The following is a 53,069-nucleotide window of genomic DNA, read 5'->3' as shown; positions in this document are numbered from 1 at the left end:
GTGCACTTGGAGATGTTGTACTGTCTGCCGTCTCGCCGCGGTCGTCGACCTGGACGGGCATGCCGGTCGTTGGCTTGCCGAGGTCGTTCGTAGAAGGTGTCGGTCTCGGTCTTACGCCAGCCGTAGGAGACTGTCTTGCGAGTGAGGCTCTTGGCCGGGCGGACCATCTGTGCCGTTAGTGCGCCAGTCCGGAACGTGAACGGCTTGCGGTCGGACCGATGACCGTGGGGACGTCGACGACTGCGTTGTCAAGCCCACCGTCCGAGGCGGTGTAGGTATCAGTCTCGAACGTCTGGCCGGCCAGGGCGTTGTCGTCTGCAACTGTAGTGGCGCCGTCTTGGCTCTTGAGTGCCGGCACCGAGCGGGTTTTTCCGCCTGGCAGTGTGTCGCCGTTCATGCCCAGGAAGTAGTACGTCTTCGTCAGCGTCTTCTTGTCATGGACCGCGGCGCCATTCGTTTCATGGAAGACAGTCGGGTCGCCGGTGGTGACGTCCACCTCGGGGTAACCACGGAACTGGCCCCAGGTCCGGTTTTCGCCTTGACGACCTCGTCGTCGTCGTAGTGCCAGCCCGGGTTGCCCTTGTAGTCGTAGTCCGTCTCCAGCTTGGGCTCGGTACCGTCCTGGTAGGAGTTGTGCGTGTCTTCGGTGACGACCGACGAGACCTTGTACTTGTAGAACCAGTCCATCCATGGTGACGGCTGCCCGTAGGGCGTCCAGTACACCGGGAAGCAGGAGAGGGTGTTGGTTGAGGCGAACGACTGGGCGGCTGCGTCGGTCGGGTCGTTGGGGTCGCTGGCGGGGGCTTTGGAGCAGTCTGGGCGGTCGTAGGTGACGGTGGTCTGGGCGTCGGTCTCGCTGGTGACGGTCTGGATGCGGTCGTGGTACATCAGCGGCATCTGCGGGATCGTTCCCACCCGGTTGGGCAGTTGCAGCGGCGGGTCGAAGTTCACCGCCGGCGTGGAGATGCTGCCCGTGGCTCCGCCCAGAGTGTCGAGGCCGGTGCGTTGAATGGAGTCCAGCCACAAGGTCGGAGCGTGGTCACCGCCGTCGGGGAAGGACTGGGTGAAGGTGTACCTGTCTACTTGCTGGGTCGCACCGTTCGTCTGGATTTGCGTAATGATGGAAGTCAGCCGCTTGCGTGACCAGAAGTTCGGGCCATGGTTGGTGCAGCTTGCTCCTGAAGAAGTGCAGTTGAGGTCGACGGGCACATCTGGCCAGTAGGAGGCGTTCGACGGCGTGAACTGGCTGTCGGCGCAGGTGTTTCCCGACGGAGTTCCCGAAATGCAGCGCTCGGCGGTGTTGAAGACGACCTGTTCCGGTGCGGTGCCGGAGTAGATGGTCGAGGAGGTCATGCCGTAGTCGATGCGTGCGAGGGTGCCGCCGCGGGTGTAGGCGACTGCGGTGTCCTTCATATCTGCGCCGTAGTAGCCAGTCTCCGGCGTGTAGTACCAGGCGGTGGCGTTGTTGTGTGTGTCGACCGCGTAGTCCAGGTTGAATCGGTAACCCAGTGTGCAAGTAGTGGAGGCAAAGTCCGTGCTGTCCGGACACGCGGAGACACCGCTGTGAGCGTGGTAAACCGGAACGGTCCAGGCGGATTTGGTCTCGTCCTTGCTACTGGACCAGCCCGGCAGGTGGTTGAGACCGAAGAAGTACTGCACACCGCCCTCGGTGACCTTGAAGTACTCCCCGTTCGCCGTGCCGTTCGAGGCACCAGTCAGGTCTTCGATTTTGGTGGTGGAGTCGTCGGAGGTTGGCCGGAAAGTTTTGGTGGCATCGTCGTACACGATGTCGGTGGATGCCCCGTTCAGCGACAGAGTCAGGATCTGGCCTGCCCAGCATTCGTCACCGTCGCCCTTCGGCGCGCCGGACGAGGAGTCGTCGCTGCATGGCTTGTAGGTGCGCTCGATATAGCTGTCTGCCATGCTCCAGCCGTCACCCAACCACGAGGACTGGTTGTTCGTGCCCTCGGTACGCGCGTCCTGGCTGGAGGAGTCATACGACAGAGTCACGCTCGGTGATGCTCCACCGACAGCTGGTGGCACTGTGATCGGATAGCTGTAGGTGAACGCTCCAGTGTTCGCCGAGGTCGACCAGGAACCGGCCGGTGACAGACTGGTCGCTGAGTAGTCGCCGGAGGAGCCCGAGGTGCCGGAGGTGGCGGCCATGACAACCGTGGTCCCGGATGCGGGCACTTCGTGGCGACCGGAGGTACCGCCAGCTTTCACATGGGTTGCACCTGGGACAGACACCTGACCAGACAGTGGTGCATCTGGTGTCGTGCGCACCGACGTCTGTACCTGGCAACGTGCCAGTTTCGGTGTCGTCAGCACGCACGCGGGGAGTTCGACGAGATGAAGGCGGGAGGCGAAGTCTCCGCCGAAGGCATAGCGGAATGAGGAGTCGTCCACCTGAAGCGCGATCTTGCCGTTGCCAGGGCTTGTGCGTTGCAAGGTGAACAGTGCGCCGTGGATGCCGGCCGCGAGCGCGGACTTCTGGTCCAGCATCGTCACTCGTACGCGCTGCGTTGCAGTGACAGCTGCCGACCGGTCCTGCACACTCGGTGCGGTGCTGAGCAGCACGGGCATCTTCCCGGCCCGGACTTGAGTCGCTTTGGCACTCAGGCCTGGGGCGACTGTGACGGGCAAGGTGACGGTGGCGCTGCCCGGGGCGGGAAGCTTCGCGTGCCCACTGGGGTTGAAATGCTTGAACGGCTTGGGAGACGGTCCCCGCCTAGGCGTTTGCCGCGTGAACGGAATCCGCTTGTTATGCGGTGCCGCAGAGATTGCGACGCCGTGCTTTGTCGAAGAGGGGGCCGCCACCGCGTCCGCGGGCAGTAGCCCCACAACCAGGGCACCGACGGCGACAACTGCCGTACGTCGAACACTGTGACCGGCCCAGACCGACCGGCTGTCCCGTCTCCACCAGGCTACCCGCCCCATACCGTGCGTTCCCCTCCTCAACGCCTCGCAAGCACAAGCACTCTTCTGCCGGCGCTGTTTGAGGGCACGTCAAAGCAGGGGCAAACATAGATCACTCCCCCCGCAAAGTCTCACGCTAAGCGGTCAGACCAACACTTAAAGTAAAAAAACTTTTGTGAATCAGTAAAGGAATTACCTTGAATGGAACGGAATCTCGTAGTCCACGATCGAGAATAGGTCACCCGCATCAACGGCAACCAGTCGAGCGCTCAATTAGGCCCGGGCTCCCAAGACGTAGCTGCGTCCCGCATACTCCGACCCCGACCTGACCCGATTCCTCACCCCCATATAGGGCACAGTGCTACACAACACCCCGCGCGAGCCTGACATCGCTCGCCCTGCACCTGCCCGGCAAAACATGCGCAAGTAGGCATCTGGATAGCAAGACCGGCTATGGAAGTACGTCAAGAATAAGCCAGACACGTGCGCTCGGCGGTCGATTGTCGATGGTTCACGCCGCTCCTTGCATTCAGAATGCACAGCGGCGCGGACCCAAGGGGGGGCCGCCTGAGTCCCGCGAAGGACGCCAACCTCGATGTCAGCCTTTCGCCCAGCCATATGGGCATTCAGACGTTCCACGTCCAGACCCGTTGCCGTCACCGTCGTCGCCGCTCTCGCCGCCGGGTCACTGACTTCGGCCGTGGTGGCCCATGCGGCACCGGCCGGCCCCACCCGGTCGCCGCATGCAGATTCGTCCGGCAGCACACCGGGGGCCCAACGCAGCCTCAACGCCACCGAGTCCGCCTCTGCACGGGCGAAGGCCACGGGTAAACCGGTGACCATCGATCAACTCACCGATACCGGAACGGTGGTGGTGGCCAACCCGGATGGCACCTTCACCCGCACCGACTCTTCCATGCCGCAGCGCACCTTCCAGCACGGGAAGTGGGTGCCGATCGACACCACGCTGGTGCGGCGGTCTGACGGGACCTGGGCGCCCAAGGCCGTGGTCACGGACGTGTCCTTCTCCGGTGGTGGCTCCGGTGCGCTGGCCACGATGCGTAACGGCCAGGACAAGCTGGGCTTCTCCTGGCCGGGCGCCCTGCCCACACCAGTGGTGTCCGGAGACACTGCTACGTATCCGGACGTGCTGCCCCAGGTCGATCTCCAGCTGACCGCGGACGCCTCTGGCTACTCCTCGGTCCTTGTGGTCAAATCCGCGAAGGCGGCGACCGATCCGCGGCTGCGGCGCCTCGCCCTCGGCACCTCGTCGGCCGGTATCAAGCTGGCCGCGACGCGCGACGGCGGCGTCCAGGCCACGGACAAGCACACCGGCAGGACGGTGTTCCACAGCGACACCGCGCTGATGTGGGACAGCACCGGCCAGAAGACCCCCGCCTCTCTGGTGCGCACCACGTCCGTGTCTTCGGCCCGGGCCGAGCATCGGGCGGCGGCCAAGGTCGGCAAGCACCACGCCCAGGTCAGGATGAGCCTCGAGTCCGGCAAGCAGCTGCTGGGGGTTGACGAGAACCTGCTTTCGGCCAAGAGCACGGCCTATCCTGTCTACATCGACCCCGAGTGGAGCGGCCGACCATCCCAACTGGACTGGGCTCGGATCTCCGACAACGGGTGGAACGTCTACAACTCGACGTCCACCTCGGGTTCCACCAACGCCCGCGAGGGATGGGACAACTCCTACCCCGGCAACGGTGAACGGGCTCGGACGTACTACCAGATGAACACCAGCGGCATTAAAGGTGCCGTGGTCACTCACGCCTCGCTGTATGTGAAGCAGCTCTCCGCCGCCTCCTGCTCCGACACCCCGGCTGCCGTTTACGGCACCGACCGCCCCGCCGGTTGGAGTTCCTCCTCGCTGTACTGGGGCCACGAGCCCGGAGGGCGTACCGGCGCGTTGGGTTCGAACCCGAAGAGCCATGAGGCCGGCACCTGTCCGGTGACCGATGGGGCCAACTCCTGGGTCAGCCCGCCATCGCTCGAGTTCGACGTGACCTCGCGTGCGCAGAGCGCGGCGGCCGGCGGCTGGAAGAGCATGACGCTGATGGTCCAGTCACCCGACATGAACGACGCCACTCAGTGGAAGCAGCTTGCCTACGGTGGCGGCGCCACTATGTCGGTCACCTACAGTTACCGGCCCAAGCTGAACGGCACTCCCGCGCTCAAGCCGTCCACGGTGAGCATGGGCAAGACGATGACCACCACCCACACCCCGACGCTGTCCGCGCGCGCGGTCGATCCCGACCTGGCCGGCGGCAGCGAACTGGTCCGCATGGAGTACAACGTCTACAACTCCTCCGGCACGCTGATACATCAGGGTTTTGGCCCCAGCACGGATTCGAAGAAGCGTGCCCGGTACAACACCAACGGCAGTGACTGGACCTCGCCGAGTCTGCCGGACGGCACCTACACCTGGAAGGCTACCGCTCAGAACGCGGCCGGCTATTGGGCCGGGACGGGCTCTGGCGTCTGGACGAAGACGCAGACCTTCACCGTCGACACCAGCGCGCCGCCGGCCCCGACGGTGACGTCGAGTCAGTTCCCGGCCAAACAGATCGGTGCCGCCTACGGCGACAAGGGAACCTTCACCCTCAGCAACAATCACACCAACAACATCACTGGCTATCTGTTCCGTCTGGACAGCACGCTCGGGAACACCATGTACACCAGCAGTGGTGTCACCAAGTGGAGCACGGGCACGAAGATCGCGCCGGGCACGGCGTACTACGTCAGCTCCGACAACGCTTCGGGCACCGGCACGTCGGTCATCAACGGCAGTGCCTCCCCCGCTTTTGCTCCCGGGGCAACGGGACCGCACACGCTGTATGCGAAGGCCGTGGACCAGGCAGGCTCGACGTCTCTCACTCAGGCGTCCTACGTCTTCTACGCGGGTAGCAGCACTCCGGCGTACGCCTACGGCGACAAGATGATCACCGGTTGGAGCGCGACCAACGCGGACAATACGACGACCTCGGTGCCCGCGGCTACGGTCACCACCAAGGGTGGTCAGCTGATCAGCCAGGCCGCCGGCAGCGGCTACGAGTTCGCTGACGGCTACCAGGCGTTCCTCGGCAACAAGAGCAGTACCTCGAAGGTCGTCTCCGGTGACAGTGTCACCCTCAGCTTCGACATTCCGAAAGACGGGCCCTGGAGTTTCGGTGCCAACCTGACCAAGGCAAAGGACTACGGCATCTACCGGCTGGTCCTGGACGCGGGCAAGCCCACGCAGTCGACGCTGATCAGCGGGTACGACGCCTACAACTCCTACGTCACCACCCAGTTCCTCAACCTGGGCGTACCGAAGGACTCCAGCGGCCAGTTGCTCACCCTCAGGCAGGGTGTCCACACGCTGACGCTCACCCTGACGGGCAAGAATCCCAGTTCCTCTGGGTTCCAGGCGGGTATCGACGTGCTGCGGCTCGGACCGGCGCTGGCGTGCGCGATCAACAGCACCGGAAGCTGCCTGAACAACACCGCCACCAGCACGTTCACGACCACGACCAGCACCGCCGACGCCGACGGATCCGGCAACAGCATCAACTCCGCCGACCTGACAAGTGCCTCGGGCTGGCAGGGTGGGCAGACGGTCACCGTGGACGGCGCCAACGTCACGCTGCCGAAGTTCGGCAGCGGCGCTTACGACAACATGCTCGCCTCCGGCCAGACCATCACCGTCCCGGACAGCGGTGTGGTGAACACCGGTGACTCGGTGGTCTTCCTTGCCTTCGCCACCGGCGGTGCGGCCAAGGGAGCCATCGGCACCATCACCTACGCCAAGGACAACTGCCTGGACCCGGACGGCAACCCGGCTGACCAGTCGTACCAGCTGGACAGCGTGCCCGACTGGATCAGCGGGCCCACCGCGGCGGCCTCGCTGACCCTGGTCCACGAGAACCACAAGGACAACACCCAGACCAGCCCAAGCTCCGGCCCGAAAATCTACGCCGTCAGTGTCCCGCTCCAGTGCCCCGGCTCGATCATCAGCAGTATCTCCCTGCCCCTGTTCACCAACGGAGTCCAGGCCGGACAGCCCTCACTGCACATCCTCGGCCTCGGCCTGCGCCCGATGAGCGTCGCAGGCAGCGGGTCCGACGCCCAGCACTGGGTCGGCACGTGGTCCTCCGTCCAGGACACCGCCAAGGTGCAGCAGTCCGACGGCAGCACCGCGAGCGTGACCGGTAAGACGCTACGTATCCCGGCGCATATCAGCGTCGGCACTGATGGCCACAATGGGGTCCGCGTTCACCTGTCCAACGCTCTGGGCACCGCCCCGGTGACCTTCGACGCGGCTTCCATCGCCCCGCAGGACACCACCGCGGGCGGCGCCGCGGCGGCCGCGGCGCCGACCTTGCTGACCTTCGGCGGCAAGGCTTCCGTCACCATCCCGGCGGGCGGCGACGTCACCAGCGACCCGGTGACGCTGGCCGTCCCACAGCAGGCGACCTTGCTGGTCAGCGTGCAGGTGCACGGCTCGGTGTCCGCCATGCCCGGCCACGCCACGGCCCAGACACCCGTGTGGGCCAGCGACGCAGCCAACCGCACCGGTGACACCGCAGCCGGCAACTACACACAGACGACGTACACCGGGCTGCCGTACCTGGCCGGGATCGACGTCACCACACCCGCCAGCGCTCCCACCGGCTCCCTGGTCCTCTACGGCGACCAGAGCGTCAACGCCGACACCGGCAGCGCCGACGGCCGGCACCACCTGAGCGACGCCATCACCGACGCCATCGCCAACGACGACAACGGGGACCACTCCGTCGACTACGGCATCCTCAACGCCGGGACGAACAGCGGCAGCCTGAACAACAACCTGCTCCCGCAGATCACCAACAGCGACACCCCGACAAGCGCGCTCAACCCCGTAGACCGCAACGTCCTGGCCCAGGGCAACGTACGCACCGTCCTCGTCTCCACCGGCGCCACCGACCTGCTCAACTGCACCAGCGACGCCAACACCTGCGCGACGAAGGTCGAGAACGGACTGGCAGCCCTCAACAGCGAACTCACCTCGTACTACACCGACGACGGGCAGACTTTCCTCAACGGGGCGCGGGTGACCCAAAGCTCCAACCTCACCGTCTACCTCACCACCATCCCGCCGTTCACCGCCGCCCACCCCGGCACCGCCGCCCAGGAAACCGCCCGCGAACAGGTCAACGGCTACCTGCTCGACAACTACCCGATGCAGGTCATCGACTTCGCAGCGGCGGTCTCCACGGACGGCACGTCCACCTCATCAACCGTCAAGGCGGCCGACCTCGCCGGCGGCAACCCCTCCGACACGTACTACGCCGACCTCGCCGGCCTGTACCTGTACGACACCAACACCGATGTCGTCATCGCGCCGAACCTCATCGTCCCTGAAGCCACCGGCAGCGACACCCCCGACAACACGTGGGACCTGGCCGCCGACGGCACCGACGCACGCGGCGACAACCCCCTCACCGCGGTCGGAGGCGCGACCTTCAACACGGCCGGACCCGACGCCGTCAACGCCCCCGCCGCCGCCACCTCCTTCGACGGCAGCACCGGATTCCTGGAAAGCGACCACACCGCCGTCAACACCCTCGCCGACTACACCATCTCCGCCTGGGTCAAACTCGACTCGGCAACCGGCCCCGCCACCGCCCTCTGCGAGGGAACCAGCCAGCACCAGGCCTTCTACCTCGGCTACGACAGGAGCAACCAGGGCTGGATGTTCCAGACCACAACCACCAACGACGACAGCGCCGACTTCCCCACCGCAGAGGGAGACGCCGGCACCGGGGCCCTGGGCACCTGGACACATCTCCTGGTCACCTACACCGCCCCCGTCGACGGAGACGACACCACCGGCGTGATGTCCATCTACCAAAACGGCACCCTGATGGGCACCGCCACCAACCCCACCCCGCAGTACGACTCCTCCATGCCCCTGACCATCGGCGGCTGCGTCAACACACCCGACGCGACCTCCCCCTACAACGCCTTCCCCGGCTCCGTCTCCGACGTCCAGGTCTACCCGTACGCCATGGCGGCAAGCGAAGCGAGCGCGGACAGCGTGGTCGTCCCCTCCGGGTGGGACAACGGCATGCCCGAGGACGAGTGGAGACTCGCCTCGGACGGCACCGACACCGCCTCCCTCAACGCGCTCACCCCGTCCGGCAGCGTCTCCTTCAACTCCGACGCCCCCAGCAAACTGTCCGGCAGCACCGCGTTCGACGGCAGCACCGGATTCCTCAAGAGCAAGCAGAGCGGGGTCAACACACTCGGCGACTACACCGTCTCCGCCTGGGTGAAAATCAACTCAGCACTCGGCACCACCGCCATCTGCCAGGGCACCACACAACACCAGGCCTTCTACCTCTCCTACGACAAACCCAGCGCCGCCTGGATGTTCCAGACCACAACCACCAACGACGAGAACACCGACTTCCCCACCGCCGAAGGTGATCCCAACTCCGCGCCCACCGGCACCTGGACACACCTCGTCGCCGCCTACCGGGCGCCCGTCCCCGGACAAACCAACGCGGGCTCCATGGCCCTCTACCAAAACGGCACCCTCATGGGAACGGCCACCAACCTCAGCCCGCAATACGACTCCTCCATGCCCCTGACCATCGGCGGCTGCGTCAACAGCGCCTCGGCCACCACCCCCTACATGGCCTTCCCCGGCTCCGTCGCTGACGTCCACGTCTACCCGCGGACGCTGTCAGCGACCGAGGTCAGCGCACTCAACTGACCCCGCCACACCACCCGGTCCCCGCCGCTCCCGCAGAACGCGGCGGGGACCACTCTTCAGGCGCCGCCCACCGGCACGGAAGTCACAGCCGCATGCGGCATGACCTCTCCGCGGAACCAGCAACAGCACCCGGCCGTCCACTCCCCCGCCCGCGCCTTCCAAGCGAGGCCCACCGGGAACCCGGCCGGCCGATGTCCCCCAGCGGCGCCAATACAGGACAGCCGCGCTGCCGGCACCCGTGATCTCACGCCTCCGGACGGGGTCAGGCAGGCAAACCCCCGCCCGCTTCCCGCTCCCGCGGCCGGAGCACACCCATTCACTCGAACACGAGGTTTCACCATGCGCAAGGGAAAGCTGATCACTGGCGGCATCATCGCCATGGCCGTCGTCGGCGTCGTCGCAAGCGCCGAACAAAGCCCACACACGACGCAAACCGCATCCACCCAAGGCAGTGACACCTTCGACGAAGCACCACCCAAGACTGGAGCCGCACCAACATCGGAGGCCAGCACTTTCAAACTATGGGTCGCCCAGGAAGGCACCCCACCCGAGAAAACCGCGACCAGACACGTCACCCAACTCAGCGCCCACACCGGCAATCACAAAGTAGAGATACACACCGACTGGGACGGCCGCATCGCGAGCAGATACACCGCACAAGCCCAGCAAATCGCCTCCGCCTACCGAAACTGGCAGACCGGCACAGGCTATGCCCAAGTGACCGTATACGCCACCAACGGACAAATCCTCGCCATCCAGCGTTTCTAAGACAAAGCGACGCGACACGGGAACCCCTCGTCCACCCCCTGACCGGTCGAAGGGCAGGGCGGACAGTGGAGTTTCTGCTCGCGTCGCATCGCCTCGCTTCGCCGCTGCCTTCCGCGGCTCTCCAGGACGCGGCCATCGAGGCCTGCCGAACCGGCCGGTGGGACGGCGGGACGGGTCAGGGGCTCGACGAAGGCGTGCAAGTGGTCCAGGACGGCCGGCAGGTCACCGTCGAGGCCCGGTGCCGGTACGCCACACGAAGCGCAGCAGAGCGGACCATGCCCGGCCGGTGAACTCAACCGCGTCCGGGACATGAGGGGCAAGGGGCGGGCAGGACACGACTCAGGGTGAGCGCGGTGAGGACGGCATCGGCCGGGCCAGCGGGGAAGGTGTCAGGGTGGCGCGCGGCACTCGCAGCGGCGGCGAGGTAGACCGCGGCGAGCTCCGGCCGGCCGAGGACGGCGAGTACCTGAGGACGTCGGCGGTCCAGGCAGCGGGGGCGGCCGCGAGCGGGCCGGCCGCGGCGGCCAACTCCAGCAAGTCCTCCAAGGAGCACCTGAGGAAGTCCGGCCTCAGGGGGCACGATGGTTCGCGCGACCGCCTTCATGGAGAACTTCGCGAGCGTGATGGCACCGAGCCTGGAGCATGGGGAGATCGTGCTGAGGCTGCCGCTGCCGGAGGACGTCGCCCTGAAGATGATCTCGTTCAGGGACATCAGCCGGGTCGCCGCCGCGCTCCTGCTCGACACCGCGGAGGCGCCCGGCAGCCTGCGACAAGGTGCTTGCCCCCTGACCCGCGCGCTGCGCCATCACCCGGTAGGTCGGGCTCCCGGCTTCCGCACAGAGTTTGCGTAACTCGGCCGCGAACCGCGCCACCGGCCCGGTGCTGGGATCGAGTGGGCTCTCAGGACGTCCCGCCATCGACAGCCCACCCCTCTAGTACTCCAGTCGCAATTCGCCATCGCTGCTGGTCAGAGCCCTGTTCTGGAGTGTACTCGACTGACGCATCGTCAGATAGGCGGGGTTCGTGACCTCGAGTGCGACGGTGGTAGTGGCAGCGGCGGGCGGTGGCCTGGTGACGGCGACGCCAACGAGACCAGTTCAGCGCGTGACCGGTGTGCCGCAGGTGCGTCGGCATGGGGCGGCCAGTTGCCAGGAGTCGCCGGATTTCCGCCACGGTGAGCGGTGCGAGGGCGTCGGAACCGTTTCTGCCGCCCCCCTTTCGGTCCTCGCAGCGGCGGCCATTGCGGCGAGGAAGGCGTGGGCGAGCATGGCCAGGGTGATGTGCCGGTACCAGCCGGGATACCGGCGGACCTCGTACTGATCCAGGCCGCATTCGTTCTTCGCAGCCTGGAAGGCCTCCTCGATCGCCCAGCGCGCCCCGGCGATCCGTGCCAGCTCGGCGACGGGAGTGCCGGCTGGCGCGTAGGCGAGGTAATAGGCGATCTCGTCCGGACGGGCCAGGCTGCGGCGGGCCAGCACCCACCGGTCATGGGTGGGCTCATCACCGTCGAAGTCGTCGATAACGGGCAGCCGGGCTGCGGCCCAGTCGTAGACGCGTGGCCCCTTCGCGCCAGCCCCGCAGGAGTGGCGTTCCCAGGCGCCCTCGGGGGCCTGGGCGATGGCGAAGTCGATGCGGCCAACGGCGTGCACGTGCTGTGACTTTGGCACGGCCAGGACATAGCCGACGCCGGCCTCCTCCAGCATGCGGCGCAGCCGCCACTCCTGGCCGTAGGCCGAGTCGGCGGTCACCCAGGAGATCGGCAGCGGGGAGGCCAGTGCCCGCATGATGATGCCCTTCGCAAGGTCGCCCTTGGTGGCGAACGCGCGCCCGTCGGGGATCTTCGCCTGGGCGCAGCGGCCCGGATCGGAGGTCCAGGACTTCGGCAGGTAGAGTTCCCGGTCCACCAGCGCCCGGCCTCTGACGCTGGAGTAGGCGGCGAACACGCCGATCTGGCAGTTCTCCGTGCGGCCGGCGGTGCCGGAGTACTGCCGCTGCACCCCCGCCGAGACCGTGCCCTTCTTGATGAACCCGGTGTCGTCGATGATCAGTACACCCGCCGGGGTCCCGAGCTTCTCGGCAACGTATTCCTGCAGGTCGTCGCGGATCTCGTCGGGGTCCCAGCAGGCGCGGCTCAGCAGGTGCTGCAGCCCGGCGGGAGTGCGGTGACCGGCATGCTCGGCCAGTTGCCAGCTGTTCTTGCGGCCCACCGGCCCGAGCAGGCCATGCACATAGGCTCGCATCCGCCGCCGCAGATCAACCCGCCCGAACCGGTGACCGATCCGCACCAGCAACTCTTCCAGTTCCGCCGATCAGACCTCGGGCCGCACATCATCTTGCACGACAAGCACAACGGCCCGTCGCACTCGAGGTCACGAACCCCGCCTATCTGACGATGCGTCAGTCGAGTACACTCCAGAACAGGGCTCTGACCAGCAGCGATAGCGAACTGCGACTGGAGTACTAACCGCATCCGACGGAAGCACTGCCCGTTCAGGAATCGGTGGGCAGGAGCTGAACCAGACCGACCCAGTTCTCCTTGTCCACCTTGGTGTGGGTGGCCCGGACCCTCCAGCGGCCAGCTGGCAGCGGGACCGATGCCTGGGAGGGCAGCCCGCCGCCGGGATACTCGATGCCGAGTTCGGAGCCCGCTTCGGCGGAGTCCATGAGCACGGCCGGACCGCCCGACGCCCAGGTGCCGCACTCCTCCCACGCTGTGGCCGAATCTGCGAGGACAGCGTCTGCCGCGGCCCTCAGTCCGGACTCAGAGTCGGCGGCAAGCCACCGCAGGAACGCTCGGCGCTCGGGCAGGTAGCAGCTGGTGGCCGGCTCGTCCGCCAGCACCAGTGCTTGCGCACCGTTGTCGCCAACGGTGATCACATCGGCCAGATCGTCCACCGCACAGGCCCGGTCGTAGTCGTCTGGAGCGGTGGCGTCTCCTGCCATGACCCCGCTCTCAGTGCAGCCGCACCATGCACTAAGGGCGGAGACGGGGACGACGATCAAAGGGCCGCCCATCGACTCCACCCAGACAGGGGAGGCATGGGACGCATCGGCTGCGATGGATGAAGATTCGCTCATGCAGGCAGTGAGCGTTTTCAGCGTTGCCTCTCCAGGGTGAGGACGGCGGCGGCGATGACGCTCATATGGTTGGGGCTGCAGCGGGCTCGACGGAAGACGCGCCAGGACTTCAGTCTCGCGACGCTTCGTTCGACTGGCGCCCGCGCCGCCGACAGGGCCCGGTTGATCGTCTGCTGAGTCGCGGTGAGGTCCTGGTGCGGGAGCCGTCTGACCGGCGTGGTCACCCAGGAGCCGGCGCCGATGTGGGCGCGGTCGGCGAGAACGGGAATGCCCTGGCGTTCGCAGATCCGGATGATGCGGTGGGCGCGGGCCGCGGTCAGGTCGTGGGTGCGGCCGGGACGGGCGGGCGAGATCCACAGCAGCCTGCCCGCGGGATCGGCCACGACCTGCACGTTCACCCCGTGACGGCGGTGCTTCTGCGAGAAGTCGGCCCGGCTGTCGCCGACGCGGTCGCACTCGGCGAGCGTCCCGTCGAGCAGGACGTGCTCGGGATCGGTCTCCCGCAAGACCCGCAGCAGGCCGGGCGCCCGGCGGGAGAGGTGGCCGACGACGGTGTTGACGTAGGCGTGGGCGGTGCCGACGGATATGCCGAAGCCGGCGGCGATCTGCGCGAGCGGGTCGTGCCGGCGCAGGTAGACCAGGGCGACGAGAGCACGTTGGTGAGGCGGGAGCTTGCAGCGGCGGTCACCCTCACGGGTGACGATGAGCATGGTTATCCACTCGACCAGGGCGTGAGGCAGGTCAAGTGCGGCAGGATAGGGAACCAACGAGGCTCCTGAGCTGATGAGTTGAGACGTCGAACATCTCTCTCAACGGCACAGGAGCCTCGTGCGTTGCGGGACGCCGGTCCGTCACCCGATCAGTGGCCGCTCTGAAAGCGCTCAGTGTGCCCTCGCCCACTGACAACGCCCGCGGCACCCGGCGGCCAGCACAGGGGGCGGCTCAACGCCTGCGCCAGCCAATGGTTACGGGACAGTCTTTAGCGGCAGGGCGGTGTTAATTTCATCGAGGCCGCTGAGAAGGACGTCGTAACTGCTGCGATCGTCAATCTGCTGCAGGTGGGCGACGATTTCCTCGACGGTCGGCGCTTCCTTGGCGGGCGGTACCTGCCGCGGTTCGCCGATGAAGAGCCGGGAGCATTTTCCGCCGAGTGCGGATTGTTACTCTTGGAAGACTGTCATTCCAGACACGTGACAACCGCTCTGCTCAACGAGCCACTTCACCGCACTGACAGGCGACTGCTCATCTGCACCCTTAAGCCGAATCTTAAGCAAATGGTTCATTGCATCAGCCTCTACGGACCACAGCACCCATTCTTCGTTTTCATCGCCGAACCAATATGCCCATTGCATAAGTTCCCACCCTTGCTCGGCCACCATGCGGGCTTGCACCTCAAGACTGGCTCGCCTCCACTGAGTCAGCCATGCCATTTTCTCTTCCCTGGTCCGCTCAGGAGAGAATTTATCAAGCAGCCATTCAGGCAGGTTGGCATCCCAAAATTCTTCCCCGACTTTCCCCATAATTCTAACGCGACGAAGCACTCCAACGACATCAGCCAGCCTGAGTCGACTAACCTCATCACCGGATGCACAGATCTCCAGCATGAAACCACTTCCGAGGGATCGACGGCGAGGCCCGCCGGAACGGACCTCGCCGAGTTCAGTTCTCTTCCGCACTACCCGGGATTATATGGTTGTACATCTCCTGTATGTGCTGCGGGCGGAGGCCGTACTGGTCCCGGAATTTCATATCGACCTTCAGTGGTGCATCAGGAAAATCCTTCGCCATACTCTCAGGCACTGCAGTGTCTCGTAGCCATTGAACGAAGGAGTCGTCAACCCGGAACGACTTGACAGTACTACCTGAATACCTCGGGTCGGATTTCTTACGCTCAAGATATTCGGTCAATCTCTTCTTGTTGCCGAAGTTCAGAAAAAGCATCTTCTTAGGGTTTCGAATGAGAGGATATCCGCCTCCCGAAACACGTATTCTCGCATTACCGGAGCTCTCCACCCGGAAAACTTTCGTAGTGTTCGCTTCGGCCCAAGCCTTGGCGGCGATCAGACCGGCAGAAGGAGCCATCGCCACCATCGTTTTATAGTAGGAATTCCTTATGCCGCACAGTTTATCGCCATCCACGCAAGGAAGGTCAGGGATCTCAGCAGTCTGAGGAGTCGGAGGAGTATTGCAATTACCTGCGACTGCATAAACGCAGACTCCGTTTACCTCGTACTGGTATCTCTGCGGAGTGGTGTCCTCAATGGTCGGGGCAACGAAGTAGACAACGGTGCCGCCATCATTACTGGTCTTGCTGGTGCTGCGGGGATTACCCGTGTTGTGTGGCGACTTGTTGTAATGGACGGGTCCGCAGTGTCCGTGGTGGCAGCTGCCAGCGCTGGGGTTGCCTGGGTCGATCGGTCCGTCTGTGATGATGCCGCTTGAGCCACCGACCACGTTTCCCTTGGGAGTACCGACGCCACAGACGTCGGCGAAGCACAACCCAGCCGGGTCGGAGTGCGTTACAGGGCTGTTGTTGCTGTAGGCGTACGCGTTGAGGGCCTGCGGATCGCTGCTGTCGAGGAGGGGGTCGACGCTGAGGAATCGGCCTGTGGTGGAGTCATATTCGCGGGCGCCGAGGTGGGTAAGGCCAGTGGTTTTGGTGTCGTCTGTGCCGCCGACGAAGCCCTTGGTGCCGGGCCATGTGGTCGGCACGGTGCCGCGGGTGCCGCCGAACGGCAGGGTGCGGCGCTGGGTGAGTTTCTGGGTGGTGGCGTCGATGGCGAGTTGGGCGGTGCCGTGGTGGTCGGCGAGGGTGAAGGAGACGTTGCCGTCGTCGGTCTGGACGGCGGTGTGGCCGCCGCCGAGGTCGTAGTAGCGGGTGGCCTTGGGGGTGGTGGATCCCTTGGTCAGGGTGATTTCGGTGTTGCCGAGGTAGAGGGTGGTTTCGGTGGGGGTGCGGCCGATGAGGCGGTTGCCGTCGGCGTCGTAGAGGTATTCGGTGGTCTTGCTGGTATTGCCTTCGCCGGGTTCGGTGACCTTGGCGAGGTGGCCTTCGATGTCCCAGTCGAGTGTTTGCTTTGTGCCGTTCAGGGTGCGGCCGGTGGTGTTGCCGGTCTCGTCGTAGTCGTAGCTGTCCTCTGCAGTGCCGGTGGGCCCGGTGGTCGTGATCGAGGAGAGGGCGTGTGGTTGGTTGCTGCCCGGGTCAGGGAAGTGGTAGGTGCGCTCGGTGTCCTTGGTGGTATCGCCTGCGGTGTTGTGGACTGTTTCCGTGGAGCGGTTGCCGACGAGGTCGTAGGTGTAAGACGTCCAGTAGGGGGCCGGGCCGCCCAGCACACTGCCGCTGGGGGTGCTAGCGCAGTTGGTGGTGTTCTGGGTCCAGGCTTCGCGGAGGCGGGCGAGGTAGTCGTAGGTGAAGCACTGGGTGTCGGTCCCGTCGCGGGAGGCGTCGGAGACGGACAGGACGTTGCCGGCGTCGTCGTAGTGGTAGGTGCTGTTCTGGTCGACGCCGGCGATGTCCTGGCGGTCGACCCGTGAGGACTCCAGGCGCTGTGTGCCCCACTCGTAGGTGTTGGTGACCCAGGTCTTTTTGCTGCCGCTCTTGCTCAGCTCGTACTGGGATGGTTTGCCGGTGAGGTAGTAGCTGGTGACGGAGTTCAGGCCCTGGCTGCTGCCCATCGTGATCGGGCGCAGGGTGTCATCCTCGTAGGTGTAGGTCACGGTCGCTGCCGGCAGGGAGCCTGCCTTCGGGTAGCCGATGCCCTGCACTGTGCCCGATGTGTTGTACGTGGTCCCCGTCAGGTAGTCGCCCTTGAGATCGCCTTCGGAAGGCGGGATGGATATGGAGGTGCGCAGTGGGCGGTAGAGGTGGTCGTAGGCGACGACCTTGGTGGTGTAGGCGTTGCCGTCGTTGTAGCGGGTGGACTGTGCCAGTTGGCCCTTGGCGCCGCTGATGGTGTCGTATGTCCAGGAGGCGCGCAGGGTGCCGGTGGCGGAGCTTTCTCGTAGTTCGGTCTGGCGGCCGAGGTTGTCGTAGCCGTGCCACAGGGCCGGGGTTTGGGGGCGGGCGTCCTTGGTCGTGGTCAGCTGACCGTGGTCGTCGTATGTGCTGGTGGTGGTGCCCTTGTCCGGGTCGGTGGTCACCTTCTGCCGGCCGAGCAGGTCGTATTCGTAGGCCCAGGTGTTGCCTGCCGGGTCAGTGATCCGTTTCAGTTCTCCGCGCGGTGTGTAGGTGTACTTAGTGCTGTCGTATGCGCTGTTCGCGCTTGGGGTGTGGTGCTGGCGCAGTTCGGTGGTCTGGCCGCGGGCGTCGACGAGCGTGGTGGTGGTGGTGCCGCCGGTGGGTGGGATGACTGTGGTGCGGTCGCCGCCGTAGATTGTTGTGGTGGTGGCCAGGGTGGGGCCGCCGTCGCCGTTGCCTGCGATCTGTTTCGCTTCGGTTTGGCGTCCCAGGCCGTCGTACTTGTAGCGGCTCTGCGTTTCCACGCTCAGGGCATCGGCGGGCTTGAGCAGGCCGGTGCTGGGTGCCCCGTTTGCGTAGTAGGTCGCGAACTGCTGTGAGACGAGGCCGCGTTCGTCGTAGAAGGTGTCGGTCAGCAGGCGTCCGCCGTCCGGGCCTGGGTCCTGGGTCTGGCGGGGTCGCAGGAAGCCGTCGTAGAGCGTGTAGGAGGTGCGCTGGACGCTTCTGTTGCCGAGCGTCTTGGTGCCCACGGCGACTGGCTGGTTGTCGTTGACCGTGTAGGTGAATTGGTAGTTGGGGGTCTGGCCGGTGAGGGTGTCGGCCAGCCATACCTTGGTCGAGCGTCCGAGGGCGTCGTAGGCGAAGTTGGTGGTGTTGTTGTTGGTGTCGGTCTGTGCCTGGGGCAGGCCGCGCAGGATGTCCTGGGTGGTGGTCGTCGTCTGTGCGGTGGTCGCGTCGCCTGCTTTCGCGGGGGGCGTGGTTACCTTCACCGTGGTGGCGAAACCGGTGGCGGGGGTGCGTTCGGTCGTGGTGGTGCGGCCGTCCTTGCGCTCGGTTCGCGTGATCGTTCCGGCCGCGGTGACCGTCACGTCGGCGGTCAGGTCGGTGCTGGTCAGCTCACGGCCGTAGGAGTCGTAGGTGGCGCCGGACTCCAGGTAGAGGGCGGTGGTGCCGTTGTACTCCTTGAGGGTCGCGCTCGCCGTGGCGTCGCCCTTGGTCGGAGCCGCGTCGTAGGCTCCGCCGTCGTAGGCGGTTCGTACGTCGGACATCACGTCCGCGGGGCGGCTGGTACTTGCGGCGCAGGCCTTCGACACCGTCTCGACGCGGGATGGGAGGGTGAGGATGTTGTCGGTGGTGTTGGTCGCGTAGAAGGTGCGCGTGCAGGTGTCGTCGTCGGATGTGCTGTCGTCGCCGAAGTCGTCGGCTTGCTTTATTCATCCGGCGACGGTGTCGTAGGTGTTGGTGGTGGAGGTGGTGCGCCACTTGGAGCCGGCGCCGTCGTCCAGCGTTGTCCAGCTCTTGGTGTCGGAGGTTCCGGTGAAGTTGGCGGTGACGGTGCCCCAGTCGCGTGTCTTCTTGGCTGTTTCGTGGTGCCAGGGCCGGTTGACCGTCTTGGCCAGGATCTTGCCGTCGGGGCCGGAGTAGCTGACGGTCTTGTATGCGAAGCCTGCCGCCGACTCGTGGTCGGTGATCGGATCGCCTTCGTCGCCGTCCAGGGTGATGGTCACGGACTTGGTGCCGCCGGAGGTGTCCTTGCGGTCCCCGTCCATGCCCCGCAGGAAGTAGGTGTCCGCCTGCGATTTCATGGCCGAGGCGCCGCCCTGGCCGCCGGTCTGCACACGCACGTGGCCGTAGCCGCGCCACTGCGACCAGGTCTTGAACTTCTCCTTGGTCAGACCGTCGTCATCGTCGTAGTGCCAGGCTGCCCCGCCCAGATAGGCGTAGGAGGTGACCTGGTCCGGTGCGCCACCGGTGCGGTCGGTCGCGGTCACGGAGGTGACCACGTACTTGTTGAACCACTGCAGTTCGGGGTCGTCCGTGGTGCTGCCGCCTATGTACTGGGGGAAGCAGCGTGTGGTGTTGGTCTGGGGGGTGGGCAGCGCGTTGGAGTCGCAGGCGGGCTGCGAGTAGTTGATGTCTATCTGGCCGCCGGACTCGTCGGCGACTGTGGAAAGGCGGTCCTTGACGAAGGGCGGGTAGCCGTCACCGGTCTTGTCGAGGCGGTTGACGAGCTGGGTGTAGGCGAACGTCGTCTTCGGCAGGGTGATGGAAGGGGTGGCGGTGTGTCCGGTGTGCTGGATGGAGTCGAGCAGCAGCTGGTAGTCGGTGTCTGCCATGCCCCAGCGGTGAGTCAGTGCCCAGGAGTCGACATCCTTGTAGGTGCTGCCGTCCCAGACCTGGGTGGTCACCTGGGTGAGCCTCTTGCGGGTGAAGAATGCGGGTGAGAAACGGCCGTTGTCGCAGTCCTTGTCCGCCTCGCAGTTCAGGTCCCAGGGCGTGTCGTACCAGAGGGCGGGGTCCTTGTCGATGTCCGAGCAGCCGGTGGCGGACAGGCAGCGCTCGGTGCTGGTGAAGCTGACCTTGGCCAGTGCCGTGGTGCCGTACATGGAGGAGGACTTCAGGCCGTACTCGATGTGGTCGAGGGTGCCGCCGCGTACGTAGCGGGTGTTGTCCTTGGCCTTCAGGTTGCGGCCGTAGGAGTTGGTCTCCTGGTTGTAGTAGTAGGCGATGGCGTTGCCGTGCACGTCGACGGCGTAGTCGAGGTTCCATCGCCAGGCCTGCTGGCACCACGAGTCCGCGAACGTCGAGGCGTGGCAGGGTTCTCCCGTGTCGTTTCCGAAGACGGGGACGGTCCAGGCGGATTGGGTGGTTGTTTTGCCGTCCGTCCAGCCGGGCAGCCGGTTGTAGCCGAAGTAGTAGCGGGTGCCGTTCGGGTCGGTCAGCCGCCAGTATTCGCCGTCGTTGTCGCCGTTGCCGCGGTCGCTGGAGGTCAGGCGGTCGATTTTGGTGCCGTCGTCCTCTTTGAGCTTCCAGGAATTGGTGCCGTTCGGGACCAGTTCGCCGCCCTTGCCGTTGAAGGTGAGGAAGGCGTTGTCGTAGGCCCAGCACACGTCTCCGGGCTTGTTGCCGTCCGCGTCCTTCTCACCTTCGTCGGCGCAGGGCTTGTATCTGCGTTCGATGAAACCGGGCCACATGTCGAAGCCGTCGCCCGCCCAGGTCGCCTGGTTGTTGGTGTTGCCGGTGCGGCCGTCGACGGAGCCCGACGAGTACGACAGTGCGACGTTGGGGGTAAGACCGCCTGGAACGTCCGGTACGGGCATGTTGTAGGACCAGGCGAAGTCACCGGTGTTCAGATTGGTGTTCCAGGTCGCGGAGGGGGACAGCGATGTGGCCTTGTAGTCCCCGTTTGCGCTCTGTGTCCCCGCCACGGCGGCGAGAACTGCGGGCGCGCCGGCGCTGAGAGACAGGTTCTGCGCGGTGAGGGTCTGCTTCTCGGTGTGGTTGACCGTCGGCACCGACTTGCTGGTGCGGCAGCGTGCCTCGTTGGGGGTGGTGAGCGCGCACGCAGGCAGTTCGATCAGAGTGAGGCGGGAGGCGTAGCCGCCGCCGTAGGCGTCGGTGAAGCTGGAGTAGTCCAGGCTGGCTCGCACATGGCCGGGCCGACCCGCCTGTCCGGCCGCGTCTTTGTCCTTCAGTCGCAGTGAGATGAGGGGCCCGTCCACGGAGGCCTTCTTGGCGGTCTCGCGGTCAAGGACGCGAGCCTCGATCGCTCCGGCCACCGGCTTGTTGCTGGCCTTGCCCTGCGTGTCCAGGGTCAACGGAAGACCCTTGGCCCTGACAGCCGGGGGTACAGCGTTTTTCGTCGCGGTGGAGGGTAGTTCGACTACTGCCGCTGCCGGTTTGGGCCAGGCCGCCTTCGGCGGCGTCTGCGGCGTGCGCGGTTGCTTCATCAAGGTACGGGGCTTGACCTTGACCCCGGTCATGGGGACCGGTTTGTCGGAACTGGGGACGGCGGGACGGCCCGTTCCGGGGTCTGCCGCGAGGGCCGGCTGCGTCGCTGTCTGCAGGAGCGTGCCGACCATGAGCGCGGCCGAAGCCAGTGCGACACGTCGTCGCAGCCGTGTGAACCGCTTGCTGGATCTGCCGTTCATCCTGTCTTTCGTCCTTCACCGCAAGCCCGGCCTGCGTTGGAAGCGCAGGCCGATGCGAAGTTGAATGCCGAGTCGAGGGTTTGTCGTAGGCGGGTGACGGGGTGGGTCAGTCGTCACCGGGTACGTCGGTGGGCATGCCGGGCCAGCCCATGGCCAGCCTCTCGATCTGGGTGCTGCTCAATGCGCCTTGGAACGACCACACGTCGGAGACCGTGCCGGGCCAGTACTCGCCCCAGGTGCTTGTCCCTGTCCTGGCCCGTCCGAGTTGCATCGGCTGGGACGACTTGAACGCCAGCACGTCATCCGCCCACGAGAAGTTCTCCGTGCAGGTCGTGTCGTCCCCGTCCGCGCAGACGGTCTCTTCCAGCTCACCGTTCACGTACAGCGACAGGTGTTTGGCGAAGCCGTCGTAGACCAGGGCCACGTGCGTCCAGTCGGTCGGGCTGTAGAACTTTCCGTGGTCGACTTGTTTGACTGTGGCATCGCTGCTGTCCGCTGAGGCCATGGCAACCCGCCACCGCCCGGGATCCGTGTCAGGTGTGGCACTTGGCTCATAGCGCACCGTGAACGCGTTTTGCGTCGTTCCGGGCACGCTGAGCAGGGCCACGCCCTTCTGCGGCACGGCGGCAGCCTGAACCCATGCGCTGACGGTGAAGCTGGCACTGGTGTCCACGGGCGCCGTGGAGGTGACGCCGTAGCCGTCGACGCCGTCGAGTGTGAGGCCGCCGTCGACCCATCCGGAATCGATCTGTGCGCCGCCGTAGAGCGTCATCGCGTTACCCGATGCTGACGCGTCCGGGGTCACGAGCGGGGAGCCCGTGGCGGTCTCGAACGTCCAGCGTCCCTTGACCAGCGGGCGCTGCTTGAACATCTGCTGGACCTCGGCCGCCGACACCGGACGATCGAACATGCGCACGTCGTCGATTTGTCCGGGGAAGAACGAGTCCAGCTTGCCGTCGTAGGAACCGGCACCGATCTGCACCGCGCCGCCGGCGTACCAGTTGGCCTTCAGATCGGTCTCGCCGGCTTTCACCCCGTTGACGTACAGGGTGAGTTTCTTGGCGACCGTGTCCTGTACACCGACCAGGTGCGTCCAGGTGTCGCCGTTGGCGGTCTGTCCGTCGGCCTGCATGGCCCGAATCGGTGTGGCGTCCGGTGAGTCGGCCGAGTACTGGTTGAACACCCATCGGTCGTACGCCTTGGAGTAGTACAGCTCCAGGCCCGGTCGGTAGGTACTTGTCTGCGTGGCGACGATCGCTGCGTGATCCGGCTTGGTCTTCGGGAGCTTGGCCCACGCGGACACGGTCAAGCCGCGCTGATTGTTCAGTAGCGGCCGGCCTGCGGTGGCGTAGCCGTCGATGCCGTTCAGCGTCATCGCCTTGCCCGCGACGCCCGGCTGCCCCGGGGTGACACCTCCGACGAACCGGGCCGCCGGTACTTCAGCCCTGCCGGTCAGCTTCGTCGCATCGGCAGGCTCGTCCATCGAGAACACCGCGCGTGCCGGACGCCCCGAGGGGACCGGTTCCTTGTTGTACAAGTGCGTCACCTCGGCGGCCGTTATCGGCTTGTCGAAGATCTGCACCTCGTCGATCACGCCAGGGAAGAACGAGGCCGGTTTGCCGTCGTAGGAGCCGGCGCCGATCTGCAGTCCCCGGCGTGCGTCCCAGGGGGTGTCGTGGATCGTGGTGCCTACGAGTTCGCCGTCGACGTACAGCTTCAGTTCGTAGCTGCTGGAACTGTAGGTGCCCACGAGGTGCGTCCATTGCCCTGCTTTGGCTCCGCCTGCGGAAGGCTGCATGGCGCGCGCGATGCCCGCTCCCGAGACATCGGCCTTGTACTGGTTGAACGCCCACCTGTCGTACGCCTTGGAGTAGTACAGCTCGAAACCCGGGGAGTAGTTGCCGGGTTGGGCAGCGATGATGGCTGCCTGGTCCGGCATCGTCGACAGCTTCGCCCACGCGGAGACCGAGAATCCGGTTGAGGTGTCCACGGTGGGGATGTCGGTCACGGCGTAGCCGTCGGTCCCGTTGAAGGACATGGCCGTGCCCTTCACCCCGTCCACGCCCGGCGTCACACCGCCTCTCAACTCCGCGGTGCGTTCCGGTGCCGATCCCGCAGCCTGGGTTGCCCCGGCCGGCTCGTCCATCTGCCACATCGCCCGCTCCGGCTGCCCGGCCTTCACGCGGAACTGGTAGGTGCGGATCTCACTGCCGTTGCCTGCCTGGTCGAACGCCTTGGCCGTGACGAAGTTCAGGCCCTCCTTGGCCGGCAGCATCTTCGCGGTCTTCGCGGCACCCGCGGAGGTGATGATCGTGTTCGCCGACGTGGGGTCGCCGTTGATGCCGAACCAGTACTTGGTCACATCGGTGTCCGCGGCTTTGAGTTCGAATGACCCGTACTTACCTACCCCGTCGAACCAGGGGTCGTCCGGGTTCTCCGAGTCGGAGGCCGGGTAGTCGCCGGAGGAGATCGTCGGTGCCTTGGGCACTGAGGTGTCATAGACGAAGTAGCAGCTCGTGGAGCCGCCCGCGTACGACCACGGCGAGTACTGGGCCCGTCATAGGCGCGCGCGTACCACTGGATCTGCTTGTTCTGCGGGATCGATGACGGCAAGGCGATCGAGAAGCTGGACCCGGACTTCTTGGACGATGTGAGCGCCGGCGTCCACCGCGCGATCAGTCCCTTGCCGTCCCCGGAGTCCCACTTCGCCTGGAACTGCACTGCAACGTTGTCAGCGTCCGGGTCGCTGACGTTGTTCGCGTAGATCTTGCCCAGTGTGCGTATGCGCGGCGCGTCCGCTGACTTCTTGCACGCGCCGCCGTACTCCATCGTCAGCTGCGACAGCTTGATCTGGGACGGCGGCCGGTTGTACTTCACCCGCAGATACGCGTCGCCGGAGAACCGCTTCCAACCGTAGGCGTCACTCTCGTTGGCGGCCTGGAGACCGAACGTCATGGTCGCCCAGTTCTTGTCCGCGGCCTCCTGAACCGCAGACTTCACATCGAATTCGGCGTCTTTGGCCGCACATCCTTCGTAGCCGTACGCGAACGACTGCGAAGACAGCTGCTTGATCCAGTACCCGGCAGCGTTCTGCGAGTTCCACGTCGTCGATGACGAGATGTCCTTCGTCCGCCACAGCTCCACACTGCGTGCACCACAGGACGCCGACCATGTGTTGCGCACCACGAACTCCGCCGACAGCACAGACGTCCCCGCGAACTTCGATACCGGTATCCGGTAGAAAAGACGCTTGGTGTCGTACGGCTTGCAATACGACCAGCCGCAGTAGCCCATACCCGCGTCGGAGTCGCCGTTGAACTTCCATTGCGGCGACGACGCCCAGTACTTCGACACCATCGTCCACGCCGACGCCTTCGGGGAGTACCACTGCGGGTCGATGTAGACCGGGTACACCATGTCCTGGCCCTTGAGTACCTCAGTATCCGGCTTCAGCACCAGCTCGTCTTGCCCGGCTGGCACCTCCACATCGACCGGCGCCAGTTTCCCCGACTCGGCCGCCCCGGGCTCGTCGCCGGCAGCACTTCCAGCCGTCGCGGCGCCCAAGGAACGCGCGGCAGCCGTCTGCTCCGCCGCGGGGCCCCCACTTGAATCCCACATCAGCGGCTGCGGCGCCTCGAACACCGCGCTGCCGGCACCCTTGTCGACAGCCTCCAGCCCACCCCCGCCTGTCTCACGAACGTCCACGCCGTCGCCGTCCAACTTCAGTCGCAGCGCCGCCAGTTCCTTGCTGGCCGCAGCCTCAGCCGACTTCACCACCAGCAATTGCGTGAATCCGTCTTCCTGCGCCCCGAGCCGCAGATCCACACCAGGCAGAACATCAAGATACGTCGCGTTGTCACCGTCGATCCGAGGAGCAGGAAGCGTGCCGGGCCAGGACAGAGCCAACGTCCGCCCGGCCTTGGTCATCCGCACCATCGGCGCGGTCCCGCCGCCCGAGAACTCCAGGCCGACGGCGATGACCTTCGGCGCGACCATGCCGCTGTCCGTCTTGGCCAAATCAGTGTCGATCGGCTTCCATTCGCCCCCCGCCCTGGCCCGCACAGGCCGCAGATGCTCCCGCGCCTCCAGGTTCCCCTCGGGCGTGGCGTAGACCTCGCGGCTCTCTCCCCGCAGCGAGGCCACCTCCACCGGCTTACCTGTACGCCTGGCCTGGACAAACGCCGCAGCCTCGGTCAGCGTGGGCTGCTCCGCGGACGGTGCTTCCGATGTCACAGCAGCCGGCGCCCCGGTGCGGGCGGCACCCACCGCGTTGGTGACCGCGAGTCCACTCAGCGCCACCGCAGTGGACAAGATCACCCCGGCGGCACGCAGCCGCACCCCCACAGGCATGACACACCCTCCCCACAGAGTCCTGCCAGACTCTGACGCAACGTGAACGATCTTCCACGGATCGCACACAGGAGGGTAAAGCTACGTTCATGGCAACTTCTAGATCGTCACAAGTGGACATTGCTCCCTATCGAACCAAAAGCGTCGGACCAACGAGTGACGTGCACCACAGGGGGAAGCCATTGGGGCAGCCCTCGCCCCCTTTCGTATCCGGCAACAGCAGCCCTCCGCCGAGCGCGAGCCCGAATCCTTGCCCCCAGCAGGCTCGGCGCCGCGCTACAAGGCCTCTTCAGGAGTTTCGCCGTCCCTCCCAGTCCCCTATGAGTGCGGGCGAGCGCTCTGGACGGACGCATCAAGGACGACTAGTAGTGCTTCGTTAGGTGCTGGGTCTGCTTCTGCTGGTCGGCAGGGGTCGGCCGCAGGTGGCGCAGGTGCCGGTCCAGCACCTCAGCAGGTCCTGGAGTACGTCGAGGACCTGGTAGAGGGTCAGGCCGGCATCTGAGCTCTTGGGTCGAGCCGCCGGAGGGTGAGGAAGGCCTGGGCGGCGGTTACGAGGGTGACGTGGTGGTGCCAGCCGCGCCAGGTGCGGCCCTCGAAGTGGTCCAGGCCAGGCCGTGCTTGAGTTCGCGGTAGTCGTGCTCGATCCGCCAGCGCATCTTTGCCCACCGCACGAGATCGGCGATGGGGGTGGTCGTGGGCAGGTTCGATATCCAGTAGCCCGTCGGGGCGTCGTGGCCGGCGGGCCACTCCACCAGCACGGTGCGTTGAGGCAGGACACCTTCCCACCGGTTGCAACCGCCGCCCGCCGCCTGGGCGGCGGCCAGGACCTGCTTGCCTGCCGGCCTCACCGTCAGCACCGCGAAACGGGAGGTCATGGCACCCTTGCTGCCCTGCCGCCAGGTCATCTCGGTGAACCCGTCCGCACCAGCTTCGATCGCGTGAGCCGAGAGGGGTCGTGGCTCGGTGCGGTAGCGGGGCAGGGGCGGCGGTCCGAGTCCGCCATAGGCAGGGCGGTGCGGCTCGACGTCACGGGGATGAGCGACCTCCTTGCCCGTCAGCGCGAGCACGTAGGACAGACCGCGTTCTTCCAGGCCCGTCCGGAAGGGTGTGCTGACTCCGTAGCCGGCGTCGGCGACCACCATCGGGGCCTTCAGTTGCCAGTCGGCAGGCCGAGCGCGAGGCGCCATTTCTCCTGGTGGCTGGTGCCGTCCGGGACTCCGGCCCTGCGGCAGCGTCCTGGCTCGTCCGTCCACTCCTTGGGTAAGTACAACTGCCACTGCAGCGGGCATGAGGCCGCGTCGGTGGCTGCATGGAGGCTGACGGCGACCTGGCAGTTCGCCCGTCTCGCCATCGCTCCGCAGTACTGGCGGGCCACCCCGACCGACGCCGTCCCGCACTTGGGGAACGACACGTCGTCGATCACCCACACCTGCGGGACGACAGCCGCGCACAGTCGCCGTGGGATCCGCCGCCTGACCGGCAGCGGATCCCACGGCGACTGGTTCACGAACTGCTGCAGGGCCTGCATGTTGCCGTCCGGCAACCGATCGGCCATCGGCTGGATCGACTTCCGACGGCCGTCCAGCATCAGACCCCGCAGATAACACTCGCTCCACCGCCGCTGATCCCGCCGCAGCAATGACCCGAACGCATCGGCAACGAACTCGCTAACTCACCCCGGAGCCGTTCCACCTCCCCCAACCTCATACCAGGACAATGCCCACCACCGGCGAGATCACCCAAGGTAACGAAGCACTACTAGGAGCCAAGGCGCAACCGGCGAGGCCAGCACCCGTGCCGAAATCTCCAAGCTGACCACCACTGCTGCCGCTCCGGTCTCCGCACAGCTTGGTGCAACTTCATCGGCCGGAACGGGCCTTAACCACGCGCACTCAAGACCACGGCGTCGTTCGAGGAGAAAGCCCAGCAGCAGAGACCGGCGCACCGGCCGGGCCGGAGGTCGTCGCTCGGCGTCGGCCCACGAGGGTGGACCTCACCGGCCCCGAACTGATGGAACGGCTCATTCGGCAGGTCCTCGACCGCACTCCGGACCAAGTGGCGGACACCTCGTTGAGCGGACCGAGGACCAGGCGAACGATGTCATGGCCGTGCTGCTCGCGCAGGCCCGACGCGAAGGGGAGGACACGTGATCCGGACGCCGCATCGTACGAAGGGGCCGGGCGCGCTCGGAGCCGATGGCCAGGGCCCGCTCGCGTACGGCCGCGGTGACGTCCGAGCAGCTGCCCGGCGCCGTACGGCGGTTCAGGCCCGGGCGGCGCCGATCTCGCCGACCCCGGACAAGCACTTTCGGCCGTTGTCCACGCACCCCAGCGGATCACCGTCCGATTCGGCAGACTGACAGGCGATGAAAGCCACCTCCGTACGCCAACTGGCAATGACCTGGGGGAACTTGTGATCATCCGGCGATTCCTCGACAACGACGGTGAGCTGGCCCAGCACCTCGCCCAGCAGCTCAACACCACACTGGACTGGCCACAGGGCGCAGGGCTGACCGCCGGGCACGTCGCGAAGATCGCTTCTGCGACAACCTGCGACGTCGCGTACAACCAGGCAGCCAACGGTCATCTGATCGACCTCTTCGCCGCCCTCCCCCTGCCGGGCACGCCCGACGGCAACGCGTTCTGGGGCGCGCTGGAGGAGGCGGGAGGCACTGCCGCCTTGTACATCGACCCCGGCAACATGGGCGGCCCGGCCTTCGACCGCCTGGCCAGGGGAAACGAAGCGGGCATCGCCAACCGCGTGCTCAGCTTCCTAGCGGAACTCGACGACCACCAGCGCGACGCCGTGGCCAAGGTGATCGGCGACGCACTGGCGCATGACACGCTCGTCGCAGACGGCCGCTACCTCGGGCAGCTGTGGCTGCGTGACGCCGAGACCACCGCCTGGCACGTACTGCTTGCCAAGCGCCGGCTGCACGAGACCCAGGACGACCGCACGCGATTCTTCGAAGCCTGGGGCAACTCCTGAGCCGTACGGCCCTGTCGACGGACAAGCCCCTGCTCCGGCGCCAGCAGCAGCTGGAGCAGGCCGCCCGCACCCCCGCAGGCCCGCCTCGGCGCGCTCCTCGGCGTCCGGGTGAGGTCGCCGCAGACTCGTTGAGGTGATCCGGGCCAAGGCCCCCGCCCCCCGCATGGCCACTCGGCTGATCGACGAGGTCTTCGACGCCCTCGACGAGCAGACCGTCGTGGTCCCGGGCACCGGCACCCTCGACCTCGTAATCCCGTCACTGGCCCGCTCGCTCGCGGCAGTCCACGAACAGCGACGAGCGCAGGGAGCAGACCGGAGCCGTGTTCACGATCATCTTCCACTGGGGGCCATCCCCGCGGGTGCGGGGAGCAGTACACCGAACTGTGCGTCAGTTTCGATCTCAGGGAACCGTCCTCGCGGGTGCGGGGAGCAGGAGAACAGCACCTCGAACGCGAGGTGACGCCGGGCCCCTCCCCCGGCAGGGGGAGCAGTTCAGTCCTCGTGTCCTCTTCCCGCCCCCGCGCTCTGACCTGAGGGTCTGGTCGTCAGGCCCGCCCGTCGGCGCGGTGTTCACGAGAACGATGGCCTACTGGCGTGGACGTAGACATCGCCCTTGGCGATGTCGTCGACGTCCTCGGCCGGTACGGCGAAGAAGCCGGCCAACCGCAGGATGCCGATCAGCGCCGTCTGTATGAGGAGAACGACCTCGGCATGATGTTTCCATTCCGGCGCCGCCGAGTCCTGTAGTTCTGTCACTGCCTTTATGCCGGCCTCTGCCAGACCCGGTGCGCTCCAGCGAATATAAAGGCCGCCGACGTGATCATCATGGCTGTCGTCGACTTCCACCCTGGCACCGGGCTGTTTCGTCACTTCCGGACGCACGACGTACGCGGGAATACCGGCACGGCCCAGTTCTCGGCAAACGCGGTCTGCCAGTCCATGCCCTGCGGCGACGCTTTCCTCCGAGGGGAACGGATGACCATGAGACTCACCTTTGGATCGATTCTCGGGATCTCTGTACTTCAACGGGGCACCTCCTGGTTTACTCGTCGGCAGTGATTCGCGTACATGTCCATACGCGTAAGAGGAACGTCAGGTCCAGCTTGAGCGACTCGTCGCGACCATCCCCGCGGGCGTGGGGACCGGGCCTGCGGCGGGTGATTGCCAGCTGCGGTGGTGGGCACGGTGGCTGCACTCGGTTCCTACCGAGACCCGAGTCAGATGTGGGCTCTGATCTGCTTCACCGGATGCCCGAGTGTGTCGCCGACAGTGGCCAGTTCCTCGTCGCGGAACCAGTCACGTTCGGGGTTCCAGATGGCGATCTCGAAGCGGGCGAAGCCGCACGGCCAGTCATAGTCCAACACGTCCAGCGACGTGTCTTCGCCGCAGCAGGGCACTTCCACGGCCAAGGTGGCGAAGCCGTCCTCACCGTGGGTTTCCAGCAGGTCGGCGTACCACTCAGTGTCGATCGAGGCACCGCAGTGCGGGCAGCCGATCCGTGCCAGGTTGTCGCCGCAGTCGACGGGGGTAAGGGTGTCGTGCCAGGTGACGTCGATCTCGACCTCCACGCCATCGGGCAGGCCGGAAGCTAGGTCCGCGGCGAGCGCGGCAGCCCGCTCGGTCGGGCTGCCACTGGGGATCGGTCGGAATGATCGACAGGACGTCGTCGCTCACGGGCTCACTCGATTCGTCGGCACAAGCGTTCGGCGGGGTGTGCCGCGATCGTAGGGCCACGTGCCGGCTGGCCGTTCCCTGCGTTCGTTTGTCGCCGATGGCAAGGCCCGCGTCGGCGAGGCAGCCGTCGACTACGTCCGGGTCGGTACTGGATCTGCTTGAGGCTGCGCTTGACGGCCTTGGTCATCTGGGCGAGGGCGGCCGCGGCGAGGTTGCCGACCTCTCGCTTGACCAGCGCGAGGTCCGCCGCTATCCCGGCTGGTATCGGCACATCACCCTGGCCATGCTCGCTCATGCCGTCCTGACCGCACTCGCAGCACGTAGGCGGCGAACACCCCGATCTGGCAGTTGCCGATCTTTCCCTGTTCCGGTGTACTGCCGGCCGACCCCGGCCGAGGTGGTGCCCTTCTTGATGAACCCGGTGTCGTCAATGATCAACACACCATGGGGGCCGAGGGACTCACCGACGTAGACGCGGGTGTCGTCGCGCAGGGCGTCGGCGTCCCAGACGCTGCTGTTCAGCAGCCGCTGGAAGCCGTCGGGAGTGCGATGACCTGCCCATTCCGCGAGCTGCCAGCCGTTTTCCCGTGCCGCTTGGCCCAGCAGACCGCGGACGTAATCCCGCATCCGCCACCGCAGATTCGCCCGCCCGAACCGGCCCGCCACCCGGGCGAAAACCGCCTCCAGCTCTGCAGCCCAGCAACCGACTTCAGTCGTACCGTCCATGCCAGGACAACGACAGCACCAGCTCAGGACACGATCCGCTGCTGGAGCATTAGAGTCCCTAACACAATGAGGTAGTCAAGCAGGCGACGCACCGGGTGAGGTCTTCCGACAGGAAGATCGTGAAACGTCTCTGCGATCCAGTGACGGTCGCCATGTAGACCCGAGCTGTTCCTGCGGCCTGGAGTCCGGTGATGGCTTCCGCAAGTCCGGGCCGAGGTGTGACGCCCGTGTCGAGCATGACTTCGTGCCGCCAGGACCAGATGTCCCAGAGCTGTCGTGCAGAAGCCGTTTGGTTCAAGAAGACCTCGAAGTCCGCGCCTGCCTTCAACTCGGCCAGAGCTGCGCGTGCAGAGATGCAGCCATCCTGGGACAGTGCGGATTGCAGGGCGTCTCGGTTCATGCGATCAGTTTGCCGGGCCGGCCAAGGACAGCACCTGGCGGTGGGTGATCAGGCAGCACGCGGGCTTGAGGAAGGCTTCGTGGATGTCGGCTCGGCGTTCCCAGCGGACGCGAAGTCGTTTGAAACCGTGGAGCCATGCGAAGGTGCGCTCGACCACCCACCGATAGGTGCCCAAGCCGCTGCCATGGGCTGTGCCGCGCCGGGCAGTGACGGGGAGGATCCGACGGGCCCGGACCTGGTCGCGACAGATGTCGTGGTCGTAGCCGCGGTCGGCGAAGACCGACTGAGGCTTGCGGCGAGGCCGCCCGGGCCTGCCTCGGACGGGCGGGACGGCATCAAGCAGGGGCACGAGCTGGGTGATGTCGTTGCGGTTGTTGCCGGTGAGGATGACCGCGAGCGGGGTGCCGTGTCCGTCGTGATCAGGTGGTGCTTGGAGCCGGCCCACCCCCGGTCGACTGGCGACGGGCCTGTCTGGAGCCCTTTTTTTAACGCCCTGACATGGCCGGAGTCGACAACCGCCCTCGACCAGTCGAGCCGGGCCGCCGCGTTCAGCTCGGCCAGCAGCACCTCATGCAGCTGCTGCCAGACCCCGGCCTCGTTCCAGTCCCGCAGTCGACACCAGCACGTCATACCGGACCCGAAGCCGAGCTCGTGGGGCAGGTGTTCCCACTGGATACCGGTGTGCAGCACGAACAGGATCCCGCACAGCACCTGCCGATCCGGGACCGGCTTGCGGCCCGGGTATCTGAACCGTCGCTCCCGCTTCGGCAAGAGCGGCTCGATCCGCTCCCACAGGTCATCCGACACGATCCTCGGTCAAGCCCCTATGGCCGGACAACGCCGATCCCGACGACCGGACACGGCCACCGGGACCGATCCATCTCATTGTGTTAGGCGTTCTTACAGGTCACAGCGATCCGCACCGCGCTGGTCCGGAAGGGTTCTTACCTTGCCGTACGGAGATCGCAGCAGGTCGACGACCGCTACCACAGTTGCTCAACAAGGCTGAAAAATCAGCGTGTTGTTTTTCTGCGAGCCCTTAATTACCTCGAATCCCTCAGGCGGAGAACGGGGGGTGCGTGCCGGACCACGGAGCGGCTCGCTCGAGCTGTGAGGCCAGTCGGATCAGCACGTCCTCCCGGCCGTGCGCGGCGACGAGCTGCACGCCGACGGGGAGTCCGTCGGAGGTGCGGTACAGGGGCAGGGAGACGGCGGGCTGGCCGGTGACGTTGAACGGCAGGGTGAAGGCGATACATCCTGCGACATCGGCCACCAGGTCCATCGGGGCTTTCGCTTCCGGGGCAAGCTCACCAAGGTGCGGCGGGAGAGTGGGCAGCGTCGGCGTGAGCAGGACATCGACCTCGGTCTCCCACAAGCCGGCCACACCTCGTGCCCACTGCTGCCACGCCTGTATGCCGGAGAGCCACTGCGCGGCCGTGACAGAGCGGCCCGCCTCCGCGAGCGCCCCGTTCATCGGCTCCAGGTCGGCGGGTTCGAGCTGTTCGCCGAGACGCTGCGACCACTGCTCCAACTCCCAGGCGAGTATGGCTGAGAAGAGGGTGGGCAGGGCCTGGAACAGCTCGGGTGCGTCCAGCGCCGCCGCCGGTGTCGGCTCGACGTGGTGGCCGAGGCGGTCGAGCAGCCGGGCCGCGTGCTCGACTGCCGCCACACATTCCTTGTGGGCCGGGGCGGTCGCACCCGGCGGGATCGAGCGGAACCCGATCCGCAGTGCGCCCGGATCGACTCCGACCTCCTCGCGGTAGGGCCGCGTCGGGGGTGCCGCCGCGTACGGGTCACCGACTGCCGCACCGGCTGTCACGTCGAGCACGGCGGCGGTGTCACGCACCGACCGGGTCAGCACGTGCTCGTGCGTCACCCCTCCCCAGTACTCGCCGTACCGTGGCCCCAACGAGGACCGTGCCCGCGTGGGTTTCAGACCGACGACGCCACAGGCGCTGGCGGGCATCCGTATCGAGCCGGCCATGTCGTTGCCGTGCGCCACCGGGACCATGCCAGCGGCGACCGCCGCCGCCGACCCACCGCTCGAGCCGCCAGGCGATCGATCGAGGGCCCACGGGTTGCGCGTCGCCCCGTGGGCCAACGGCTCCGTGGTCACACTGGTGGCCAGCTCGGGAAGGTTCGTCCGGCCGCAGAAGACGAAACCGGCCGACCGGAACCGTGCCGCCAGGGTGGAGTCCTCATGAGCCCGCCAGTCGCGGTCCCGCAGCGCGCGCATCCCCCCGTAGTACGGATCACCCGCGGTCTGGCACAGGGCATCCTTCAGCAGCATCGGCACGCCGCGGAACGGGCCATGGGGCAACCCGGACGCCTCCGCATCGGCGAGAGCCTTCTCATACAGGGGCGTGATGACGGCGTTGAGTGTGCCGTTAAGCCGCTCTATCCGTTCGATGGCGGCCTCGACGAGTTCACGCGGCGTCAGCAGACCGCGCCGCACCAGTTCGGCCTGCGCCGTCGCGTCCAGCCATGCGAGTTCCTCGCTCGACACGGGGCTCTCCGTCATGTGTCCACCTTTCCTCGGTTCTGCCTCTGCCGCGAAACGTCGCAACGCACCGCCGTGGCAACCGTGTTCGGAGCCCATTGTCCCTGAACCGGTGGGCACCAGTCGGTCTTGTCGCCGATCATGTTGGTCCTGCCTGGTGGACCGATCCGGTCACAGGGCGAAAGGCCCACGGGCATGGTGCCTCTGCGGTTCTCACGGCAGACGGCTTGCCGTTGCGGGACAACCCCTGGGACCTGCCGGCAGAGGATGAAGCCCGCGCGATCGAGGTTCTCTTCCAACTACTCGACGAGTTCCTTGCGGACCGAGAGAACAGCGATCAGACCCAGGCCACCTGAACATCGAAGCAACAGTGTCCAGGAGGGAGCGCATGTTCGACGACGTGCACGGCCTCACTCCTGACCGAGCTGCCCGACTATAGTCCGGAAAAGGGCCGCCGAACTTACAGAACTCCCTGCCCGAGCACTTCGCGAACGCGGCCGTAACGTCGAAGTCGAGCACCTCCACAGCCATCTCCCCGGGTGCTGAACAAGGCGTCCTCGTGACCAGTCACTGGAGTCGCAGGACGCCAGGGGCGCGATCGTCGAAAATCTTGACCAGCCAATCGAAGACCGTGAATCCGCGTCCATCTCTTGCTGCGCCAAGGTCGGCGAAGACAGAGGGGCGGTTCGTGGGGTGGCAGCGTGACAACCGGATCTCAAGCTGACGAGCTGTCTCCGGACAGCCGAGATGCTGTCGAGATACCTGGTGGTCGCGCCACTCAACCACGTACTCACGGTCGTCGGGCGCTCCGAAGCCACCGCTGAGGCAGTCAGCGAAGGCGTCGAGGTTTCGACCGAAGTAACCCCCCGGACCGTTGATCGCTTCGCCGATGACTCGCCAGAAGTCCTCCAGCGTTCTAATCTGCCTGCCGTCCAGCACGTATGTCGTTGTCACGGCTCGGAGCATACGCGCGGCTCTGCGGTCGCGTTCCCTCGATTCTGGCCACCTCCGCTTAGAACTCCCACGAAATGATCTTCGGGGTGGTTGGATCACCCCGGGAGCGATGATCCGGGGGTGTGGGGTGGCTCGGGCCAAAGCCGTGGGAAGTCGATGACGAGTGGAGGGCGGAGATCGAGCCGTGTTGCCCAGGGTTGAGCGTCGGCCCGGCATTCGGGACGCAAGGGTCATCCGAACCGGCTGGTGTTTTACGGCAACCCGTTCGTGCTGCACACCGGGATCGCCTGGGAACACCTGCCGGGAACTCGGTTTCGGCTCCGGCATGACCTGCTGGCGCCGCCTCGCCGAGTGGACCGAGGTCGGCGTGTAGTTCCGGCTGCACGAGTCCTCCTCGCCGAACTCCGCGCTGCGCACGCCTTGGACTTCTCTCAGGCGGCGGCCGACGGCTCCCACATCCGGGTGTTAAAGGGGGAGCCAAGACCGGACGAGGCCCTGTCGACGGGGGCAGGACGGGCAGCAAACACCACCTGATCACCGACGCCACCGGTATCCCGCTCGCCGTCACTCTGGCAGGCGGCAACCGCGGACGTCACCCAGTTGATTCCACTACTCCAGGCCGTGCCGCCGGTGCGGGGCAAACGTGTTCGGCCCCGACGCCGACCCGACGCGGTGCTCGGTGACCGCGGCTACGATCACAAGTACCGCCGGATCGTTTGGGGCCCCGGCGTTGAACCGCTGATCGCCCGCCGGGGCAACGAACACGGCTTCCGAACTCGGCGCCCAACGCTGCTTCGCAAAGCGCGCGTTCGCGGTTCCGCCGTTTGCAGATCCGCGACGACATCGGGCACGCTGCCCAGAAACTACGACTTCGCCCCCGAGCACTGCGAAGGCACCATCTCTCCTCCAGCTTCCTGCGCCCCGTGGTCGGCATGCAGGAAGCGGGGTGGAGCCTGTGGACGGCATGAACGACGCCGGCCTCGCGGTGTCGCTCACCTTCGGCGGACGGTTCGTCCACGGACCGTGATTCGCCATGCCCCTCGTGCTGCGCTACGTCCTGGAGACCTGCCAGACCGTCGACGAGGCGGTCGGCAGACTGCGCACCCTGCCCGTCGCGATCCCGCAGAACGTCACTCTCGTCGACCCGGACCGGAGCGTGACGGTTCACGTGGGCCCCGACATTCCGATGACCGAGGCACCGGACTCCTGCGCCGCCAACCACCAGCACCTGCCGGTGCCGGACGAGCAGGAACGAACCACCCGGACACAGGCCCGGCTTGCCGCCGTACGGGCGGCGGGAATCGACGTCCCGGCGATGCTGCGACCACCGCTGTACCAGCGCGCGTACGACCACTGGCTGGGCACCGTGTACACGGCCCACTACCGCCCTGCGGAGGGCTGCGTGACGTACCAATGGCCCGGCGAGCACTGGGAACACACCATCGCCGAATTCACGCCGGGAGCACGCACCGTTGCCCTGGGACTGTCCGACAACAACGATCACTGACGCACAACCGACCGTCGCCCGATACCTCGAGGCCGTATCCGGCCTCGGTGAGTTGATCGCCATCAAGCAGGCCGAGCTGACTCCGGCCGGCCGACTCCACCGGTACAGCTGGGAGCACCTGGAGGATGAGCACGGCTTCCTGACAGACCAAGCGCTCGACCCTGAAGAGGACCCGCTGGAAGCCATCCCGGCCGAAGAATTCCAGCGGGTGTGGACCCAGTGAGGTTTTCTCAGCGAAATAATCGTTGCGAAACGGTGTGATCCGGGCGGTTCCGGATGCATCGGGCGGGCAGTGCCCGGTGGCGGACAGACGTGAAGCCCCTGGTAGGACGGTTTTCACCACAAGATCGTCCGCGACAACCAGAGGCTTCACGTTGGTCACCTATGCTGCCACGCTCGACGTCCCGCGCCACATCGTCGAGTTTCTTGCCCGCCTGCTCGCCGCACACCGGCGGCAACTGCGCACGCCTCACGTCTCGCGGGCGCTGGGCCCGTTCCGCCAGGCGGTGCTGGTGCTGCGCTGGCTCCGCGAGCGTGGCTGCGTGCACTGCTTGACTCGCGATGCCGGCGTCTCCCAAGCCACCGGCTACCGCTACCTGCACGAAGGCATCGACGTCCTCGCCGCCCGGGCCCCCGACCCGAACGAGGTCCTGAAAAGCTGTCAGACGCAGGACATGGCGCACGTGATCCTGGGCGGCACGCTGATCGAGTGCGACCGGGCCGCCGGGGACCGCGAGAACGGCAGGAAGCACAAGGCGTTCGGCGGCAACGTGCAGTTCCTGTCCGCCCCGGACGGCACGCCGCTGTGGGTCTCCGAGGTCGAGCCCGGCCCACGCCCGACATCACAGCCGCCCGCCTCCACGCGCTGCCCGCCCTGTACAGGGCCGCCGCCCAGGGCCTGCCGACGCTGGCGGACAAGGGCTACATCGGCGCCAGCATCGGCATCCGCGTCCCGACCCGCCGCCCGAAAGGCCAGTCCGAGCACGCCCTGCACGCCGACACCCGCGCCACGAACATGTTGATCAGAGACCTGCGCGCACTCGGCGAGCGGACCGCCGCCGAACTGAAGGAACGCTGGCGCGCGCTCAAGCACGTCACGCTCAGCCCGAGCCGGATCAGCGACATCGCCCGCGCCGCCCTCGTCCTCAACGGCCACTGGGAATGATCTTTGCTGAAAAGCCCCAGTGCCTGGCCGAGTTTTCTGCGGCCCTGCGTCTCATGGGGCGCTCACCAGGCCCGGGGAGGCTTCCTCGAAGGTGTCGGGGTTGGCGACCCAGCCTGCGTTGAGGACGAGTCGGGAGGTGCGGTGCAAAGCGAGGAACCCGAAGGGGCGGTCGAAGCGGGCGCTGATCTCGCGGGCTCGGAAGGGGTAGCGCGGGATGCCACCGGCCATCATGGCAAAGGCGGTGACGGCCGCGGAGCGGAAGCCGCGTGCGCCGAACGTCGCCGTCATAGCCTGTGCGGCGGCCTGGACAGCAAGAGGCTTGGCACTGATGCCGGGAAAGTGGCCTTGCGAGGCGTCCGTCGCCGTGCGCAGGCCGAACAGGCCGGGGTGGTTGAGCAGGTTGTGGTGGGCTTTGACGGTGAACGGCACGGTGGATACGTGGAGCGTGGGTTCGCCGTCGACACTGGGGACGCGAGTCACGGACAGCCCGGGGCCTGGAGTGCCGTAAGGGAGGTGATCGCCAGGGACCATTGCCCGGCGGTTGTGGAGTGCGCCCAGGGCGGCAGTCAGTACCTGGCCTGCGGTTGCCTCAGGTGTTCCGAGGTACAGGTGGACGTCGATGCCATGAGTGCCGATGATCTGAAGTTCGGTGAGGGGGCCGGCTGCCATGTCTGCCACGCCGACCCGGTTCAGGAGACTGGTGGTTCGGTGCAGGCCGGCCAGGTCCTTGCCGCGCCAGGGCCCTGTTTCGGCTTCCATTCCGCCTGGGGTGAAGGGCCGGATCCAGTCGGTGCGGAGGGTCAGGGCGCTGGCTGACACCAGCAGAGTCTTGTCGTTCACCGTGATCGGCATCGCGTCGATCTGCCCGTCCGTGCACTTGGCCGCCCAGGCGTCGAGGTGCAACTGGTCGCTGATGGGGTCGCCGGTGAGCTGCCCGTGCACATCGGCGGGCAGTTGGTCCAGCCAGGCCGGTTCGATGGGCAGGGTGCCGCGGGTCCACAGTCCCAGAGCCGCACTCAGGCCACGCGTCGTCCTGAGCGTGGAGACCAGGTCTCGTGCCGCCATTGCGGCGCCGTCCGCCGGGATGCCGAGGGCATCCGAGAGTTCCTGCCGGGCGGGACCTGCGGCACCGTCGGCGAGGAGGCCGAGCAACGGCCACACTCCGGCTGCGGCGAATACCGTGCCGTCGTGGGGCAGGGCCGCGGCCCAACGTGCGGTCAGTCCGTTGATGGCTTTGACTGTGCCGTGACTGGCCATGCCTGCCTTCCGTTGCTCCCGATCCTCGCGAGAGTAGAGCCGGAAGTGCTGGCTGGCGAGCGAATTGAACGTCGCGGTCACTGAGAAAACCTCAGTGACAGGTGTGGACAACGACTTTAGAAGCGAGGTTGGTGGATCAAGCGCCTGACCTGCGGCTGTCTTCCCTCGGCGCGATCGAGTCGTCTTGCCTCGGGTGCATCCCGATCCCCGTGCGGCCCCGCCGGTTCTGGCACGAGAGCGGCACGGCTGTATGTGGTGTTGTGGCGATTGCTGCCACGCCTCAGCGTGGCGTTCATGGGTGGGGAGAAGACCAAGTCGCGTGGTTCCTGCGAGCGATGCGGAGCCGGTTGCCGGACCGAGAAGCCAGTCTATGGCTGGGTGTGTGCTCGATGTGCCCGTGAGCTTGACGCCTACTACCTCATGCTCGTCGGGATGAGGGGCGGAGATCCGGTACAGCTTTACTTGGCCGACCAGAAGGTTGGCCGCGTGCCGCCACGTGCATGACGGAGTCTCGTCAGGCCCAGCCTCGGCGACTCCTGGGGCGAGCGCCGGTTCCACGGCCTCGTGAGCTGGACGAGCTGCTGGTGGCGCGAATGGAAGCGGGCCAGGTCGAATAACTGGTGCATCCCGTCCACGGCGGCGAACGCGATCCGCTTGTACGACCAGTTGGAGCATCAGGTACGCGGCCAGCACCTCGAAGTACAGGTAGCCGAGGAGCGGCACGGCGGGCACAGCGGCGCCCAACTGGTCGATGAAGTCGGGAGCCCCCGCGCCGCCGGCTGCGTTGCGCAGCGCCATGTCAAGGAACATGGCTGCGGCGCCCAGTCCGGCCCGCACGGCATGGTCAAGCCGGTCGTTCTCAGCCCTGGTGAGGAGGCTCTGATAGCGCAGGTAGGTGCGCAGGTGGATGGCGCCGAGGTGCAGATAGCCCACGCCCTGGGGGGATCGGAGCGTCCGGGACGACCTCGAAGATCATGAGCGTGGTGCTCGGCTTCGTCCGCATCAGGTAGGCACCGAAGTTGTGCGGGCGCCACCCCTCGCGCTGACGAGTGAGGGGTGAGCAGTACAGGGCTCCGACCAGAGATCCGGTGGAGACGTGCAGCTCACCGCTGGTGCGGATGGCGGCGATGTCCCTGGTGGTGTGGAGCAGGTACAGGGGCCGGCCGCTGGCGAGCGCTTCGGTCATCGCACTGTGCTGGATCAGCGAGGCCGGGGCGGGGTCAGGCGTTGTCCGGCCAGGTCAGGCGTCGGGCGTAGTGGCCCCATACGGCGATGACCATGAGGACGGCCGTCATGCCACCCAGGGTCATGACCGTCGAGGGCGAGCTGGCGTCGACGACGATTCCACCGGTCAGGGCGCCGAGGGAGATCGTGGCCTGGAACGCCGCGGTGAACATGACGGAGGCGGCCTCGGGGGTGTCGGGACTCGCCTTGGTGAACCACGTCTGGGAGGAGACGGGCACCGCCCCGTACGCAACGCCCCAGACGATCAGGAGGGCGACCGCTCCGGCTTTCCACTGGCCCACGACGGGCAGGAGCAGGGTGGCGGCGGCGATCATACCGGCGGCGGTGCCGAAGGTGGCCCGCGGGTGGCGTGCGATCAGGGAGCCGCCCAGAAAGTTGCCGAGGATGCCCGCCGCGCCGTAGATGAGCAGGAAGACGGTGATGAGCCCGGAGCCCGCGTCGGTGACCTGCTCGAGGAACGGGGTGATGTAGGTGTACGTGCCGAAGTGCGCCAGCACGACCAGAACGGTCAGGAGCAGGGCGAAGCGCGTGGCGACGCTGTTGAGCATGCCCCGCAGGACGCCCAGGCGGGTGGTCTGCTGCGGTGGCAGGGGCGGCGTGACGATCAGCAGCATGATCAGCACGCCGATGGTGAGGCCGCCCATGGCGATGAACGCGGAACGCCATCCGGCCAGGTCGCCGATGAACGTGCCGGCCGGTACGCCGAGTACGGAACCCAGGGGCACCGCGGAGAAGATCACCGCTGTGGCTCGGGCGACGGATTCGGCGGGGACTAGGCGTTCGGCCAGTGAGGCGCCGATGGACCAGAAGCCGCCGATGACGATGCCGACGATGACGCGGGAGACCAAGACCAGCCAGTAGTCGGGGGCTGCCGCTGCCAGGAAGTTCGCCGCGGCGAGCAGGACCATGAAGGCGCACAGCATCAGGCGGCGGTCGATCCGCGCGGTCGCGACGGTGACGACGGGTGCGGCGATCGCCGCGAGGAAGCCGGGCATGGTCATCATCAGTCCGGCCATCCCGTCGGAGATGGTGAAGCTCGCACCGATCTTGGTCAGAAGTCCGATGGGGAGGATTTCCGTCGTGACGATGGAGAAGATCCCCAGCATCACCGCGACGACGGCCAGCCATCCGATCACCGGGGAGCGGTGCGGTGAATCGGCCCCGCCAGGATCGCGCATGATGGCGGTGGTGGATGCAGCCATGAATTCCGTCCTGTGATGAGTGTGCTGTTGTCTGATCAGTTCAGCAGGCGCGGCGGGGCGAGGGCTGGCAGATCTGCGACATGAGCGCCGTCGCGAAGGGTGGCGTCGCAAATCCGCTCATCGGCGTCCCCGCGGTCGTCGCAGATCACCGGCTCGGTAAGGGGGCTCTACGGCGGCGATCCGGCGCCACTCAGTTCACGCGCGACTTGGGTAAGTTCCTTCTGCGACGCACGCGCATTGCCGCACAATCTCGTCCGGCCGTTCCAGCCCGGTGCCAGCCAGGATCCGGCGAGCGTCCCGCAGCAGGCCCAGCGCTCACACTCCCGGCTCGCCCTGTGCGGTCAGGGCCGCGGACAAGGCCTCGTTGATGTCGGGCAGTTCGTCCCTGCCGGTCGGCCGTCGCGTCGTCTCCTCGCTCACTGGTGCACCGCAGAGCGCGCAGACCCGCGAGGCGCTCTATCGGCGGACTGCAGAGATCAGTCCGCCGGGCCGCTCCTCGCGCTGCGGAGGGGTGCTGATCGGGCGGCCGTAGGCGGCAGCGCGCTCACGCAGGGTGTGGCTGTCGGCCTCCCAGCCGTGCCCGGCCAGCCAGCCCACCGGGTCGTCGGGCATCTCCGAGACCCACATGGACGCCGCTGATCCCGGTTCGGCGTCCGCGCTGAAGCGCTCGATCACGCCGCGCGAGCCCAACGTCAGCCCCATCCGACTACCTGCCGCCGACTGCGCGCTGATCCGGTCCAGCAGCAACTCCACCGCGTCCTCGGGCAGATAGATCAGCAGTCCTTCGGCGATCCACACGGTCGGCACCGCCGGGTCGTGCCCTGCGGCGGCCAGCGCGCCTGGCCAGTCCTCACGCAGATCCACCGCGACGGTGATCCGCTCGCAGCGCGCGACGGCTCGCTCCTGGCGCAGTACTGAAGCCTTGAAGTCCAGCGGGGCGGCGGTGTCGACCTCGAACAGCCGGGTGCCCTCGGGCCAGTCCATCCGGAAGGCCCGGCTGTCCATGCCAGCGCCGAGCAGCACGACCTGCCGGACCCCGGAGGCGGAGGCCTGCTGCAACAGGTCGTCGAGGAACCTCGTCCTGATGACGATGGAGAACGACACGGCCAGCCGGCGGCGGCGCGCGGCCTCGTCATCGGGCAGCGGTGGCGAGGAGGGCCATAGGCCGCGGGCGGTGGCGAAGGCCTGTGCCAGTGGGTCGCGGAACAGGGCGTTTTCCCGCTCGGTCTCCAGCGCCCGCACCCGGGCGACCCCCACTGCCGTGGCCCACACTCCCGACGGCTGCACCCGCTCCTGCTCATCAGTCACCGCGCCAGCCTAGATGATCGATCCTAAGGGGGACTGATGAGTGGAGTCAGGTTCATGCGTGGTCAGCCGGTCATGCGCGCACTGATCGCCTACGACCTCTTAGCGCCAGGCGCAACAGCGCGCCCGGGCCCGCGAGCGCGCCGCAGCGCGGGAAGCCAGCCACCGGCAGGCGGTGATCATCAGCACGTCGCGAAGAGGCGTCGGCTGAGGCGCGCCCTTCTCTGCACCAACTTGGGAGGTACTGAGCGTTAGCCGTTCAGTCCTGCGTAACCTGCGGGAGCGTTCATCTGCTCGCTGATCGCGTGGGCCGTCTGTCCGCCGACGTTCGCACGGCCGCAGCACTGGTCCGCCCGGATACCGCGTGCTCGAAGGAAGGGCGTTGGATCAGCCCCGTCCGACGTTTCGACAGGCCGTCGAGAGTGTGGAAGCGTCGGTGTGGAACTGGTTCCCCATGGCGTCAGCAGCACCGAAGTCCAGGGCCTCGACATCATCGGCCAAAGTGCGTTGATCAATCGCCATTGCCCGAAGGGCTGCCTCAACGTGGGGATCGACGGAATCGTCAGCAGCGTGGTCAAAGTTGCGGGCGAACCCTCTGTACTCGTTGGCCGCTGCTTCGGGGGCGGGAGTCGATCCTTGCATGCTCGCTAGGGAAGCTCTGAGGGCTGACACCGCCTCGACACAACCAGGCTCAGCTGTGGCGGTGGAAGTTGGGCGAGGGGAGGGAACCGCAGTCGACGAGGGAGCAGGCTTGACATGTGCGGAAGGAGCAGCACGACTCGCGTCGTTGCGGTGTAGCCAGGCATCAAGTTCGTGCCAATTATCCACTCCGAACCAGGCGAGGATGGCGAAGATCGAGATGAAGAGGCCAAGCCACTTCGTCAACTGCTCCGGATCACTGGAATTGCGCGGATCTACCATTGGCCCCTCCTTGCAGTCCCCCATTTATGCTCACAATTCTGACGGCTCAAGCCCCCACTCCGCTCGGTTCATGGCAACGCCCGTGGCGCACCCCGCCGGCTGGAGCCCAACTACTGGAGGACTACCGTCCCGGCACGTGGCTGCCACACCCCTGAGAGCAGGATCTTGCCAACTAACTCACCTGCGGATGCTGGGACGCCCGCTTCCTCCGTGTGGCCTCGTGGGATGTGCCGCCCGCGGCGCGGCGGGGCGCGGTGGGCGGCTGCCGGGGCAACGCGAGCTGTGCGGGCGGGCGCGACGACTGTCGGGGTGCCGACGGCCGGCACAGGAAACCGGCGACCGTGGCCGACCTTCTGCGAAGGTTTTTCATGCCCCGGATAACTCCGCCTGCTGATCATCCGGCTGTGACGGATGTCGGAGGTGAGGGAGCCCGAGGTCGACAGCGGCCGGGGCCGTGCAGCTGCCGGATGCGACCGGCTACGACACCGGCATCACGGACACGGGGACGGTCCTGCGGGCCGCGCAACAGTAGGCGCAACCCATGGCGCAATGTCCAGCGCAACAGATAGGCACAACTTTTGGTGCAACCTCGTGCACCTGGTCGACCGGGGCGATGGGTCACGCAGCCCGGACGTTCCGTGGGCGCGGACGAGGTGTCGCAGCTCCGAGCGTGCCGCCGGCGCTGAGGAGGCGGTCTTCGAGTAGTGCCACCACAGCCGTACGGACAGACGGGCAGGCGGCGGCGCAGGGCGGTGGTGTCGCGGGGGCGGGGTGCGGCGTGCGCGTCGGACACGCCCTGACCGGAGCTGTGGTCGGGGGTCGCGTCGGGCGTGGTTGGCCTCACGGTCGGGCCGGTCCGTGACGACACCCAGGTGGGTGATTTTCCTTCGCGTACGCGGGCGCAGCTTCTAGCGGTGCGCGTCCAACTTGCTTGCTTTAAATGGGTATTGACATCTTTTTAAGTATTCGGACATGTTCTGTCCGCTGCTTCCGGTGAACGAGCGAGAAGTGATCTCATGCGACGAACCGAGTACGACGCGAGCCAGGCCGCCAGGCGCCTGAAGGTGCCCGTAGCGGCCTTCCGGTGGGCCCGGCACACCAGCCCCTCATCCCCGACCCGGACGCCTCGTCCTGGCAGTGGTCCAGGGCCGCTGTGGAGGCGTTGGACGCCGGCGCCATCCGTGCCGCAATGCCCTGCCCGCCGATTGGCGGTGGCGCGGCGGCGGGCCGGATCGCCGACGCGCTCGGCACCCCGAACGTGATCGGCGAGAAGGCGAGCGTGACGGCGTTCGTGGTCCGGCGGTTCGTCGGTCGTGGCCTGCTGGTCGACCTGAGCGCGAACCCCGAGGGGACGCTGCATCACCCCGGCCAGGTCGCGGAGGTCTGCCGCCGCGCTGATATGGCGGATCTGGTCGCCGCCGACACCCCGCTCGGACCCGATCAGGCCGCCGCTCGCCTCGGAGTGCGCAGGGTCGAGTTCGACCACATGGTCCGGCTCGGCTGGGTCCGCTCACCGCAGTCGATCGAGGTCCGCTTCGGCACCAGCCGGGCCGGGGCCGTCGACGTCGCGCTCTACACCACGGCATCCGTCGACGCGATCGTCCCCGACCACGCCGAAGTCGACTGGGAACTGCTGCGCGCGGTGGGGAAAGGCCGGCGCTCACCGCTCGCCTCCCTGCGCCCAGCACCGGCGGCCGCCTGAGGTTGCGGGCGCACGTCCAGCGCTATGTCGGTGCTCCCCCACCCGCCGCGTCCCAGCCGTCCAGGTAGGCGGCCAGGGCGCGGCGTTGCTCGTCCTCGCGGGCGATCTGCCGGGCGAGGACGTCGCGGTCGATGTATGGGGCGACGGCGGTGAGGACCATGCGCCGGAGTTCGGCCGGCTCCAGCGCCTCCACCTCCCACTGCACCGGGCGGCGGTGTCGAAGCCGTAGCGGCGGGCGAAGGCCGGCCACCTCGGATCGCCGCGCTAGCCCTCGGTCGCGGGCAGCTCGTAGGCGCGCACCTGCTCATAGGTCAGCAGCACCCGCTCGGTGTGGCTCCAACAGCCCGTGCGCGCTACCCAGTCCCGCTCGATGTCCTCGCCCGAGCAGTCGAAATCACCGACTTTTCTCCGGGGCGTCGCGAGCGTGCGGTTCGAGTCTCAAGGGGTGTGCTGACCTGTCCAGGGAAGGTACAGCCCCGCGTGTGGGCCCGCCGCCGAGGCCAAGCCGGTCGGCGAACCTGTGGTTGTGGCCATCCGGTGGTGATCGCTTCGATCCCTTTCCCGGAGTCGTGACACCTCATCACACTAGGTTCATGACCGAGGCGGTATCGATTACCCATGCGCGGCCGATCCTGAGCGACATCGCCCGCCGGGTCGCCACCACCTGTGAGCCCATCGTCCTGACCGACCACGGCCAGGCGATCGCCACCATCGTGCCCATGCCTCCCGGGCAGGCTGACGATCCCGGCGACAGGCCCGAGGCGGCCGGGGAGGCGCTGGCCGGATGACCACCCCAGGACGTCGTATTGCCGACCGCTACCGTCTGGAACACAAGCTCGCCGAGGGCGGCTTCGGCCGCATCTGGCAGGCCCACGACGAACGCCTGAGAATCGACGTCGTGGTGAAGGAGATGCGGCTCGCTCCTGCCTTCGACCCCAGCGAACACGCCAAGCGGCTCATATACGCCGAGCGGGAAGCCCGCAACGCCGCCAAGCTCCGCTCCCATCCGCACATCGTCCCGGTCTACGACGTCATCGTCGAGGACGACCGGCCGTGGATCGTGATGGAGCTGGTCCGCGGCGGCTCCCTCGCAGACCAGATGACGAAGGGCCCGCTGGCGCCGAAGATGGTCGCCGATGTCGCGGAAGCCATGCTGAAAGCCCTGGACACAGCCCACAACGCTGGGGTGGTTCACCGTGATGTGAAGCCGGCGAACATCATGATGGCCGAGGACGGCCGGATCCTGCTGACCGACTTCGGGATCGCCGCCCACCAGGACGACACCCGCCTCACCACCGTGGGCAGCGTCATCGGGACTGCGGAGTACCTCGCACCCGAACGCATCAGTGGAGCGGAAGCAGGGCCCGCGAGCGACCTGTTCGCGCTCGGCGTCACCCTCTACCAGGCCGTCGAGGGCGTCTCCCCGTTCAAGGGAGCCTCGCCGACGGCCACCGTGGTCGCCGTGGCAACGCAGCCCCCGCCGCCGATGAAGAAGGCCGACGGCCTCGAACCGCTGATCTTCGGCCTGCTGGACAAGGCATCCGACAAACGGCTGGACGCCGTTGCCGCGTTGGAGAAGCTATCCAGTTGGCGCATCGCCACGAAGGAGATGCCGAAGCCGACAGCTGCCCCCGGCAATCTCCCGAACCGCGTATCTTCCGGCGTCGCCCGGGCAGATCCGAGACCGCATCCCACGAAGCCGCAGCGCCCCATCCAGCGGTCGGACATGGCCGCCGTCCGGACATTACGGATCTGGGCAGTCGCCCTGGCCTGTGTGACGATTGCGCTCATGATCGGCGGCCCTGTGGCTGGTAGCAATGGGCACAACGACCTGGGCGTCGCCCTGCTCGTCTTGGCCGCCGTCAACGTCTTTGCCGTTTTTCCCCTCATCGCGTATGCCATCCACAGGCGAGAAAGGAGCTGGTGACCTGGTCCTTCAGTCAAGACGCGGGGTGCGTCGCGTCTGCGGTTGAGCTGGGCCATGAACTCGCGGTCAGCCACCGTGCGCCCGGGATGCCAACGGCGTGTGCTGCTGGGGTTCAGAGCGTTGTGGCGTGCCTGCCCGGGTGGGGGCCGAGGAGGCCCGGGCGAGGGCCTTGCGCACCTCGTCGCGCTGGAGCCGCAGGTAGATGCCAATCGTCTCGGTCTCGGCGACCTGCCGCTTCAGGTGCGCGAGGATCGCCCGCAGGCAGGGCGGATCAGGCGGCAGGCCGGGCATGACGGGCACCGCTCAGCGCCGGCCAGGCCGGCCACGCCAGTACGGGTGGAACAACGCCTGCGCCGACAGCCGGATCAGGCGCCGCAGCGCCCGAGCTCGGGGTGCGCGACACCTTCCACGAAGACCCCGCGACTTGTCGTCACCGGCCTCCCTCGGGGAGCTCGGTGGTGGTGGCGGGGATGTCGGCGACCGCCCAGTGCCAGAACCCGGGTCCGGTGGGGGGCGTCGTCGGGGTCGTAGACGGTGACGGCATAGCTCTTGGTGCCGTTCGGGGCGCCGCTCCAGGACAGCTGCGGGGATATGTCCTTCCCGCCAGGCAGGCTGCAGGAGTACTGCTCGGGCGGCCAGCGCGGCGCCGTCGGTGACGGTAGTGCTGGTGACGCTGAACGAGTCCGCCCTGGGGAGGCGGGCGAAGGGGTCGTTGGCAGGCACAGCGGCCGTTCCTGTTCCGGGCGAGGGCGCCCTCATCGACTACTGAATCGACCATACCATCGATAATCGATTATCCAGTGGATCGTCTAGGATGCGGTTCATGAGTCAGACGGCGCACTCCTCGACCCCGCCGGGGAAGCAGATGCTTTCCGAGCAGGTCTACGCACACCTGCGGGACGCGATCATGCGCGGGGACCACCCCCCCGGCGCCCCCCTCAAACCGCAGGAACTCGCCAAGGAGCAGGGCGTGAGCCTGGCGGTGGTGCGCGAGGCACTCGTGCGGGTGGTCGGCGAGGGGCTCGCCGACCGGCTGCCCAACCGCGGTTTCGCGGTCCCGTCCTTCTCCGACCGCCGCTGGCAGGAGATCGCAGAAGCCCGCCGGACCGTCGAACCGGTAGTGCTGCGCATGTCCATCGAGCGCGGCGACGTCGACTGGGAGGCCCGCGTGCGGGCCGCCCACCATCGTCTTGCGCGCACTCCGGCGTACGCGACGGAAGAAGGCGAGTACTACACCAGCGCATGGGCCGAGGCCCACAGGGCCTTCCATCGCACGCTGCTGGAAGGGTGTGGCAACCACGCACTGCTGGAGACCTTCGACCGGCTGTGGACCGCGAGCGCGCTGGCCCGCCGCTGGTCGGCACACCGCAACCCCGACCGCGACGGCGCCGAGGAACACCGCAAGCTGGAGGAAGCGGTGCTGGCCCGAGACGCCGGCACCGCAGCCGCGGTCCTGGTCCAACACCTCACCCTGACCGCGGCTGCTCTGGCCGACGACACAGGCCAGGCCACCCAGGGTTAGGCCACAACCGCGGGGTCGAGGGGGGAATCCATGTCCAATTCGAACCGGTCGTAGGAGCACGCGGGTCCGCAACAACGGGGACAGAGCCCGCCGGTCGGCGTCGGTGAGCCGCTTCTGCCACTTCACCTCGCGCAGGACGTCCCGCAGCAGCAGGGCGTCGACCTGCACCAGCGCGGACTGGAGCAGGCGCACGGCGAGCACCGAGATCTCCTGGGACTCCTTGCCGGAGCCGGCCAGGTCACCGTCCTTGCCGCAGAACAGGCCGTGGTCGGCGAAGATCCGGTTCTCGACGGCCTGGAGGCCGTCGTCGATCCCGCGACGCAGGCCGGCATCAGCGAAGCAGCCGCAGATGAACGCCATACGCACCGGCCGCCCCAGTTCCCCGATCGCCCGGCAGGCAGGGTGCCAGGGCCCGCCCCGGGTGAAACGCCGCAGGACCTGAACGCCCCCACCTCGCCCGCAAGAGGGACCCCACCCACCCCTCCTACCGCCGCACCGCGGAGAGCACCGAGGACGCCCCCCATGCCGCCGAAGACTGGAACACCGCGCAGGAGGAGACGACCAACCACCCGAGGCGCGGGGGCACGGACGAGGAGACCACCAACGGAAGGGACGGCCTCGGCACGGACCCGAAGCGGGCGGCGGAGCGCGCGCAGCAGCCGGCGCAGAACGACGCGAACCCGAACCACCCCTGGCCGCGGAACTGACAGCGGCACCACCGGGCGCTCGCCCATCCGGTCGACACCGACGGCGTCCCTCCCCGCAGCGCGCCGGGCGTCACCTTCAAGGGTGATGACATCGGCACCTGGAGATGGCGGCGGCAGGAGCCGGGCGCCCGGGCGCAGCTCATGTCCGAACAGCGGGAGCGGCCGGCCACGCTGGACGTTCGGAGCGCCCCCCCGGACGGCCGCCACCCCGGCGGAGCTCCAGCCGGCGTCGGCCACCGCCGTTGAGGGGCCGAAGAAGGCCGGGTGCAAGGCCGAGGCGGCGTTCCAGCGGGGCTCGACCGCCCCGACCCGGTGGGTGGAGAAGGAGGGGAAGCGGCTCGTCCCGCGCAGCACGGTCGACGGGATCACGGTCGACGACGAGGTCGAGCCGGTGCCGGTGCCGGTGAAACCCGGGGTATGGCTCCCAGACACCAAGCCGAGGCGGGACAAGCTCACCGCGGAGCAGCGCGCCGCCGCCCTCGCCGCGCTGGGCACGGAACGGGCGGGCGCGGCACCGGCCGTCGAGGCCGCCCCGCAGCCGCCCCGCCCTGCAGCCCACGCCGCCAGCGGCCCCGGAGAAGCAGCGGGCACGGCCACCGCGCAATCGCCGCGTGTCAGCCGCGGCCGTCGCATGCACGGCCCCACAGCAGTCACTCCTCCCCCGCTCAAAGCCCGACCGGCGACATCACACCTACCTGACGTGCCCTCCCTGACACTCACCCACCGACACCCAACCGGCACATCGCAGACAGGGCGCTGTTTCACCCGGCCACCAGGCGGCGGCCAACCCGGCGGCGCGACCGCCCAGCGGGTCCAGAGGCGGTGGTGATGCGGTGCATGGTGTTCTCCGGTGGATCGATTCGGCCCGCGGTACGTGGCCGGCCGGTCGGTGTCACGCGGGCCGGCTCAGCGTCCGTAGCGCCAGCCGGCCGCACACCGCGGCGAGCGGCAGCTCGGCGCCGAGCGCCATGGCGACCGCGGTGGCGAAGTCGCCGCCCGGGGCCGCGGTCGTGGTGTCGAACCAGGCGTCCACCACAAGCAGCGTCGCGGTCGCGGCGGCCGCCAGGGCGTGCCGCCGGTCGCCGCGGGCGACGAGGAGCCCTGTGACGATCAGGCCGAACGCCTCCAGCGCGTCGAGTCCGACCCAGGCGAGCGGCCAGTGCGCCGCGGTCGCGGTGGCCGGCAGGCCGGTGGCCAGCACGTACAGCCACGGCAGCAGGGCGAGCCCGCAGGCGACCAGCAGCCGCCCGGCCCGCCGCATGCCCCGCGCCGGGCACGGCGCCCCCGGCCCTTCGTCAAGAGGGATGACCCCGGCGCGGCCGAAGCCCTCGGCAGCGGCCACTTCCTCATCGCACCATCGCAGTTGACGCATCGTCTCTTCCCGCTCCCCGCCGGCTTTCCCCTTCACGTGCTCCACCCTCCGCCGCACACCAGGGCGCCGTCAGTCACGCAGAGTTCCGGCCCGGGGTGGAGACAAGTGCACCCCCGAACCGGGCGCGAGCGTCATGGCACGGGGATGGCCTGCGGCTTTACCGTTTGGCACATGCACTTCATGACGTGGCTGCAGCGGGTGCCGGGCCGGCAGTTTCGCAAGGCGGGACACCGGAGCGCGCTCGTCGCCGCCGGCCTGCCGCTCCACCTCGCGGCGGTGCCGCTGTGGCTCTGGCTGCTCGGCGCGATGGCGGCGTCGGTGCGAACACCCGCCGCGGCGGCCGTGACGTTGCTGCCCGTGCTGCTCACACTCGTGGTGACACCCCTGCTGACCGCCGGGCAGCGGCGACGCTACCGGGCGCTCACCGGCAAGGACCTCCCGCGCCCCGCCGTACCCGGGCCGGGCGGCAACGGGAAGTCGCCGGTGCGCCGGCTGACCGGCCGGGCCCTGTGGCGGCAGGCCTGCTACCACGCCGTGGCAGGTCCACTGCTCGCCGTCCTGGACCTCACCGTCCTCGCCGTCTGGGCCACCGCTCTCGTGGCCGCCTCCCTCTACGTATGGATCTGGGCGCTGCCCCCGCAGTGGCGGGTCACCGACCTCGGCTACAGCACGCAGGCCGTATACATCACCGCCGGCGGCCTCGCCCTGCTGTTCCTCGGGCCCCGGCTGACCAGCGCCCTGATACGCCTGCAGACCCGGGCCGCCGAAGTCCTGCTCGGCCCCAGCCGCACGGAGAAGCTGACCCGCCGGGTCGCCGACCTCGCCGAGAGCCGGGCCGGCGTGCTCGACGCCGCCGACGCCGAGCGGCGGCGCATCGAACGCGACCTGCACGACGGCGCCCAGCAGCGCCTCGTCTCACTCGCCGTCAACCTGGGCCTGGCCAAAGCCGCCTTCGGCGACCTGCCGGCCGACGCCCGCACGATGATCGACGAAGCCCACCGCGAGGCGAAGGAGGCGATCGCCGAGCTGAACAACCTGGTGCGCGGCCTGCATCCGGCCGTCCTTGAAGACCGCGGCCTCGACGCCGCCCTGTCCGGAATCGCCGCCCGCCTCCCGATCCCGGTACGCGTGGCGGTACACCTGCCGCAGCGCCCCTCACCCACCATCGAAGCCGTCGCGTACTTCGTGGTCTCCGAAGCCCTGACAAACGTGGTCAAACACGCCCAGGCGACTCGGGCCGACGTGACGGTGAAGCGGAACAGGGAGACACTGCTGGTGACCGTCACGGACGACGGAGCGGGCGGCGCGGATCCCGCAGCAGCCGGCGGCACCGGGCTCGCCGGACTCGCCAAGCGCGCCGCGTCCGTCGACGGCACGTTCTCCTGCCACAGCCCCGCCGGGGGCCCGACCGTCATCACCGTGGAGCTGCCGTGCGCGCCGTGATCGCCGAAGACTCCCTCTTGCTGCGCATCGGCGTGGTCAAGGTGCTGGAAGCGGCCGGCTTCGAGATATGCGCACAAGTCGCCGACGCCGAAGCGCTGCTCGCGGCCGTCGAAGAGCACCGGCCCGACATCGCCGTGGCCGACGTACGCATGCCGCCCGCCTTCACCGACGAAGGAGTACGCGCCGCACTGGTGATCCGCCGCCAATACCCGCACACCGCCGTGCTCCTGCTGTCCCAGTACGTGGAAGAGCGGTACGCCGCCGACCTGCTCGCCACCAACACCTCGGGCGTCGGCTACCTACTCAAAGAACGCGTCGCCGACATCGACGAATTCGCCGAAGCGGCACGCCGGGTAGCGGCCGGCGGTGCCGCTCTCGACCCGCAGGTCGTCGCGCAACTGCTGGTACGCCGCCACAGCGACCCACTCGACCGGCTCACACCACGCGAGCGGGACGTACTGCAACTGATGGCAGGCGGCCGCTCCAACTCCGCCATCGCCACCGAACTGGTCGTGAGCGAGAGCGCTGTCGCCAAGCACATCAACAGCATCTTCACCAAACTCGACCTGCCCAAGGCCGACGCCGA

The 53,069-nt window shown here is 67.3% G+C and carries 32 protein-coding genes and 12 pseudogenes (1 of these 44 only partly in view); 17 read left to right on the top strand and 27 right to left on the bottom strand.

From position 1 onward, the window contains the following. Window positions 1–175: 175 nt before the first annotated feature. Window positions 176–496 (bottom strand): hypothetical protein, encoded by a 321-nt coding sequence (locus BLW85_RS39015; protein ID WP_143060505.1) that lies wholly within the window; start codon window positions 494–496, stop codon window positions 176–178. Next, the gene (locus tag BLW85_RS37795; protein ID WP_143060504.1) at window positions 421–2,580 is read right to left on the bottom strand and encodes a hypothetical protein; all 2,160 of its coding nucleotides are present in this window, start codon (window positions 2,578–2,580) and stop codon (window positions 421–423) included. The genes BLW85_RS39015 and BLW85_RS37795 overlap by 76 nt, the downstream gene beginning before the upstream one ends. A 1,174-nt stretch (window positions 2,581–3,754) precedes the next feature. Between BLW85_RS37795 and BLW85_RS37790 the strand changes: the two genes are divergently transcribed. The 3 genes and pseudogenes from BLW85_RS37790 to BLW85_RS37780 form a co-directional block, all read left to right on the top strand. Further along, a complete protein-coding gene (locus BLW85_RS37790; RefSeq protein ID WP_143060503.1) occupies window positions 3,755–9,661 on the top strand; it encodes a LamG-like jellyroll fold domain-containing protein in 5,907 nt (1,968 codons plus the stop codon). A 339-nt stretch (window positions 9,662–10,000) separates the two neighbouring features. After that, complete coding sequence (locus BLW85_RS39010) at window positions 10,001–10,429, top strand: hypothetical protein (protein WP_143060397.1); 429 nt, start codon at window positions 10,001–10,003, stop codon at window positions 10,427–10,429. A gap of 544 nt (window positions 10,430–10,973) precedes the next feature. After that, window positions 10,974–11,190: pseudogene (locus BLW85_RS37780) on the top strand (NmrA family NAD(P)-binding protein); the annotation flags it as partial. A 336-nt stretch (window positions 11,191–11,526) separates the two neighbouring features. Here the strand turns inward: BLW85_RS37780 and BLW85_RS37775 are convergent. From BLW85_RS37775 to BLW85_RS37750, 8 genes and pseudogenes are all read right to left on the bottom strand, one after another. Beyond that, window positions 11,527–12,729 carry an IS701 family transposase gene (locus BLW85_RS37775; RefSeq protein ID WP_074995914.1) on the bottom strand — a complete coding sequence of 401 codons (1,203 nt, stop codon included), beginning with the start codon at window positions 12,727–12,729 and terminating at the stop codon, window positions 11,527–11,529. 190 nt (window positions 12,730–12,919) lie between these two features. Further along, window positions 12,920–13,444, bottom strand: coding sequence for an Imm21 family immunity protein (locus BLW85_RS37770; RefSeq protein WP_341867966.1), 525 nt, complete (start codon window positions 13,442–13,444; stop codon window positions 12,920–12,922). A gap of 80 nt (window positions 13,445–13,524) precedes the next feature. Next, on the bottom strand, window positions 13,525–14,274 hold the full coding sequence (locus tag BLW85_RS37765) for an IS5/IS1182 family transposase (protein ID WP_074995912.1): 750 nt from the start codon (window positions 14,272–14,274) through the stop codon (window positions 13,525–13,527). Window positions 14,275–14,667: 393 nt separating this feature from the next. Beyond that, window positions 14,668–15,111, bottom strand: a complete 444-nt coding sequence (locus BLW85_RS39005; RefSeq protein ID WP_143060502.1) for a hypothetical protein — start codon at window positions 15,109–15,111, stop codon at window positions 14,668–14,670. 886 nt (window positions 15,112–15,997) lie between these two features. After that, window positions 15,998–21,547: pseudogene (locus BLW85_RS37760) on the bottom strand (RHS repeat domain-containing protein); the annotation flags it as partial. Window positions 21,548–21,722: 175 nt separating this feature from the next. Continuing rightward, window positions 21,723–24,104, bottom strand: coding sequence for a LamG domain-containing protein (locus BLW85_RS40835; protein WP_341867960.1), 2,382 nt, complete (start codon window positions 24,102–24,104; stop codon window positions 21,723–21,725). Next, window positions 24,020–25,966 carry a DNRLRE domain-containing protein gene (locus BLW85_RS40830; RefSeq protein ID WP_341867959.1) on the bottom strand — a complete coding sequence of 649 codons (1,947 nt, stop codon included), beginning with the start codon at window positions 25,964–25,966 and terminating at the stop codon, window positions 24,020–24,022. The genes BLW85_RS40835 and BLW85_RS40830 overlap by 85 nt, the downstream gene beginning before the upstream one ends. 486 nt (window positions 25,967–26,452) lie before the next feature. Next, a pseudogene (locus tag BLW85_RS37750) lies at window positions 26,453–27,673 on the bottom strand (IS701 family transposase). A gap of 705 nt (window positions 27,674–28,378) precedes the next feature. On the opposite strand from BLW85_RS37750, the gene BLW85_RS37745 reads away from it, so the two are divergent. Further along, entirely contained in the window at window positions 28,379–28,954 is a 576-nt protein-coding gene (locus BLW85_RS37745; RefSeq protein WP_074995909.1) for a hypothetical protein, read from the top strand. A 112-nt stretch (window positions 28,955–29,066) separates the two neighbouring features. After that, a pseudogene (locus BLW85_RS38685) lies at window positions 29,067–29,255 on the top strand (IS110 family transposase); the annotation flags it as partial. Between the two features lie 269 nt (window positions 29,256–29,524). Here BLW85_RS38685 and BLW85_RS39000 read toward each other — a convergent pair. The 3 genes and pseudogenes from BLW85_RS39000 to BLW85_RS41025 all read right to left on the bottom strand — a co-directional run. Further along, on the bottom strand, window positions 29,525–29,980 hold the full coding sequence (locus tag BLW85_RS39000; RefSeq protein WP_143060501.1) for a hypothetical protein: 456 nt from the start codon (window positions 29,978–29,980) through the stop codon (window positions 29,525–29,527). Between the two features lie 191 nt (window positions 29,981–30,171). Further along, window positions 30,172–30,522, bottom strand: coding sequence for a hypothetical protein (locus BLW85_RS37730; RefSeq protein ID WP_244175008.1), 351 nt, complete (start codon window positions 30,520–30,522; stop codon window positions 30,172–30,174). Between the two features lie 208 nt (window positions 30,523–30,730). Next, window positions 30,731–30,866: pseudogene (locus BLW85_RS41025) on the bottom strand (IS630 family transposase); the annotation flags it as partial. Here BLW85_RS41025 and BLW85_RS41020 point away from each other — a divergent pair. Further along, window positions 30,822–30,968, top strand: a pseudogene (locus tag BLW85_RS41020) (IS701 family transposase); the annotation flags it as partial. The pseudogenes BLW85_RS41025 and BLW85_RS41020 sit on opposite strands and share 45 nt — an antisense overlap. Here the strand turns inward: BLW85_RS41020 and BLW85_RS37725 are convergent. The 5 genes and pseudogenes from BLW85_RS37725 to BLW85_RS37710 form a co-directional block, all read right to left on the bottom strand. Next, a pseudogene (locus BLW85_RS37725) lies at window positions 30,949–31,354 on the bottom strand (IS701 family transposase); the annotation flags it as partial. The pseudogenes BLW85_RS41020 and BLW85_RS37725 sit on opposite strands and share 20 nt — an antisense overlap. A gap of 58 nt (window positions 31,355–31,412) precedes the next feature. After that, the gene (locus BLW85_RS38995; RefSeq protein ID WP_143060500.1) at window positions 31,413–31,754 is read right to left on the bottom strand and encodes a hypothetical protein; all 342 of its coding nucleotides are present in this window, start codon (window positions 31,752–31,754) and stop codon (window positions 31,413–31,415) included. Window positions 31,755–31,758: 4 nt separating this feature from the next. Further along, window positions 31,759–32,564 (bottom strand): IS5 family transposase gene (locus tag BLW85_RS37720; RefSeq protein WP_107409255.1). Its coding sequence is split into 2 segments (ribosomal slippage): window positions 31,759–32,171 and window positions 32,171–32,564, totalling 807 coding nucleotides; the frame shifts between segments, so codons are not numbered across the junction. A gap of 247 nt (window positions 32,565–32,811) precedes the next feature. Then, a complete protein-coding gene (locus BLW85_RS37715; protein WP_074995906.1) occupies window positions 32,812–34,275 on the bottom strand; it encodes an amidase in 1,464 nt (487 codons plus the stop codon). A 546-nt stretch (window positions 34,276–34,821) separates the two neighbouring features. Next, window positions 34,822–35,208: a barstar family protein gene (locus tag BLW85_RS37710; RefSeq protein ID WP_074996379.1), complete on the bottom strand. Its 387-nt coding sequence runs from the start codon at window positions 35,206–35,208 to the stop codon at window positions 34,822–34,824. A 210-nt stretch (window positions 35,209–35,418) separates the two neighbouring features. Between BLW85_RS37710 and BLW85_RS41015 the strand changes: the two are divergent. The 4 genes and pseudogenes from BLW85_RS41015 to BLW85_RS37690 all read left to right on the top strand — a co-directional run. Further along, window positions 35,419–36,022 (top strand): annotated as a pseudogene (locus tag BLW85_RS41015) (IS5 family transposase); the annotation flags it as partial. 219 nt (window positions 36,023–36,241) lie between these two features. After that, window positions 36,242–36,715: a carcinine hydrolase/isopenicillin-N N-acyltransferase family protein gene (locus BLW85_RS37700; protein WP_244175007.1), complete on the top strand. Its 474-nt coding sequence runs from the start codon at window positions 36,242–36,244 to the stop codon at window positions 36,713–36,715. 52 nt (window positions 36,716–36,767) lie between these two features. After that, entirely contained in the window at window positions 36,768–36,938 is a 171-nt protein-coding gene (locus BLW85_RS37695; RefSeq protein WP_167381362.1) for a hypothetical protein, read from the top strand. A 151-nt stretch (window positions 36,939–37,089) separates the two neighbouring features. Continuing rightward, window positions 37,090–37,880, top strand: a pseudogene (locus BLW85_RS37690) (transposase family protein). A 51-nt stretch (window positions 37,881–37,931) separates the two neighbouring features. Here the strand turns inward: BLW85_RS37690 and BLW85_RS37685 are convergent. Next, window positions 37,932–39,137 (bottom strand): serpin family protein, encoded by a 1,206-nt coding sequence (locus BLW85_RS37685; RefSeq protein WP_074996378.1) that lies wholly within the window; start codon window positions 39,135–39,137, stop codon window positions 37,932–37,934. A gap of 564 nt (window positions 39,138–39,701) precedes the next feature. On the opposite strand from BLW85_RS37685, the gene BLW85_RS38990 reads away from it, so the two are divergent. Next, a complete protein-coding gene (locus tag BLW85_RS38990) occupies window positions 39,702–40,115 on the top strand; it encodes a hypothetical protein (protein ID WP_143060499.1) in 414 nt (137 codons plus the stop codon). 242 nt (window positions 40,116–40,357) lie between these two features. On the opposite strand, the gene BLW85_RS37680 is transcribed toward BLW85_RS38990, so the two are convergent. From BLW85_RS37680 to BLW85_RS38985, 3 genes are all read right to left on the bottom strand, one after another. After that, window positions 40,358–41,584: an MFS transporter gene (locus BLW85_RS37680; RefSeq protein ID WP_208624944.1), complete on the bottom strand. Its 1,227-nt coding sequence runs from the start codon at window positions 41,582–41,584 to the stop codon at window positions 40,358–40,360. A 456-nt stretch (window positions 41,585–42,040) separates the two neighbouring features. Continuing rightward, window positions 42,041–42,892: a class I SAM-dependent methyltransferase gene (locus BLW85_RS37675; RefSeq protein ID WP_107409254.1), complete on the bottom strand. Its 852-nt coding sequence runs from the start codon at window positions 42,890–42,892 to the stop codon at window positions 42,041–42,043. 384 nt (window positions 42,893–43,276) lie between these two features. Further along, window positions 43,277–43,810 (bottom strand): hypothetical protein, encoded by a 534-nt coding sequence (locus BLW85_RS38985; RefSeq protein WP_143060498.1) that lies wholly within the window; start codon window positions 43,808–43,810, stop codon window positions 43,277–43,279. 1,016 nt (window positions 43,811–44,826) lie between these two features. Here BLW85_RS38985 and BLW85_RS37665 point away from each other — a divergent pair. Next, a pseudogene (locus BLW85_RS37665) lies at window positions 44,827–45,512 on the top strand (hypothetical protein). Between the two features lie 22 nt (window positions 45,513–45,534). Here BLW85_RS37665 and BLW85_RS40495 read toward each other — a convergent pair. Then, window positions 45,535–45,717 carry a hypothetical protein gene (locus BLW85_RS40495; protein WP_244175005.1) on the bottom strand — a complete coding sequence of 61 codons (183 nt, stop codon included), beginning with the start codon at window positions 45,715–45,717 and terminating at the stop codon, window positions 45,535–45,537. Window positions 45,718–46,105: 388 nt separating this feature from the next. On the opposite strand from BLW85_RS40495, the gene BLW85_RS37655 reads away from it, so the two are divergent. Both BLW85_RS37655 and BLW85_RS37650 read left to right on the top strand, forming a co-directional pair. After that, a complete protein-coding gene (locus BLW85_RS37655) occupies window positions 46,106–46,300 on the top strand; it encodes a type II toxin-antitoxin system Phd/YefM family antitoxin (protein ID WP_074995902.1) in 195 nt (64 codons plus the stop codon). Further along, entirely contained in the window at window positions 46,297–47,439 is a 1,143-nt protein-coding gene (locus tag BLW85_RS37650) for a serine/threonine-protein kinase (protein ID WP_074995901.1), read from the top strand. The genes BLW85_RS37655 and BLW85_RS37650 overlap by 4 nt, the downstream gene beginning before the upstream one ends. A gap of 66 nt (window positions 47,440–47,505) precedes the next feature. Here the strand turns inward: BLW85_RS37650 and BLW85_RS37645 are convergent, their stop codons facing one another. Together BLW85_RS37645 and BLW85_RS40690 are read right to left on the bottom strand one after the other, a co-directional pair. Next, the gene (locus BLW85_RS37645) at window positions 47,506–47,730 is read right to left on the bottom strand and encodes a hypothetical protein (RefSeq protein WP_074995900.1); all 225 of its coding nucleotides are present in this window, start codon (window positions 47,728–47,730) and stop codon (window positions 47,506–47,508) included. An 81-nt stretch (window positions 47,731–47,811) separates the two neighbouring features. After that, a pseudogene (locus BLW85_RS40690) lies at window positions 47,812–48,162 on the bottom strand (YbhB/YbcL family Raf kinase inhibitor-like protein); the annotation flags it as partial. 100 nt (window positions 48,163–48,262) lie between these two features. Between BLW85_RS40690 and BLW85_RS37635 the strand changes: the two are divergent. Next, window positions 48,263–48,961, top strand: a complete 699-nt coding sequence (locus tag BLW85_RS37635; protein WP_074996376.1) for a GntR family transcriptional regulator — start codon at window positions 48,263–48,265, stop codon at window positions 48,959–48,961. A 69-nt stretch (window positions 48,962–49,030) separates the two neighbouring features. Here the strand turns inward: BLW85_RS37635 and BLW85_RS41010 are convergent. Further along, a pseudogene (locus BLW85_RS41010) lies at window positions 49,031–49,396 on the bottom strand (Tn3 family transposase); the annotation flags it as partial. 1,164 nt (window positions 49,397–50,560) lie between these two features. Next, the gene (locus tag BLW85_RS37620; RefSeq protein ID WP_403422808.1) at window positions 50,561–51,010 is read right to left on the bottom strand and encodes a hypothetical protein; all 450 of its coding nucleotides are present in this window, start codon (window positions 51,008–51,010) and stop codon (window positions 50,561–50,563) included. A 201-nt stretch (window positions 51,011–51,211) separates the two neighbouring features. Here BLW85_RS37620 and BLW85_RS37615 point away from each other — a divergent pair, with 201 nt between their 5' ends. Together BLW85_RS37615 and BLW85_RS37610 are read left to right on the top strand one after the other, a co-directional pair. Then, window positions 51,212–52,483 (top strand): sensor histidine kinase, encoded by a 1,272-nt coding sequence (locus BLW85_RS37615; protein ID WP_074995897.1) that lies wholly within the window; start codon window positions 51,212–51,214, stop codon window positions 52,481–52,483. Beyond that, window positions 52,471–53,069, top strand: the 5' portion of a protein-coding gene (locus BLW85_RS37610; protein ID WP_074995896.1) for a response regulator transcription factor. The gene runs 52 nt beyond the window's last position; only the first 599 of its 651 coding nucleotides appear in the window; the start codon lies at window positions 52,471–52,473; the stop codon falls past the right edge of the window. The genes BLW85_RS37615 and BLW85_RS37610 overlap by 13 nt, the downstream gene beginning before the upstream one ends.

This window comes from Streptomyces misionensis (assembly GCF_900104815.1).
Lineage (GTDB): Bacteria > Actinomycetota > Actinomycetes > Streptomycetales > Streptomycetaceae > Streptomyces > Streptomyces misionensis.
The sequence above is the reverse complement of the archived record's forward strand: the minus strand, read 5'-3'. Positions and strand labels throughout refer to the sequence as shown.

Excerpts from the sequence above, each read along its gene's own strand:
- BLW85_RS37645 (WP_074995900.1), bottom strand. The coding sequence starts at position 47,730 with ATGCCCGGCCTGCCGCCTGATCCGCCCTGCCTGCGGGCGATCCTCGCG.
- BLW85_RS37715 (WP_074995906.1), bottom strand. The coding sequence starts at position 34,275 with ATGACGGAGAGCCCCGTGTCGAGCGAGGAACTCGCATGGCTGGACGCG.
- BLW85_RS37685 (WP_074996378.1), bottom strand. The coding sequence starts at position 39,137 with ATGGCCAGTCACGGCACAGTCAAAGCCATCAACGGACTGACCGCACGT.
- BLW85_RS38985 (WP_143060498.1), bottom strand. The coding sequence starts at position 43,810 with ATGGTAGATCCGCGCAATTCCAGTGATCCGGAGCAGTTGACGAAGTGG.
- BLW85_RS37635 (WP_074996376.1), top strand. The coding sequence starts at position 48,263 with ATGAGTCAGACGGCGCACTCCTCGACCCCGCCGGGGAAGCAGATGCTT.
- BLW85_RS38995 (WP_143060500.1), bottom strand. The coding sequence starts at position 31,754 with ATGAACCGAGACGCCCTGCAATCCGCACTGTCCCAGGATGGCTGCATC.
- BLW85_RS37770 (WP_341867966.1), bottom strand. The coding sequence starts at position 13,444 with ATGGGCGGCCCTTTGATCGTCGTCCCCGTCTCCGCCCTTAGTGCATGG.
- BLW85_RS37655 (WP_074995902.1), top strand. The coding sequence starts at position 46,106 with ATGACCGAGGCGGTATCGATTACCCATGCGCGGCCGATCCTGAGCGAC.
- BLW85_RS37650 (WP_074995901.1), top strand. The coding sequence starts at position 46,297 with ATGACCACCCCAGGACGTCGTATTGCCGACCGCTACCGTCTGGAACAC.
- BLW85_RS40830 (WP_341867959.1), bottom strand. The coding sequence starts at position 25,966 with ATGCCTGTGGGGGTGCGGCTGCGTGCCGCCGGGGTGATCTTGTCCACT.
- BLW85_RS39010 (WP_143060397.1), top strand. The coding sequence starts at position 10,001 with ATGCGCAAGGGAAAGCTGATCACTGGCGGCATCATCGCCATGGCCGTC.
- BLW85_RS37680 (WP_208624944.1), bottom strand. The coding sequence starts at position 41,584 with ATGGCTGCATCCACCACCGCCATCATGCGCGATCCTGGCGGGGCCGAT.
- BLW85_RS37700 (WP_244175007.1), top strand. The coding sequence starts at position 36,242 with ATGCCCCTCGTGCTGCGCTACGTCCTGGAGACCTGCCAGACCGTCGAC.
- BLW85_RS39005 (WP_143060502.1), bottom strand. The coding sequence starts at position 15,111 with ATGCTGGAGATCTGTGCATCCGGTGATGAGGTTAGTCGACTCAGGCTG.
- BLW85_RS37615 (WP_074995897.1), top strand. The coding sequence starts at position 51,212 with ATGCACTTCATGACGTGGCTGCAGCGGGTGCCGGGCCGGCAGTTTCGC.